This window comes from Streptomonospora mangrovi, from assembly GCF_027604915.1.
Lineage (GTDB): Bacteria > Actinomycetota > Actinomycetes > Streptosporangiales > Streptosporangiaceae > Streptomonospora > Streptomonospora mangrovi.
Map to the genome: position 1 here is coordinate 57672 of NZ_JAJAQC010000016.1, position 57671 is coordinate 115342.

The following is a 57671-nucleotide window of genomic DNA, read 5'->3' on the forward strand; positions in this document are numbered from 1 at the left end:
GGTCAAGCTCGCCGCCGAGCACTGCCCGACCCTGCCCGACGAGGTGCCCGGCCTGCCGTTCCGCCCGATCGAGTTCGAGGCCATGTCGGTCGTCCCCTACGTGGACGAGTCCGGCCGCCGTCCTCGGGTGGCCTACTCGCTGCGGGCGCGGGGCGTGAAGACCCCCAGTACTCCGGCCTCGCGCAAGTCCCCGGCGGCTGCGGCGGCCAAGGACGCCGCCTAACCAGCCGCTGAACCCAAGCGGGGCGGCCGTTGGTGTTGGCGCACCCGGCCGCCCCTTCAACCCCTCTGATCCGCGACTTCCCAATCACGTGATGGCAGAAGAGGTGTCTTCAGTATGTCCGACCGAACCGCGCGGGTGAGTCCGCGTGAGATCGCCGACTTCCTGGCCGCTCTGCGCTCCCGCTCTGCTGGTGACGGTGCGGCGCTGCTGGCCTGGAAGTCCTCCCTGCTTGACCGCATCGCCCAGTCCACGGCCGATCCGGGGACGCACGCGGTTGCTGAGGCGGCGCGCGCCGAACTGGCCGCCGCCCGCTCCAGCGACGATGTTGAGGCGGGTGGTCTCTGATGCTGGGCCGCAAGAGCGCCGGTGCCGCGCAGGTGCAGCCGACCGCGCCCGTCCCGGCGCAGAGCTTCCGCTTTGCCACCCCGGTCGTCCAGACGCCGGGGGTGTTCATCCTGGCCGGGTGGATGTGGCGCCTGGTGCGCTTCCTTCTCGTCCTACCGTTCCGGTTCCCGGTGGCGGTGGGGACTGTGGCCGTCTCGGTGGCCCTGTGGTACTTCACCGGCTGGCTCGGGCTCGCCGTCGCCTGGTCGATCGCTGATGCGGTGCTGCTGGTGTGGTGGCGGCGGTGGCCGCGCTCGTTTCGCGACCGGGTGGCGCTGCGGGTGCTGGCCGGGTGGCGGTGGGCGTGGATCTACCAGCGGCACTGGCAACCCGTCCTGGTGGTCGCCGGTCTGGCCGAGTCCTACCTTGAGCGCCAGTACCTTCCCCGCATCCGGGGTGTGACGTGCTCGGCGTGGGCCGACCGGGTGCGGGTGCGGATCGTGGCCGGCACGTCCCCGGCCGACTTCCAGAAACGCGTGACCGAGCTGGCCCACGGGTTCGGCGCCCCCTCCTGCCGGGTCGAAGTGCGCGGACCCAGGGATGTGGTGCTGGAGTTCCCGCGCTATGACACCCTCGCCGACCCCATCGACGCACTCCCGATCCCCGAGGAACCGGACCTGGCGGCCCTGCCCGTGGGGGTGTGTGAAGACGGCGAGGTGTGGACGCTCCGCCTCCACGGAACCCACGTCCTGACGGTGGGCGTCACCGGGGCGGGCAAAGGGTCGGTGCTGTGGTCGGCCATCCGGGCGATGTCCTCGGCCATCACCGCCGGTATCGCCGAGGTGTGGGCGATCGACCCCAAGCGCATGGAGCTGTCATACGGCCGGGCGCTGTTCGCCCGCTACGCCGACGACGGCGAATCCGCGGTGGCCCTCCTGGAAGCGGCGGTGGCCGCGATGCAGGAGCGGGCCGAGCGCTACGCCGGACGTCAACGCATCCACACCCCCACCACGCGCGACCCGTTCACCGTGATCGTCCTGGACGAGGTGGCGTTCCTGACCGCCTACCACCCCGACCGCGACATCCGCCGCCGCGCCGAGAACGCCATCGCGACGTTGACCAGCCAGGGCCGGTCGGTGGGGTTCTGCGTCCTGGCCGCGCTCCAAGACCCCCGCAAAGAAGTCCTCAACCTGCGCAACCTCTTCCCCGACAAGATCGCCCTCCGGTTGGACGAGGCAAGCCAGGTGGACATGGTGCTCGGGGAGGGAGCCCGGGACCGGGGCGCCAACGCCCACCTCATCGACCCCGAGCTTCCCGGGGTGGGGTTTGTGAAGCTGGAGGGCTCCCCGGTCCCCGTCCGTGTGCGGGCCGCGTTCGTCTCCGATGCCGACATCGACCACACGACTGCTACGGCAGCTGGAACGGGGGAGTGATGCCCACCCCGACCGGTAAGAGCACGCGGGCCGAGCGCCTCGCCCAACCCCTGGCGCGTGAGGTCGCCGAGACCATCGCGGCGGAGAAGGGGGTGTGCATCCGGCCGGTGGCGCTGCGCCGCACTGACATCGTCACCGGGCGGACCGAGATCATCGATGTGCCCTGTGGGGCCACGCTGGAGTCGTGGTGCCCGGCGTGTGCCCGCCGGAAGCGCTCGATCCGCCGCACTCAGTGCGAGGAGGGCTGGCACCTCACCGAAGACCCGGTTGTGGTTCCCGATCCCGCGAGCCAGATGCAACGGGCCTGGGTCGAACGCCGGGCGATGGTCACCGCCGAGCGCGACCGCCTGGTGCAAGCCGGTCAAGCGTCCCCCGATGAGGTGGCGGCGCTGGATGCGGCCATCGCCGACCTGGACGCCGAGATCACCGCCTCCGGCCTGCGGGGGTCGGTCACCCGGAACACCTCGCCCTCGGGGCGGTCCCGGCGGGTGCGCTCCACCAGACGCCGCCAGGACACACCCGACCTGCCCAAGAGGCAGAAGGCGCCCACCACCGTGGGCCGGACCTTCGAGGACCCGGCCACGGGCAAGACGTTCCGGCCGTCGCTGTTCATCACTCTGACCTGCGACACCTACGGCCGCGTGCGCTCGGACGGTACCCCGGTCGATCCCTCGACGTATGACTACCGGCGTGCCGCGCGCGACGCGCTGCACTTCTCCAAGCTCATCGACCGCTTCGTGCAGAACCTCCGCCGGGTGGCGGGCTTCGACGTCCAGTACTTCGCCACGGTGGAGCCGCAACGGCGCCTGGCGCCTCACCTGCACATGGCCACGCGCGGCACGATTCCGCGCGCGGAGCTGCGCCAGATCGCCGCCGCCACCTCCCACCAGGTCTGGTGGCCCCCGGCCGACACCGTGGCCTACGACGGCGCGAACCTGCCCGTCTGGGACGAAGACGCCACCACCTACGTCGATCCCCGCACGGGGGAGGTGCTGCCCACCTGGGATGAGGCGCTGGACGCCCTCGACGCCGACCCCCACGCCAAGCCGATGCACGTGGTCCGCTTCGGGCCGCAGGTGGATGCCAAAGGCGTCCTGGCGGGGTCTCCCGATGCCGACCGGTGCGTGCGCTACCTGGCGAAGTACCTGACCAAGGACATCGCCGAATGCCACGCCGTGGAGACCGACGCCCAAGCCCGCCACGTGGAGCGGCTCGTTGAGGCCCTGCGGTTCGAGCCGTGCTCGCCCCGCTGCGCCAACTGGCTGCGCTACGGCGTCCAGCCCGACAACCCCAAGCCGGGGATGGTGCCGGGGTTCTGCCGGTCCAAGGCGCATCGCCGTGAACACCTGGGCTACGCCGGGCGCCGCGTCCTGGTCTCGCGCAAGTGGTCCGGAAAAACGATGGCGGACCATAAGGCCGACCGCCTGACCTGGGTTCTCAACGCGCTGGGCGCCCGACCCGGCGATGAGGGCCTGGACCACGACGCCCAGCAACCCCCGGCGCTGGCGTCGGTGGCCTCCGGCAACCACGCCTGGGAGCTGGCACGCCCCACTGACCCCGACGTTCCCCCGCGTGAACACCGCCTGCTGCGCGCGGTCGGCGAAGCCCTCAAACGCCGCGCCCAACTCGACGCGGCACGGCACGGCAGTCTTTCGGCAACTGAGAGGGCAGCGTGATGACCGGCAAAGACAAGCACCCTTCTGGGCGGCTGCTGACGGTGGCGCAGGTGGCCGAACGGCTCAACACCAGTGAGCGCTATCCCCGCCGCCTCATTGAGGAGCGACGCATCACCTTTGTCAAGCTGGGGCGCCACGTGCGCATCCCTGAATCGGCGCTGGACGAATTCATAGCCGCCGGTCTGGTTGAGCCGGTGCGGCTGCGGATGAGGAGGGCAGCGTAATGCCAGGGGAGAAAAAGCGGTCTTTCGGCAACGTGCGGGTGCTCGCCTCAGGGCGCTTCCAGGCACGGTATCGCGGGCCGGACGGACGCCTCCGTAACGCTCCGATGACGTTCGCCACGAAGAAGGCGGCGGAACGTTGGCTGACGCTCAAGGAAGCCGAAATCGTCCAAGGCGACTGGTTCGATCCGGACGCCGGGGCCGTCCGCTTCGCCGAGTACGCCGAGCAATGGGTGGCGGAACGGGACCTCGCTCCGCGCACGGCGGACCTCTACCAAAGTCTTCTTCGCCTCCATCTGGACCCGACCTTCGGAGACGCGCTCCTCAAGGACATCCGGGAGTCGCACGTCCGCGCGTGGCGGGCCTCCCGCCGCCGGGCCAACGTCGGAAAAGTGACGGTGGCCAAGGCGTACCGCCTGATGCGGGCCGTGATGAACACCGCCGTCCGTGACCGCCTGGTCAAGGACAATCCCTGTCGGATCGAGGGCGCCGGTCAGGAGGAGAGCGAGGAGCGCCCGGCACTGTCCGTGGCCGAGGTGTACAAACTCGCCGACGCCGTTCCACCGCGCTACCGCGCGCTCGTGCTCCTCGCCGCGTTCGGCAGTCTGCGGTGGGGCGAGCTGGCCGGGCTAAGGCGTCGCTGTCTCGATCTCGACGGGCGTACCGTCACCGTCCGTGAGGTGGCCTATGAGCTCAAGGGCGTGCGCTTCGGGCCGCCCAAGTCGAAGGCCAGTCGGCGGACCGTACAGCTCCCCAAGCTGATCGTGGCCGACCTCCGCGCACATCTCGACACCTTCGCCGCTCCGGGACCGGACGGACTCGTCTTTGTGGGAGAGAGGGGCAACCCGCTGCTGCGGTCGAACTTCTCACAGTTGTGGGTGAGAGCACGTGCGTCGGTCGGGCTCGCGGGAGTCCGCTTCCACGACCTCCGGCACGCGGGCAACACGTACTCCGCCGAAGCGGGGGCCTCGCTGCGGGAGTTGATGACCAGGATGGGTCACTCCAGCACCCGTGCCGCGCTCATCTACCTGCACGCTAGGGACGACCGCGCCCGCGCGCTGGCGGACAGTCTCGGCGAACGGGCGGCGCGGGAGTTGGCAGAGGCGCGTGAGCGGGAGCAACGAGAGGGCTCCGGAGGGCCGGAAGCGGCCTCAGGCGGGGGCTGAACCGGCGGTTGTGGCACGTGTGTGGCACGGCGGGTGCGCCGCCTCCCGGCATGAACGAGGGCCAGGTCTCCGGATGCTCCGGGCTGACCTGGCCCCTTGCTCTGTGGAGCGGGCGACGGGAATCGAACCCGCACGGCCAGCTTGGAAGGCTGGAGTTCTACCATTGAACTACGCCCGCATGGCGCCGACGGCCCGGAGTTTCCTCTAGACTCTTGGGGCCGACAGGGACAGACTACAGTCTCCGCAGCGCGGGTTGTGCACTGATTTCGCGGGTATCGGCACCTGGTCCACGGGGAGTAGCGCAGCTTGGTTAGCGCGCATGCTTTGGGAGCATGAGGCCGCGGGTTCGAATCCCGCCTCCCCGACAAGATGCCCGGGCGGCTGCGCGCGGTCATGGTCCGGCTGACTGCCCTAGACTTGGCACGATCAGCAGGAAAACGTCAAAGCCAGTGTCAGGCCCACAGCTCGGTGCCTCAGCCTGCGCCGGCCCGCCGGTACCTCCGCGTACGGGTCGGGAGTGCGCCATGCGTGCCGGGTCGTCCCGGAAAACTGCCGGAAATCTAGGAGTACCGCCCCGTGAAGACCGATGTCGAGGAGCTCAGCCCGACCCGGGTCAAGCTGACCATCGAGGTTCCCTTCGAGGAACTCGAGCATGCCTTCGACGTGACCTACAAGTCGCTCGCCAAGCAGGTCCGGATCAAGGGCTTCCGCCCGGGTAAGGCGCCGGCTCGGCTGATCGATCGGCACGTCGGGCGCGGAGCGGTGATCAGCGAAGCGGTGAACCACGCCGTTCCCGAGCTGTACAACGAGGCCATCCAGAAGGAGGAGATCTTCGCGCTCGGCCAGCCCGACGTGGAGGTCACCAAGCTGGAGGACAACGCCGAACTCGCCTTCACGGCCGAGGTCGACGTCCGCCCCAAGTTCGAGGTCACCGGCTACGAGGGCCTCGAGGTCACGGTGGACGACGCCGAACCCACCGAGGACCAGGTCGAGGACCAGGTCAACAACCTGCGTGAGCGCTTCTCCACCCTCGTGGGCGTGGACCGCCCGGTCGAGATGGGCGACCACGTCTCCATCGACCTCTCCGCCGCCGCCGACGGCGAGCCGCTTGAGGACGTCCAGACCAGCGGCCTGTCCTACGAGGTCGGCACCAACACCGTCCTCGAGGGCCTGGACGACACCCTCCAGGGCATGTCCGAGGGCGACTCCGCCACCTTCGCCACCAAGCTCGTCGGCGGCGAGTACGAGGGCCGCGAGGCCGACGTCACCGTCACCGTGCACAGCGTCAAGGTCAAGGAGCTGCCCGAGCTCGACGACGAGTTCGCGCAGATGGCGAGCGAGTTCGACACCATCGAGGAGCTGCGCGCCGACATCCGCTCCCGCATGGAGCAGGTGCGCCGCCTCCAGCAGCTCGCCCAGGGCCGCGACCGCGCGCTGGAGAAGCTGGTCGACTCCATCGACATCCCGCTGCCGGAGTCGGTCGTCGAGGAGGAGCTGAAGCGCCGCCGCGACAGCCTCGAGCAGCAGCTCGCCCAGAGCGGGCTGACCAAGGAGGCCTACCTGGAGACCCAGGAGCAGACCGAGGAGGAGTTCGAGGAGGAGCTCGCCAAGGGCGCCGCCTCCGCCGTGAAGGCCGGCTTCATCCTCGACCAGCTCGCCATCCAGGAGGAGCTGTCGGCCGACAACAGCGAGCTGAGCCAGTACGTGGTCGAGCAGGCCCAGCGCATGGGCGTCTCGCCCGACCAGCTCGCCCAGCACCTGGTCGAGACCAACCAGATCCGCGTCGCCTACACCGAGGTCGTGCGCTCCAAGGCGATGGACCTCGTGCTGAGCAAGGCCGTCATCACCGACGAGTCCGGCAACACCATCGAGTCGCCGCAGGCTGAGACCGCCGAGGGCGAGGAGGCCGAGACCGTCGAGGACGTCGAGGCCGCCACCGCCGCCGGCGCCGAGGAGCTGGACGCCGACGACACCGCCGAGCCGGCCGCCGCCGAGGCCCCGGCCGCCGACGCCGCCTCCGACGACTCCGCCGAGGCCGACCGCAAGTAGCACCCCGGGCGCCCGCGGCCCCCGCGCCGCACCCGCCCTCGCCGAGCCCCGCACCCGCGTCCCGGGTGCGGGGCTCGCGTGCTTGCGGCGCCCCTGGTCGGAGCCGGTGGACCTGCGCTCAAAGCGAACAGGCCGTTGTTCCGTGCGAGCGGGTCCCCGCCGCGCGTTAGTGTCGCTAGCGTCGCAACCGTTTCGATTCCGGAGCAGGTGACGAGAGTGCCGCCGACCTTCAACGAGTCCATGCGAATCGATGCCCGTACGGCCGAGTCGCCTATTCCCTCGATGTACGAGCAGACGTCGCAGCGCCTGCTGCGCCAGCGCATCGTCTTCCTCGGCCAGCAGGTCGACGACGAGATCGCCAACCGCATCGTGGGTGAGCTGCTGCTGCTGTCCGCCGAAGACCGCAACAGGGACATCACGCTCTACATCAACTCCCCCGGCGGTTCGGTGACCGCCGGCATGGCGATCTATGACGTCATGCAGTACATCCCCAACGACGTCCGCACCGTGGGCATGGGCATGGCCGCGTCCATGGGCCAGCTCCTGCTGTGCGCCGGCGCCGCCGGCAAGCGCTACGCGCTGCCGCACACCCGCGTCATGATGCACCAGCCCTCGGGCGGCATCGGGGGAACCGCCTCCGACATCCGCATCCTGGCCGACCAGCTCCTCTACGTGAAGCGGATGTTCTTCGAGCGCGTCTCGCTGCACACGGGCCAGTCCCAGGAGCAGATCGAGAAGGACGCCGACCGCGACCGCTGGTTCACCGCGCAGGAGGCCAAGGACTACGGCTTCATCGACGAGGTGCTCGAAGGCACCCTCGACGTGACCGGCGAGCAGAGCAGGTAAGCCGGAGTCCTCCCGTTCGTGTCGACAGGTGCAGTGTGGAAGGCCAGAACATGACCGAGTACAACCCCAGCCCCTATGGCGGCGGTATGGCGCCGATGAGCCCCCAGAGCCGCTACATCCTGCCCTCCTACGTCGAGCGCACGTCCTACGGCGTCAAGGAGATGAATCCGTACAACAAGCTCTTCGAGGAGCGGATCATCTTCGTGGGGGTGCAGATCGACGACACCTCCGCCAACGACATCATGGCGCAGCTCATCACCCTTGAGCAGATCGACGCCGACCGGGACATCCAGATGTACATCAACTCCCCGGGCGGCTCCTTCACCTCGCTCATGGCGATCTACGACACCATGCAGTTCGTGCGCCCCGACATCCAGACGGTCTGCATCGGCCAGGCGGCCTCGGCCGCGGCCGTGCTGCTGGCCGGCGGCACCAAGGGCAAGCGCGGCTGCCTGCCCAACGCCCGCGTGCTGATCCACCAGCCCGCGACCGAGGGCACCCACGGCCAGGCCAGCGACATCGAGATCCAGGCCAACGAGATCATGCGCATCCGCGAGCAGATGGAGGTCACGCTCGCCCGCCACACCGGCCAGAGCCAGGAGCAGGTCTCGCGCGACATCGAGCGCGACAAGATCCTGACGGCCGAGGGCGCCAAGGAGTACGGGATCGTCGACTACGTCCTCCCGTACCGCAAGACCTCCCTCAAGACCTCGTCCTGAATCCCTGAGCAGGGCGGTCGACCGAGGCGCCGAATCGGCGGACCGGCCGCGCCACACGCCGTTCCCGGCGGTGTGGTGAAGCCGGTCCGCAACTTCGCTTAGTCTCGGAGGAACGACGCACAGATCGCTCCGCCACGGCCTCCCGGGAGCGCATATCCTGCAAAAGCGGTAGCTTGCTCGACACAGGGGCACGTCATCCGCTTTCGCGGCGCCGCCGGGTGGCCGATGACGGAGTGGCCTACGTTTTAAGGAGTGGCTGGGTGGCACGCATCGGCGACGGTGGAGACCTGCTGAAGTGCTCGTTCTGCGGCAAGAGCCAGAAGCAGGTGAAGAAGCTCATTGCCGGCCCCGGCGTCTACATCTGCGACGAGTGCATTGATCTGTGCAACGAGATCATCGAAGAGGAACTCGCCGACTCCACCGAGCTGAAGTGGGACAGCCTGCCCAAGCCCCGGGAGATCTACGAGTTCCTCGACTCCTACGTGATCGGGCAGGAGCAGGCCAAGAAGGCGCTGTCGGTGGCGGTCTACAACCACTACAAGCGCGTGCGCTCCGAGAACGACCGCCCGCGCGAGGAGGACGTTGAGATCGCCAAGTCCAACATCCTGCTGCTGGGCCCCACCGGCTCGGGCAAGACCCTGCTCGCCCAGACCCTGGCGCGCATCCTCAACGTCCCCTTCGCCATCGCCGACGCCACCGCGCTGACCGAGGCCGGCTATGTGGGCGAGGACGTCGAGAACATCCTGCTGAAGCTGATCCAGGCGGCCGACTACGACGTCAAGAAGGCCGAGACCGGGATCATCTACATCGACGAGGTCGACAAGGTCGCGCGCAAGAGCGAGAACCCCTCGATCACCCGCGACGTCTCCGGCGAGGGTGTGCAGCAGGCCCTGCTGAAGATCCTCGAGGGCACCACCGCCAGCGTGCCGCCGCAGGGCGGGCGCAAGCACCCCCACCAGGAGTTCATCCAGATCGACACCACCAACGTGCTGTTCATCTGCGGCGGCGCGTTCGCGGGTCTGGAGAAGATCATCGAGTCCCGCACCGGCCGCCAGGGCATGGGCTTCAACGCCGTGCTGCGGCCGGCGAGCGAGACCACCGAGGGCTTCGCCGAGGTCATGCCCGAGGACCTGCTGAAGTTCGGCATGATCCCGGAGTTCGTGGGCCGGCTGCCGGTCATCACCAGCGTGCACAACCTCGACCGCGAGGCGCTGATCCGCATCCTGACCGAGCCGCGCAACGCGCTGGTCAAGCAGTACCAGCGGCTGTTCGAGCTGGACAACGTCGAGCTGCACTTCACCGACGACGCCCTCGACGCCATCGCCGAGCAGGGCATCATCCGCGGTACCGGCGCGCGCGGGCTGCGCGCCATCATCGAGGAGGTCCTGCTGTCGGTGATGTACGAGGTCCCCAGCCGCGAGGACGTCGGCCAGGTCATCATCACCCGCGAGGCCGTGCTGGAGCACGTCAACCCCACGATCGTGCCGCGCACCAAGCGCGGGCCCGAGCGCGAGGAGAAGAGCGCCTGAGGGGCGGCCCGCCGCCGCCCTCCCACGCGCCGCCACGCGCCGCCGCGCGGCACCGCCAACCGCCACGCACCACCGCCGCGGGGCGCCCCCCCCCCGGGGGGGGCCCGCGGGGGGGGCGGGGTGCCCCCCCCCCCCCCCCCCCCCCCCCGCCCCCCCCCCCCCCCGGGCGCCCCCCCCGCGGCGGTTCCGGTGTGCGGCGCGGGTGCCCACCCGCGCCGGCCGGTTCACTCGCGCCGGTCCATGACCTCTTCCATGCGCTCGATGTCGGCCCGCTGCTCGGCGATCACGTCGTTGGCCATCTTCAGCACCGTGGGGTCGTTGCCCTCCACCGTGGCCTCCTCGGCCATCTCGATGGCGCCCTCGTGGTGGGCGGTCATCAGCTCCACGAACAGCTCGTCGAACTCCTCGCCCTCGGCCGCGCGCAGCTCGTCCAGCTCCGCCTCGGAGGCCATGCCGGGCATGTCGGAGTGGTCGAGGTTGACCGGGCACTCGCCCCCGCCGCCGTGGTGGCCGCCCCCGCTGTCGGGGCCGTTGGCGCAGAACCCCTGGTGGTTGGGGTTCTCCTCGGCCGGGCCGTAGACGTTCTCCTCCATCCACGCCTCCATGGCCTCCACCTCGGGCCCCTGCGCCGCGGCGATGCGGTCGGCGATCTTGGCGAGGTCGTCGTCGGCCATCCGGTCCTCGGCGAGGTCGGTCATGACCAGCGCCTGGCCGTGGTGCTCGATCATCTTCAGGATGTACTCGACGTCGGCCTCGTTGTGCTCGGTGGCCTCGACCGCCTGGTCGATCTGCTCCTGGGAGGCGGGCGACGCCGACTCCCCGGGCGCCCCGGGCGCGAGCACGGGCGGGCCGTCGGCTGAGTCGGCGCCGTCTCCGCTACAGGCGGAGACTCCGGTCAGCATGATGGCGGCTCCGACCGCCACGACCCACTTCCGCACAGGGGGCTCCTTCCAACAGGGGGAGGCGGCCGCGGGGCCGCTCTGGGGGTCTGTCTACTCACTGTGGCGACGGTTTGTCCAGTATCGGCCCGAGTGCGCCCGTCCTCCCGCGCGCCCGCGCGGCGCGCGGGGGAGGGTGCCGCGGCTGGTGTCCTCCGACGTCATCGCCGGTTCCGGCCGCCGATCCGGTCCGTCCTGTCATTGTGTGTAACAAAAGGCCCATGTTCGTCACAGAATGTTGAGTTCGCGTTTCTTCGCGAAACTCCCCTGTACAACCGTGGTGTGATGTCGGTAGTTTTCTCCTGTTTCGGGTGCTTCGGATAAGGAGTCCACATGTCGACATCCCCCGGGCCTTTCCGGTCGAGACACTTCCGGCTTCGAGGAATCGCCGCGTCCCTGGCGGGCGCCGCGGCGGCCCTCCTGGCCGCGACCGCCCTCGCACCGGCGGCTCTCGCGGATTCGGCCGACGACGACGTGATGACCAGCAGCAACGTCGAGCACGTGGCCAACCTCCCCAAGGAAGGCCCGTTCGCCAACACCAGCGCCTACAATTCCGACCTGGCGTTCATCGGCGACTACGCGATCGACGGCAACTACAACGGCTTCGTCATCTACGACATCTCCGAGCCGGAGTCGCCGCAGGTCGTCAGCCAGGTGCTGTGCCAGGGCGGCCAGGGCGACGTCAGCGTCAGCGGCGACCTGCTCTACTTCTCCGTGGACTACCCGCGCGCGAGCGAGGAGTGCGGCGCCCCCGCGAGCACCCCGGCCAACGCCGACGCGTTCGAGGGCATCCGGATCTTCGACATCTCCGACAAGTCCGCTCCGGAGTACGTCGCGGCCGTGCCGACCGACTGCGGCTCCCACACCAACACCCTGGTGCCCGGCGACCGCGACACCGAGTACGTCTACGTGTCCTCCTACGCGCCGTCGGACAACTACCCCAACTGCCAGAAGCCGCACGACAAGATCTCGGTCATCGAGGTCCCCAAGGACGACCCCGCCTCGGCCTCGGTGGTCAACGAGCCCGTGCTCTTCCCCGACGGCGGCAACGAGGGCGGCGGCGTGCGCAGCGCGACCGAGGGCTGCCATGACATCACCGTGCTGCCCCACCGCGACATCGCGGCCGGCGCCTGCATGGGCGACGGCGTGATCATGGACATCAGCGACCCGGTCAAGCCGCGCGTCACCGAGACCGTCCGCGACGAGAACTTCGCCTTCTGGCACTCGGCGACCTTCAGCAACACCGCCCGCACCCTGATCTTCACCGACGAGCTGGGCGGCGGCGCCGGCGCCACCTGCAACGAGGAGATCGGCCCCGAGCGCGGCGCCAACGCCGTGTACTCCTTCAAGGGCGGCAAGCGCAACCCCGACCTGGACTTCGCGAGCTACTTCAAGCTCCCGCGCCACCAGGAGGACACCGAGAACTGCGTCGCGCACAACGGCTCGCTCATCCCGGTGCCGGGCAAGGACTACTTCGTGCAGTCCTGGTACCAGGGCGGGGTGTCGGTCATCGACTTCAACAACCCCCGCAAGCCCCGCGAGATCGGCTACTTCGACCGCGGCCCCCTCAGCGACGAGGAACTGGTCCTGGGCGGCTCCTGGTCGGCCTACTACTACAACGGCTACGTCTACTCCTCTGACATCCAGCAGGGCTTCGACGTGCTGAAGCTGGACGACCGCCGCCTGCGGCCCGCCGAGCGCGTCACCTACGACGAGTTCAACCCGCAGAGCCAGCCCGTCTACCGGCCCGGACGCGGCTAGCGCCTCGGGGCCGCCCGGCCCCGCCGCACCGCCCACCCTCCACCCCCAAGCGCGGCCCGCCCACCCGGCGGGCCGGCGGCTAGCCCCTCGGGGCCCCCCGGCCCCCCCCCCCCGCCCCCCCCCCCCCCCCCCCCGCGGCCCCCCCCCCCGGCGGGCCGCGCTCGCCGTAGCGGGCGGACCCGGCCGCACCGCGCCGCCCCGCCCCCGCCCCGCACCCCCGACGGGCAACCGCCCGGCGGACCGATTCGGTGTGCTACCGAGGAGTGATACATGCCGAAGTCCCCCGCACCCCCCACCCGGCGCGCGACCGCCCTGCGCCGCCGCCTGGCCGCCCTCACCGGCGCGGTCCTGGCGGCCCTGGTCGCCGGCACGGCGCTGAGCCCGGCGGCCTCCGCCGACACCACCAGCCCCAACGTCGAGCACGTCGCCAACGTGCCGCTGAGCGCCCCGCTCGACGGCACCGGCACCGACCTCGCCTTCAGCGGCGACTACGCCATCGACGGCAACTACAACGGCTTCATCGTCTACGACATCTCCGAGCCGGAGTCGCCGCAGGTCGTCAGCCAGGTGCTGTGCCCCGGCGGCCAGGGCGACGTCAGCGTCAGCGGCGACCTGCTGTACTACTCCGTCGACTCCCCGCGCGCCAGCGACGAGTGCGGCGCCCCGGCCAGCACCCCGGCCGACGCCAACGCCTTCGAGGGCGTCCGCATCTTCGACCTCTCCGACAAGAGCAACCCCGAGTACGTGGCGGCCGTGCCCACCGACTGCGGCTCCCACACCAACACGCTGGTGCCCGGCGACCGCGACACCGACTACGTCTACGTGTCCTCCTACGCGCCGTCGGAGAACTACCCCAACTGCCGGCCGCCGCACGACAAGATCGCCATCATCGAGGTCCCCAAGGACGACCCCGCCTCGGCCGAGGTCGTCGCCGAGCCGGTGCTGTTCCCGCGCGGCGGCAACCACGACCAGGACAACCTGCTGCGGCCCACCGAGGGCTGCCACGACATCACCGTCTACCCCAAGCGCGACATCGCCGCCGGCGCGTGCATGGGCGACGGCGTGATCATGGACATCAGCAACCCCGTCAAGCCGCGCGTCACCGAGACCGTCCGCGACGAGAACTTCGCGTTCTGGCACTCGGCGACCTTCACCAACGAGGCCAACGCGGTGCTGTTCACCGACGAGCTGGGCGGCGGCGGCGCCCCGACCTGCACCGAGGAGATCGGCCCCGAGCACGGCGCCAACGCCATCTACACCCTCAAGGGCGGCAAGAAGAACCCCGACCTGGACTTCGCCAGCTACTACAAGCTGCCGCGCCACCAGGGTGAGCAGGTCTGCGTCGCGCACAACGGCTCGCTGATCCCGGTGCCGGGCAAGGACTACTTCGTGCAGTCCTGGTACGAGGGCGGGGTGTCGGTCATCGACTTCAACAACCCCCGCAAGCCGCGCGAGATCGGCTACTTCGACATCTCCGCCGACGAGGAGGCCGGTGTCACCGGCAACGACACCTGGTCGACCTACTACTACAACGGCTACGTCTACTCCTCCGACATCGTGCGGGGCCTGGACGTGCTCAAGTTGAACGACCCCCGGCTCAAGCCGGCCGAGCGCGTCACCTACGACGAGTTCAACCCGCAGAGCCAGCCCTTCTACCGGCCCGGGCGCCGCTGACCGCGCACCCGCGCCGACCCGGCGGCCCGTCCGCCCCCGCAACGGGGGCGGGCGGGCCGCCGCACGCGTGCCGGTGATCCGCCGCGCGCGGCGGTGAGTAGGGTGGAAGCAGGTCCGCACCCGTGCACAGCACCCGGCGCGGACCCCAGCCCGCACCCCGCCGCGCACGCGAAGGACGCCCGTGACTGACCCCGGTATCCACGACGCCTACACCCAGGTCGTCGCGGAGATCACCGCCCGCCGGGTCGAGACCGACATCGACCCCTCCACCGAGCGCATCAGCGCGCTGATGGACCTGCTCGGCCACCCCCAGCGCGGCTTCCGGGTCATCCACATCACCGGCACCAACGGCAAGACCTCCACCGCCCGCATGATCGACGCGCTGCTGCGCGAGCGCCACCTGCGCGTGGGCCGCTACACCAGCCCGCACCTGCGCACCGCGCGCGAGCGCATCGTCATCGACGGCGAGCCGGTGTCGGAGGAGCGGTTCGTGGCCGCCTACAACGACATCCGGCCCTACCTGGAGATGGTCGACGCCTCCCACGGCGTGCCGATGTCGTTCTTCGAGGTGCTCACCGGCATGGCCTACGCCCTGTTCGCCGACACCCCGGTCGACGTCGCCGTGGTCGAGGTCGGCATCGGCGGCACCTGGGACGCCACCAACGTGGTCGACGCCGACGTCGCGGTGATCACCCCCATCGACATCGACCACACCGAGTTCCTGCCCGACACCGTCGAGGGCATCGCCGAGGAGAAGGGCGGAATCATCAAGCCCGGCTCCATCGCCGTGCTCGCCCAGCAGCCGGTGCCCGCCGCCGAGGCGCTGCTGCGCCGCGCCGCCGAGGTCGGCGCCCGGGTGGCCCGCGAGGGCCTGGAGTTCGGCGTGGTCCACCGCGAACTGGCCGTGGGCGGCCAGCAGATCTCGCTCAAGGGCCTGCGCGGCGGCTACGACGACCTCTTCCTGCCCGTGTTCGGCGCCTACCAGGCCGGCAACGCCGCCGTCGCGGTCGCCGCCGTCGAGGCCTTCGCCGCCCCCGGCGAGCACGACGACCGGCTCGACCCCGAACTGGTGGCCGCCGCCCTGTCCGGGGTGGAGTCGCCGGGCCGGATGGAGGTCGTGCGCACCACGCCCACCGTGCTCGTGGACGCCGCGCACAACCCCGCCGGCATGCGCGCCGCCGTGGAGACCCTGCTGGAGGAGTTCGGGTTCGTCCGGCTCGTCGGCGTCGTGGCGATCATGGCCGACAAGGACGTCGAGGGCATCCTGGAGCCGCTGGAGCCGGTGCTCGACGAGGTCGTGGTCACCCGCAACTCCTCACCGCGCAGCCTGGCCCCCGCCGACCTCGCAGCCGTGGCCGAGCCGGTGTTCGGGCCCGACCGCGTGCACCGCGCCGACCGCCTGGACGACGCCATCGACCAGGCCATCGCCCTGGCCGAGGCCGAGGGGCAGCCCACCGGCACCGGCGTCATCATCACCGGCTCGGTCGTCACCGCCGGCGACGCCGTCCATCTCATCAAGGGGGAGTGACCGTGCGCAGGCTGTGCGCCGTGGTCCTGGCCATCGAGGTCGTCGTGATCGGGCTCGCCGTCCCGGTGGCCGTGCAGGTCGCCCAGATCCCGCCGGCGGTGGCCGGGGGAGTGTGGGGCGGCCTGGCCGCCGCCGCGCTCGTGCTGGCCGCCCTCCAGCGGTTCGCCTGGGCCTACTACGCCGGCTGGGCGCTCCAGGTGGCGTTCGTGGCCAGCGGGTTCCTGGTGCCGGGGCTGGCGCTGCTGGGCGTGGTGTTCTTCGCGCTGTGGGTGTGCGGCGTGCTGCTGGGCCGGCGCACCGACGCGCTCCAGGCGCAGCGGGAACGGGCGGCCGCCGACAGCGGCGCCTGAGCCGCGGCCGACGGTTCCACCCGGGCCGACGACAGGCGATACAGTTACCTCGGCCAGGGGCGGCCTGCGCCGCGCGTCGGGCGCCGCCCGGTGCCGACCCCGGTCGTCAACCAGCCCCGACTCCCGAGGAGCAGCACCGTGGAGCGCACCCTTGTCCTGATCAAGCCTGACGGCGTCGCGCGCAACATCATCGGCGAGGTCATCACCCGCATCGAGCGGCGCGGCCTGAAGATCGTCGCGATGGACCTGCGCACCCTCGACGCCGACACCGCCAAGACCCACTACGAGGAGCACGCCCAGCGGCCGTTCTTCGACTCCCTCGTGGAGTTCATCACCGGCGGCCCGCTGGTGGCGATGGTGGTGGAGGGCGAGCGCGCCGTCGAGGCGTTCCGCGCGCTGGCCGGCGCCACCGACCCGGTCTCGGCCGCCCCCGGCACCATCCGCGGCGACTTCGCCCTGGAGGTCCAGCAGAACATCGTGCACGGCTCGGACTCCACCTACTCCGCCGAGCGCGAGATCAAGCTGTTCTTCCCCGACCTCGCCGCCTGAGGCACCCTTCCGCTCCACCGCCGCGCCGGGCTGAGCCCGGCGCTTTTTTTGACCCTCACCCGCCGGATCCATCCGGTGTGTTTGCGTAGCCAGGCGACCACTCAGCGTTACGATACGGGTACTGGATCCACATCCGTGCTGGAACGAGTCCGTATTGACCGCCCCGCGAGGGCCTCACCCGGTTGGGGCCGCTGAGGATGCTTTATGACCAATAACCTCGCCTTCCTGGGCCGCGACATGGCGGTCGACCTCGGCACCGCCAACACCCTGGTCTACGTGCGCGGGCGCGGCATCGTGCTGAACGAGCCCTCGGTGGTCGCGCTCAACTCCTCCACCGGCAAGATCGTCGCGGTTGGCCTCGACGCCAAGCAGATGATCGGCCGCACACCCAGCAACATCACCGCCGTGCGCCCCCTCAAGGACGGCGTCATCGCCGACTTCGAGATCACCGAGCGCATGCTGCGCTACTTCATCCAGAAGATCCACCGCCGCCGACACTTCGCCAAGCCCCGCATCATCGTGGCCGTGCCCAGCGGCATCACCTCGGTGGAGCACCGCGCCGTCAAGGAGGCCGGCTACCAGGCCGGCGCGCGGCGGGTCTACATCATCGAGGAGCCCATGGCCGCGGCCATCGGCGCCGGCCTGCCCGTGCACGAACCTACCGGCAACATGGTGGTCGACATCGGCGGCGGCACCACCGAGGTCGCGGTGATCTCCATGGGCGGCATCGTGACCTCCCAGTCCATCCGGGTGGGCGGCGACGAACTCGACCAGGCGGTCATGACCTTCGTCAAGAAGGAGTACTCCCTGATGATCGGGGAGCGCACCGCCGAGGAGCTGAAGGTCGCCATCGGGTCGGCCTATCCCACCGGCGGCGAGGAACTGCACGCCGAGGTCCGCGGCCGCGACCTCATCAGCGGCCTGCCCAAGACCGTGGTGATGTCGGCGGCCGACGTCCGCCAGGCCATCGAGGAGCCCGTCACCGCCATCATCGACGCGGTGCGCACCACCCTGGACAAGTGCCCGCCCGAGCTGTCGGGCGACATCATGGACCGCGGGATCGCCGTCACCGGCGGCGGCGCCCTGCTGCACGGCCTGGACGACCGCCTCCGCCACGAGACCGGAATGCCCATCCACGTCGCCGAGAACGCCCTGGACTCCGTCGCGGTGGGATCGGGCACCTGCGTCGAGAACTACGAACGCCTCAGCCAGGTCCTCGTCCCCGATCGGCGGCGCTGACATGCGCCGCGACACATCCCGGTCGCGGCTGGTCATCGGACTGCTCGTCGCCGCCGCCCTCGCGCTGATCGTGCTGGACTCCCGCGAGGGCGCCGACCCCGTCACCACCGCCGCCCGCGACGCCGGCGAACTCGCCTTCGCCCCGGTCGCCTCCGGGGTGACCGCCGCCACCGCGCCCGTGCGCGACGCCTACACCGCGCTGGCCGCCGCGCCCGGCGCCCGCGACCGCATCGCCGACCTGGAGGAGCGCAACCGCGAGCTGCGCACCGAGCTGGCGGCGCGCGACCGCGACGCCCGCCGCGCCGAGAAGCTCGACGACCTCCTCCAGCTCTCCGGCATGGGCGGCTACGAGATCGTCCCGGCCCAGGCGGTCACCCGGGTGACCGCGCGCGGGTTCTCCGACGCCGTCACCCTCGACGTCGGCCGCGAGGACGGCGTGCGCGAGGACATGACCGTCATCAACGGCGACGGCCTGGTCGGGCGCGTCACCCACGCCGGGCGCACCACCTCCACCGTGCTGCCGGCCGTCGACCGCTCCTCGGCGGTGGGCGCCCGCCTGGAGGGCTCCCAGGAGATCGGCGTGGCCGAGGGCACCGGCGCCGTCGGCGGCTCCAAACCGATGAGCTTCGAGCTGATGAGCGCCGACGCCCGGATGAAGCCCGGCCAGCGCATCGTCACGCTCGGCTCGCACGACAACGCGCCGTTCGTGCCCGGGGTGCCGGTGGGCACCATCACCTCCGTCAACGAAACCCCGGGCTCGCTGACCCGCACCGGTCACGCCCGGCCCGCCGTTGACTTCGGTTCTCTCGACGTCGTGGGGGTCATTGTGGCCGGACCGCAGGACGACCCCCGCGACTCCCTCCTTCCGGGCCCTCCGCGCGAGGCGCCCGAACCCGAGAAGGCCGGCGACGAGGCCGACTCCCAGGACTCGGAGTCGGCCTCCGACACCGGTGAATCCGGCGACCCCGAGGAGGGCCGGCGATGAAGACCGCCGTCGCGGCACTGCTGGTGGCCGCCGCCGTCCTGGTCCAGGCGGCGATCCTCAACCGCCTGCCGCTGCCCTGGGGGCTGGTCCCCGACCTCGTGCTGCTCGTGGTCGTGGGCGTCGCCCTGTGGTCGGCGCCCACCACCGCCGCCGCCACCGGGTTCGCCGCCGGGCTGGCCGCCGACATCCTGCCGCCGGCCGACCACGAGATCGGGCGCCAGGCCCTGCTGCTGTGCCTGGCCGCGTTCCTGGTGGCCTCCATCCGCGACACCGGGGTGCGCGCCGGCGCCGGCCCCTACATCGCCGCCGCCCTGGCCGCGCTGGGCGTCTCCCTGGGCTACGCCCTGCTCGGCCTGGTGCTGGGCGACCCCCGGGTGGGCTGGGCCACCGGCGCCGCCGCCGTGCTGGGCGGCACCGCCGCCACCGCGCTCGTCAGCCCGCTGGTGCTCGTCCCGCTGGGGGCGGTGATGCGCCGGCTCACCGGCGAGGCCCACTCCGACCTCCCCGCGCCCTGGGAGACCGCGAGAGGACTGGGCCGATGAGCCCGCTGCGCAAGCGCTACCGCCTGGCCAGCCGCCGCGCCCGGCGCGAGGCCGGGGTGCCGGCGATGCGCGGCGCCCACACGCGGCGCGGCGTGCTGCTCGCCCAGGCGCTGGTGCTCGTGCTGTTCGCCACCCTGACCGCGCGCATGTGGTACATGCAGGTGCCCCAGGCCGACCACTACCACGAGCTGGCGCTGGCCAGCCACACCCAGAAGCTCATCGTGCCCGCCGTGCGCGGCAAGATCCTCGACTCCCAGGGCCGTCCCCTGGTCCGCAACCGCACCGAGCTGACCGTCACCGCCGACTTCCACACCCTGCTCAACCAGCCCGACGACGGCGCGGCCGTGCTGCGCCGGGTGGCCGAGGTGCTCGACGTCCCCTTCGCCGAACTGCGCGACCGCGTGCGGCTGTGCGGCCCCGACACCGGCCGCCCGTGCTGGCCCGGGTCGCCCTACCAGCCCATCCCGCTGGCCGAGGACATCGACCCCCGGGTGGCGTTGCAGATCATGGAGCGCAAGACCGAGTTCCCCGGCATCTCCGCCCAGCAGATGGCGGTGCGCGACTACCCCAACGGCGACATGGCCGCCCAGATGCTGGGCTACCTCCAGCCCATCACCCAGGAGGAGTTCGAGGCCCGCGAGGAACTGCGCGTGCAGTTCTCCGGCGTGGACCAGGTCGGCCGCGACGGCCTGGAGTACGTCTACGACGACCGGCTGCGCGGCACCGCCGGCACCCGCACCCTGGCCGTCACCAGCCAGGGCGGGGTCAACGGCGTCGTCGAGGAGACCCCGGCCAAGCCCGGCATGCACCTGGTCACCAGCATCGACCAGAAGGTCCAGCGCATCACCGAGGACGCCCTCAAGGCCGGGGTGGAGCGCGCCCGGGCCGAGGGCCGGCCCACCGACTCCGGCGCCGCCGTGGTGCTGGACGTGCGCACCGGCAACGTCATCGCCATGGCCAGCCTGCCCACCTACGACCCCTCGGTCTGGCAGGGCGGGATCGACCAGGCCACCTACGACCAACTGCTCAGCGAGGACGCCGGCGAACCGCTGACCTCCCGCGCCCTCCAAGGGCAGTACCCGCCCGGCTCCACGTTCAAGGTGTCCTCGCTGTCGGCCGCCGTGCGCAACGGCGCCGACCTCAACGGCACCTACAGTTGCCCGGGCTCGGTGCACCTGGGCAACCGCTCCTGGCAGAACTTCGAGGGCGGCGGGCACGGCAGCGTGAGCCTGCACAAGGCCATCGTCGTGTCGTGCAACACCGTCTTCTACCAGTTCGGCTACGACACCTGGCTCCAGGACGGCGGCACCTCGCCCAAGGACGACCCCGAGGAGATCATGGCCGAGACCGCGCGCGGGTTCGGCTTCGGCGAGCCCACCGGCATCGACCTGCCCCACGAGTCCAGCGGGCGCATCCCCGACCGCCAGTGGAAGCAGCAGTACTGGGAGGACACCCGCGAGCAGTCCTGCCGCCGCGCCGAGAAGGGCTACCCCGAGGTCGCCGAGGAGGACCCCGGCCACGCCGCCTACCTCAAGCGCGCCGCCCACGAGCACTGCCTGGACGGCAACCGGTGGCGGGCCGGCGACGCCATCAACTTCGCCATCGGCCAGGGCGACGTCCTGGTCACCCCGCTGCAACTGGCCCGCGCCTACGCCGCCATCGCCAACGGCGGCACCCTGTACGAGCCCCGGGTGGCGCGCGGGTTCCTCTCGGCCGACGGCACCCGGGTCGAGGAGCTGGAGCCGGTCAAGGCCGGCACCCTGCCCATCGACGACCGCACCCTGGAGTACCTCCAGCGGGCGCTGACCCAGGTGCCCAAGGAGGGCACCGCGCGGGGCGCGTTCGACGGCTTCCCCCAGGACGAGGTCTCCATCGCCGGCAAGACCGGTACCGCCACCATGACCGGCAGCGAGGACTCCGCCTGGTTCGCCTCCTACGCGCCGGCCGACGACCCGCAGTTCGCCGTGGTCGCGATGCTGCCCGAGGCCGGCACCGGCGGTGTGGCCGCGGCTCCGGTGGTCCGCGAGATCTACGAGGGCATCTACGGCATCTCCGGCTCCACGCCCGGTGAGGGCGGCGACAAGGGCAAGCCGAAGATCGGCGAGCCCGCCATGCCCGGCGCCGCGCCGCCCGAGCAACTGCCCCGGGTCCGCCCCGACGGCACCGTCGCGCCGCCGACCGACACCGGCGACTCGGGCGACTCGGCGGACTGACCCTCCGCCACCGGCCCGCACCCGCGAATTCGACCCGCCATCCGGCCCGCATCCGCCATCCGACCCGCCGCGAGCCCCGGCAGGAGCGCCATGACCGCCTATTCCAGTTCCAGCACGCAGCCCAGCGGCCAGGGCCTGCGCGGCCGCGCGGGGCGGCTGTTCGCCTCGACCCTGCCGCACCGCATGGACTGGCCGCTGATCAGCGCGGTGGCCGCGCTGTCGCTGCTGGGGGTGCTGCTGGTGGCCTCGGCCACCTACGACCCCGCCGACCCCGGCACGGCGCTGGGCCACGCCGAGCGGCAGGTCCTGCACCTGGCGGTGGGCGCGGCGGCCTTCGTGGTGGCCGCGGCGGTGGACTACCGGGTCTCGCGCGCCTATGCGCCGTTCCTCTACGCCGCCGCCGTGCTGGGGCTGGTGCTGGTCCTCACCCCGCTGGGCGAGACCATCAACGGCTCGCGCTCCTGGCTGGTCATCGGCGGCCTCCAGATGCAGCCCGGCGAGATCGCCAAGATCGGGCTGATCCTGGCGGTGGCGATGCTGCTGGGCGAGCCCCGCGACGGCGAGTTCGCGCCCACCAGCCGCGACGTCCTGGTCAGCCTGGTGGTGCTGGCCGTGCCGCTGGGGCTCATCCTGGCCCAGCCCGACCTGGGGACCGGCCTGGTGCTCATGGCGACCTACCTGGGCATGCTCGCGCTGTCGGGCGCGCCGGTGATGTGGGTGGCGGGCCTGGTGGGCGCGGGGCTGGCGTCGGCGTTCGCGGTGGTGTGGTTCGGGCTGCTGGAGGAGTACCAGCTCCAGCGGTTCACCACGTTCATCGACCCCGGCGCCGACCCGCGCGGCGCGGGCTACAACGCCAACCAGTCGATGATCGCGGTCGGCTCGGGCGGCCTCAACGGCACCGGCCTGTTCCAGGGCGAGCACACGCGCGGCCGGTTCGTACCCGAGCAGCACACCGACTTCATCTTCACCGTGGCGGGGGAGGAGCTGGGGTTCTTCGGCGGGGCGCTCATCATCGGCCTGCTGGCGTTCGTGCTGTGGCGGGTGCTGCGCATCGCCGCCCTGTGCGAGCAGCCCTACGCCCGCATGGTGTGCCTGGGCGCGGCGGCCTGGCTGTGCTTCCAGAGCTTCATCAACATCGGCATGACCTTGGGGATCAGCCCCATCACCGGCGTGCCGCTGCCGTTCGTCTCCTACGGAGGTACGGCCACCATCGCCCACCTGGCGATCCTGGGCCTGGTGCTCAACATCTACGCCCGGGACCGGCGGGTGGACTAGCGGTGGTGCGGGTGCGCGGTCACCGCCACGCCGAGCCGGACGCGCCGTCCGGCCGCCCGCCGCCGTCGTCGTCCGTCGCCACCTCCACCATCCGCCCCGCCGCGCGGAAACCGTTTACTCGCCCGGCGGGGCGGCACGGGGGTCCGGCACGGCGGGGTCGTCGCAGCGGGGGCGGTGGCTAAGCTGGGGAGACCGACCGACCATACGGCACCAGCCGACCTAGAGGTGGACCATGCCCGTCGAAAGCGTGTTTTCCCAACTGGAGGCGCTGCTTCCGCAGGTGCAGAAACCCGTGCAGTACGTCGGGGGCGAGCTGAACTCCGTCGTGCGCGACTGGGACGCGGCCGAGGTCCGCTGGGCGCTGATGTACCCCGACGCCTACGAGGTGGGCGTGCCCAACCAGGGCGTGCAGATCCTCTACGAGATCCTCAACGAGCGCGAGGGCGTGCTGGCCGAACGCACCTACGCGGTGTGGTCGGACCTGGAGCGGCTGATGCGCGAGCACGGCGTGCCGCAGTTCACCGTCGACGCCCACCGCCCGGTGGCCGCCTTCGACGTCCTGGGCATCAGCTTCGCCAGCGAGATGGGCTACACCAACATGCTCACCGCGCTGGACCTCGCCGGTATCCCGCTGCACGCCGCCGACCGCACCGGCGACCACCCCGTGGTGCTCGCGGGCGGGCACTCGGCGTTCAACCCCGAACCGGTGGCCGACTTCCTCGACGCCGTGGTGCTGGGCGACGGCGAGGAGATCGCGCTGGCCGTCACCGAGGTCATCCGCGAGTGGAAGCGCGAGGGCCGCCCCGGCGGGCGCGACGGCCTGCTGCTGCGCCTGGCCGCCGGCGGCGGGGTCTACGTGCCGCGCTTCTACGACGTCGCCTACCTGCCCGACGGCCGGATCGAGGGCTACCGGCCCAACCGCCCCGGCGTGCCGTGGACGGTGGCCAAGCACACCGTCATGGACCTCGACAAGTGGCCCTACCCCAAGAACCCCGTCGTGCCGCTGGCGGAGTCGGTGCACGAGCGCTACAGCGTGGAGATCTTCCGCGGCTGCACCCGCGGCTGCCGGTTCTGCCAGGCCGGCATGATCACTCGGCCGGTGCGCGAGCGCTCCAAGGACACGGTCACGCGCATGGTGGAGCAGGGCGTGCGCTCCTCGGGCTTCCAGGAGGTCGGGCTGCTGTCGCTGTCCAGCGCCGACCACAGCGAGATCGGCGAGATCGCCAAGGGCCTGGCCGACCGCTACGAGGGCACCAACACCGGCCTGTCGCTGCCCTCCACCCGGGTGGACGCCTTCAACATCGAGCTGGCCAACGAGCTGACCCGCAACGGGCGCCGCTCGGGCCTGACCTTCGCGCCCGAGGGCGGCAGCGAGCGCATGCGCCGCGTCATCAACAAGATGGTCACCGAGGAGGACCTCATCCGCACGGTGACCGCCGCCTACGCCGCCGGGTGGCGCCAGGTCAAGCTGTACTTCATGTGCGGCCTGCCCACCGAGGAGGACGCCGACGTCCTGGCCATCGCCGACCTCGCCAAGGCGGTCATCCGCACCGGCCGCGAGGTCACCGGCCGCTCCGACATCCGCTGCACGGTCTCCATCGGCGGGTTCGTGCCCAAGCCGCAGACGCCCTTCCAGTGGGCCGGGCAGACCTCCGCCGAGGTGGTCGACTCCCGGCTGGCCAAGCTCCGGGCCGAACTGCGCTCCGACCGCCGCTACGGCAAGTCGATCGGCCTGCGCTACCACGAGGGCAGCCCCTCCATCGTCGAGGGCCTGCTCTCCCGCGGCGACCGCCGCGTGGGCCGGGTCATCGAGGCGGTGTGGCGCGAGGGCGGCCGGTTCGACGGCTGGAGCGAGCACTTCTCCTACGAGCGCTGGGTCTCCTGCGCCGAGCGGGCGCTGGCTGATGAGCCGGTGGACCTGGACTGGTACACCGTGCGCGAGCGCGACCGCGACGAGGTCCTGCCCTGGGACCACCTCGACGCCGGGCTCGACCGCGACTGGCTGTGGCAGGACTGGCAGGACGCGCTGCACGGCGAGGAGTCGGTGGAGGTCGACGACTGCCGGTGGAGCCCCTGCTACGACTGCGGGGTCTGCCCCAGCATGGGCACCGAGATCCAGATCGGCCCCACCGACCCCGGCCGGGTGCTGCCGCTCAGCGTGGTCTGAGCCGGGCCGCCGCGCGGGGGCGCGCCGCGCCCCCGCCGGGCCGGCGCCCTGCCCGCGAACGCGAATCGGGGCGCCGCGGCCACGGCCGCGGCGCCCCGATCAGGACTCGGCGGGCGGCACCCGCCGGAGTCGACAGACGAGGTATGGCCCGGCGCCCCGCTCGCGCCGGGCCATACGCAAGTAAGACGGGTAGGGGGTGCCGATGGTTTGCACGCCCCGCGCGATTGCTCAAAGATTTTTTGATCAGGCGCCTTCGCGCAGGTCAGCGCGGGGGGTGGCCTGATGCGGCCACGCGCGGGCGCGGCGGATCCGCCCCGAAGATCGCTTTTCAACTCTGGTGCCACCGGGAACAGCACATACGTGGGCGATCCCGAGCGGAGCGCCGCGGCATCCGGTCATCCGGTGGGCGGGCCGATTCGGACCGCCACCCGGCCTACCCCGGCGCCGGTGGCGCGCGCTCCCCGGCGCGCACCGTACGCTGAAGTAAGACGTGAATCTCCCAGGTGGGTGGGTCGGGGAGGAATTCGGCCCGTCCCGCCGGGAGTTACCGAGGAAAGGAGCAGCACTGCCCCCCGCACATGAGGGCACCACCGAGCCCTCCACCGGACGCACTGGCACGCGGCTGCGAGTCCGCTACGCCAAGCGCGGCAGGATGCGGTTCGCGAGCCATCGCGACATCGCCCGCGCGCTGGAGCGGGCCCTGCGCCGCGCCGAGGTCCCCGTCGCGTTCTCCGCGGGGTTCACGCCGCACCCGAAGATCTCCTACGTCAACGCCGCCCCCACCGGGGTGGCCAGTGAGGCGGAGTACTTCGAGATCACGCTGGCCGAACCCGCCGGACACGACGAGGTCCGCGTCCGACTCGACTCCGCGCTGCCCGACGGGCTCGACGTGGTCGAGGTCGTGGAGGCGATGCCGGGCGGTCTCGCCGACCGCCTCCAGGCATCGGAGTGGACGGTGGAACTGCCCGGCGTCGCCCCCGACGACGCCGCGGAGGCGGTGGCCGCCTTCATGGCGGCCGATACGGTTGAGGTGGAGCGGCTCACCAAAAAGGGCCGCCGCCGCTTCGACGCCCGTGCGGCGGTCCGCTACCTGCGGGTGGACGGGCGCGCCACAGGGGTCCGACACGAGACATATGCCATACTTCGGATGGTCGTTCGGCACACGACACCTGCCGTTCGACCGGACGACGTGGTGAACGGCCTTCGCCAGGTGGCCGACCTCGCGCCGCCGTCATCCCCGGTGATGACCCGGCTGGCGCAGGGGCCGCTCGACGACACGTCCGACACGATCGCCGATCCGCTCGCAGCAGCGGATGCCCAGGCCGATCCGGTCGGACGCGCGCAGCCCGCACCACTGCCGTCCTCGCCCGCGCGGAGTGCGTCCGATGCGTGAACTCACTCGGGGGACGCGGGCGGCCCAAGACGACTTTGCACCGGTGGCCCACGGGCTGCCGGCGCCGACATAGCGACAACAGTCCGCGCGCGCAGCGGCCGACGCGACGAAACGCCGACGCCGCGCCCGCGGACTTGACGGGAGACCGCCCGGATGCTCGAGAACGAGCCCAACAGCGGTGCCGAGAGCACCGCGGGTACAACTGAAACCACAGTGGCGGAGGCGGCACCGGCCGCCCGCACCGCGACCTTCGCCCCACCCCAGGAGGCCGAGGTCAAGGTCAGCGGCCCGAGCCGGCGCAGGGGGGCGCTGCGCTCGGCCGGCCCGCCGCCCGAACCCGGCCCCGTGGTCCCCGCGGGCACCGGCCCGCTGACCACGGTCGCCGGCCAGCCCGCCCTGGAGGACACCGACCCCACCCAGACCGCGCCCGACACCGGCGCGGCCGAGGCCGAGCGCGCGCCCAGGCGCCGCACCCGCACCGCGCGCACCGCCCGCGCGGGCACCGGCGCGCGCGCCCGCGCCGCCGACCCCGCCGCGGCCGAGGCCGCCGACGACGACACCGGGCAGGCCGCGGAGCCCGCCGCCTCCGGCGACGACTCCCGCGTGGCGCCCGAGGCCACCGGCGCCGCCTTCCAGCCGCCGATGGTGCTGTTCCAGCCGCCGGTCGCCCCGCCCGAGCCCGCCCGCGCCGAGAGCAACGGCTCCTCCGCCGCCGCGCCCGCCGACGACTCCGCCGAGGAGCTCGAGGACGACACCGAGGCCGAGGCCGAAACCGACGACGACTACGCCGACGACGACCGCCCCTCGCGCCGGCGCCGCCGCCGCGGCGGCCGGGGCCGGGGCCGCTCCCGCACCGGCGAGGATGACGGCGAGCCCGAGCGCGCCGGCGAGGCCGCCGAGGCCGAGGAGCCCGACACCGAAACCCCCGCCGCCACCGCCCCCGCCGACGAGGGCGCCGATTCCGGCTCGGAGACCGGCAGCCGCCGGCGCCGCCGCCGTCGGCGCCGCTCCAGCGGCGAGGGCGACGAAGCCCCCGGCCAGGACGACCCGCCCAACACCGTGGTGCGCGTGCGCGAGCCGCGCGTGGGCAAGCCGATCGAGGACGAGGTCCAGTCGGTCAAGGGCTCCACCCGCCTGGAGGCCAAGAAGCAGCGCCGCCGCGAGGGCCGCGAGCAGGGCCGCCGCCGCGCGCCCATCATCACCGAGTCGGAGTTCCTGGCCCGCCGCGAGTCCGTCAAGCGCGACCTGGTGATCCGCCGCCTGGGCGAGCGCACCCAGATCGCGGTGCTGGAGGACGACGTCCTGGTCGAGCACTACGTCGACCGCGCCGCGCACAAGTCGCTGGTGGGCAACGTCTACCTGGGCCGCGTGCAGAACGTGCTGCCGTCCATGGAGGCCGCGTTCGTCGACATCGGCAAGGGCCGCAACGCCGTGCTCTACGCCGGCGAGGTCAACTGGGACGCCTCGGGGCTGGAGGGCCAGCCCAAGCGCATCGAGTCGGTGCTGAAGTCGGGCCAGTCGGTGCTGGTGCAGGTCACCAAGGACCCCATGGGCCACAAGGGCGCCCGCCTGACCAGCCAGATCAGCCTGCCCGGCCGCTACCTGGTCTACGTGCCCGACGGCTCCATGACCGGCATCAGCCGCAAGCTCCCCGACAAGGAGCGCGCCCGCCTCAAGCAGATCCTGAAGAAGGTCATGCCCGAGAACGCGGGCGTGATCGTGCGCACCGCCGCCGAGGGCGCCAGCGAGGAGGAGCTGGAGCGCGACATCTCGCGCCTGGCCGCCCAGTGGGACTCCATCAAGCGCAAGTCCCGCTCGGCCAGCGCGCCCTCGCTGCTCAACAGCGAGCCCGACCTCACCGTCCGGGTGGTGCGCGACGTCTTCAACGAGGACTTCTCCAGCCTGGTGGTCGCCGGCGGCGAGGCGTGGGACACCGTGCGCGAGTACGTCGACTACGTCGCCCCGCACCTGGCCGAGCGGCTCTCGCACTGGACCGAGGACCGCGACGTCTTCGACGCCTACCGCATCGACGAGCAGATCGCCAAGGCGCTGGAGCGCAAGGTGTGGCTGCCCAGCGGCGGCTCCCTGGTCATCGACCGGACCGAGGCCATGACCGTGGTCGACGTCAACACCGGCAAGTTCACCGGCCAGGGCGGCAACCTCGAGGAGACCGTCACCAAGAACAACCTCGAGGCCGCCGAGGAGATCGTCCGCCAGTTGCGGCTGCGCGACATCGGCGGCATCATCGTGATCGACTTCATCGACATGGTGCTGGAGAGCAACCGCGACCTCGTGCTGCGGCGAATGCTGGAGTGCCTCTCGCGCGACCGCACCAAGCACCAGGTCGCCGAGGTCACCTCGCTGGGCCTGGTGCAGATGACCCGCAAGCGGGTGGGCCAGGGCCTGCTTGAGGCGTTCTCCCACTCCTGCGAGCACTGCAACGGCCGCGGCCTGGTGATCTCCACCGAGCCGGTGGGCGTCAAGGCCAACGGGTCGGGCAGCGGCGGCGGCCGCAAGAAGAAGGGCAAGGGCGACAAGGACCGCGCCGAGCAGCCGGCGGCCGAGGAGTCGCCCGAGCCGGCCGTGGACGAGCCGCTGGGCGGCACCGAGCCCGAGCCGGTGGCCGGGGTGGCCGCCGCCGTCGAGGCCGAGGACGCCGTGGAGGAGCCCGACGAGGCGGTGGAGCCGGCCGAGGCCGAGCCCGCGCCCGCCAAGGCCAAGCGCTCCCGCACCGCGAAGTCCGCCAAGGCCAAGGAGACCGGCAAGACCACCGCGCGTCGCTCCCGCAAGGCCAAGCAGGAGGAGTCCGCCGAGGGTGAGGCGGCGGAGGGCGCGGCCGCCGAGCCGGACGCCCCGGCGGCCCCGCAGGCCGACGCGGACACCGCACCGGCCGGATCCGCCGAGCCGGGCGAGCCCGCCGACTCCGACGCGGCCGACTCCGCCGACCCCGACAGCTCCGCCGAGCAGCGCCCCCGGCGGCGCCGCACCCGGCGGACCAAGACCACCACCGCCGAGTCGGCGGTGGCCGAAGCGACGTAGCACGCCCCCGTGCTTCGCCGGGGTCCGGGCCGCTCGCCGAGCGGCCCGGACCCCGCGGTCGCGCGACGTGCGCGCGTGCCGGGTGCCGTCCCACCGGTGGTAACCTTAAGGACGGTGCGTCGGCGCGCCCCAATCGTTCGCGCGCCCGAGACCTACTTCTCGACCTCGCGCCGCCGCGGGCGAGCGCCCGGGTCGAAGGTCGATTTTGAGCGCATTTCCCCTCGCTGCGGCGGTGGGGGATGTCCACACGAGCAGGAAGAGAGTTCCCCGGTGTACGCGATCGTGCGAGCGGGCGGCCGGCAGGAGAAGGTTGCCGTCGATGACGTCATCAACATCGACAAGGTCTCCGAGGAGGCCGGCGCCACCCTCACGTGGGAGCCGCTGCTTGTCGTCGAGGACGGCAAGGTCATCAGCGAAGCCTCCGAGCTGAGCGGCTACTCCGTCACCGCCGAGGTGATCGGCGAGGCCAAGGGCCCCAAGATCAACATCATCAAGTACAAGAACAAGACCGGCTACAAGAAGCGCATGGGCCACCGGCAGAAGTACACCCAGGTCCGCGTCACCGACATCGCTTCCAAGTCGACGAAGAAGTAGGGGAGGGGCGCGAGATGGCACACAAGAAGGGCGCTTCGTCCAGCCGCAACGGCCGCGACTCCAACGCCAAGCGGCTTGGTGTCAAGCGCTTCGGCGGCCAGAACGTCAAGGCCGGCGAGATCCTCGTCCGCCAGCGCGGCACGCACTTCCACCCGGGCGACAACGTCGGCCGCGGTGGCGACGACACCCTGTTCGCGCTGGTCGCCGGCCAGGTGCAGTTCGGCAACCGGCGCGGCCGCAAGGCCGTCAACATCGTCCCGGCCCCCGCCCCCGCGGAGTAGGGCCGGCGGCACGCGACACCTAACACGCGTAGGGCGGGCCAGGTCACCTGGCCCGCCCTACGCGTGTCGCGGGCCGGGCGGGGCCGCATCGGCACCGCCCGCCGCGCGCACGACCGCATACGCTGGTCAACGCAGAGCATCGGTACGGGGAGAGAGACATGCCTGACTTCGTCGACGAAGCGGTCTTGCACATCAAGGCCGGTGACGGCGGGCACGGCTGCGCCTCCGTCCACCGCGAGAAGTTCAAGCCGCTGGGCGGGCCCGACGGCGGCAACGGCGGCCGGGGCGGCGACGTCGTCCTGGAGGTCGACCGCAACACCGCCACCCTGCTGGAGTACCAGCGCCGCCCGCACCGGCGGGCCGGCAACGGCCAGCCCGGCCAGGGCGGGCACCGCGCCGGCGCCAACGGCCAGGACATCGTGCTGCCCGTGCCCGACGGCACCGTGGTGCTCGACTCCGCCGGCGAGGTCATCGCCGACATGGTCGGCGCCGGTACCCGCCTGGTGATCGCCCAGGGCGGCAGCGGCGGCCTGGGCAACGCCGCGCTGGCCTCGCCCAAGCGCAAGGCGCCCGGGTTCGCGCTCAAGGGCGAGCCCGGCGAGGCGCTGGACGTCCGCCTGGAGATCAAGACCATCGCCGACGTCGGCCTGGTCGGGTTCCCCAGCGCCGGGAAGTCCTCGCTGATCGCGGCCCTGTCGGCGGCCCGGCCCAAGATCGCCGACTACCCCTTCACCACCCTGATCCCCAACCTCGGCGTGGTCGAGGCCGGCACTGTGCAGTACGTGGTGGCCGACGTCCCCGGGCTGATCCCCGGCGCGAGCGAGGGCAAGGGCCTGGGCCTGTCGTTCCTGCGCCACGTGGAGCGCTGCTCCACCCTGGTGCACGTGCTGGACTGCGCCACCTTCGAGTCCGACCGCGACCCGCTCAGCGACCTCGACGCGATCGAGGCCGAGCTGGCCGCCTACGGCGCCGCCACCGGCATCGACCTCTCCGACCGGCCGCGCATCGTCGCGCTGAACAAGGTCGACGTCCCCGACGCCCGCGACCTCGCCGACATGGTCGCGCCCATGCTGCGCGAGCGCGGCCTGCGCGTCGTGGAGGTCTCGGCGGTGGCGCGCGACGGCCTGCGCGAACTCTCCTTCGCCATGGCCGAGCAGGTCGAGGCCGCCCGCGCCGCCCGGCCCGAGGCCGAGCCCAGCCGCGTCGTGCTGCGCCCGCGCGAGATCGGCGAGACCCCCTTCGAGGTGGTCCCCCTGGGCGACAACACCTTCCGGATCCGCGGCGACAAGCCGGCCCGGTGGGTGCGCCAGACCGACTTCGCCAACGAGGAGGCGGTGGGCTACCTGGCCGACCGGCTCAACCGGCTGGGCATCGAGTCCGCGCTGGCCAAGGCCGGCGCCACCGAGGGCGCCGAGGTCTACATCGGCGACGAGGACGACTCCGTGGTGTTCGACTGGGACCCCTCGATCGACGCCGAGGCGACCCCGATCGGCCCGCGCGGCACCGACTCCCGGCTGGGCTAGTCGCGCGGGGGCGGTAGGCAGCCAGCCGCCAACCACACCACGGAAAAGGGAAGCGACGTGCGCGACGCACTGTCAGAACACCGGGAAGAAGGGGAGGACACCGCCGCCCGGCGGACCGAGCTGGCCCAGGCGCGGCGGATCGTCGTCAAGGTGGGGTCGTCCTCGCTGACCACCCCCGCCGGCGACATCGACCGCGACCGCATCGGCGAACTCGCCGACGTGCTGGCCGAGCGCCGGGCCGCCGGCGCCGAGGTCGTGCTGGTGTCCTCGGGGGCGGTGGCGGCGGGGCTGGGCCCGATGGGCCTGCCCGCCCGCCCCCGCGACCTCGCCACCCAGCAGGCCGCGGCGAGTGTCGGCCAGGGCCTGCTCATCGCCCACTACACCGCCGCGTTCGCCCGCCACGGGCTCACCGCCGCCCAGGTGCTGCTCACCGTCGAGGACATGATCCGCCGGGTGCAGCACCGCAACGCCCAGCGCACGCTGCGCCGGCTGCTGGACATCGGGGCCATGCCCATCGTCAACGAGAACGACACGGTGGCCACCCACGAGATCCGCTTCGGTGACAACGACCGGCTGGCCGCGCTGGTGGCGCACCTGCTGCGGGCCGACGCGCTGGTGCTGCTTTCCGACGTCGACGCCCTCTACGACGGCAACCCCGCCCGGCCCGGCGCGCGGCGCATCGCCCGCGTGGCGGCGGCCGCCGACCTCGACGGCGTGGACATCGGCAGCGCCGGGCGGCGCGGGGTGGGCACCGGCGGCATGGTCACCAAGGTGGACTCCGCGCGGATCGCCACCGAGGCGGGCGTGCCCACCGTGCTGACCTCGGCGGCCAACGCCCGCGCCGCGCTGGCGGGCGCGCCCGTGGGCACCCTGTTCACCGCCCGGGCGCGGCGGCGGCCCTCCACCCGGCAGCTCTGGCTGGCCCACGCCACCACCGCGCGGGGCAGCATCGTGCTCGACCCCGGCGCGGTGCGGGCGGTCGTCGGCTCCCACGCCTCGCTGCTGCCGGCCGGGGTGGTCAAGGTCGAGGGCGACTTCTCGGCCGGCGACCCCGTGGACCTGCGCGCCGAGGACGGCACGGTGGTGGCGCGCGGCCTGGTCAACTACGACGCGGCCGAGGTCCCCGACCTGATGGGCCGCTCCACCCGGTGGCTGGCCCGCGAGCTGGGGCCCGACTACGAGCGCGAGATCGTGCACCGCGACGACCTGGTGCTGCTGGTGCGCGACGGCGAGCGGGTGGCCGGGCCACCGGGCCGGCCCTAGCCGCGGGGCCGCCCCCGCGCGCCGGGGCCGGGCCGGCTGGGCCCGGGTCGGCCCTGGTCGGCGCGGTGGCGGGCGCGGCGCGCGCTCCGCGCGTCGCCCGGTGGGGGTGCGGCCCCGCCACTAGGCTGGCGCAATGATGTCCGCCACCCACGAGTTCGACACCGAGCTGCTGTACGAGGGCCGTGTGGTGACCCTGGGCGCCGTGACCTACCGGGGGCGCACGGTGCTGCGGCCGGGACCCGACCGGTTCGCGCCGCTGCGGCGCTGGGCGCAGGACCTCGCCGACCTGCTCGGCGGGCCGGTGACCTGGCGGGCCAGCTCCGGGGGCGGGGTGGTGGAGGAGGGCACGGTCGCTCCGGCGCCGCGCGCCGCCGTGGGCGCTCCGCGGGCGCGCTGAGGGGCACCCGCGGAGCCGTGCCGCTCTGACTATGCCGTCGGCCGGCGGTTCAGAGGCGGCGGGCGCTCTCGGCGCCGCATTTGGAGCAGTGGAACTTGCGGTCTTGGCCTAAGACCCAGTCGTGCTCTCCTCCGTTGGGACACGCGGACATGGACACCACCTAAGCTCTCGGCGAGCAACCTGGCGCCGTCACCGTACCCGGTGGATGCCCGGACTGTCTGGGAAATCGCGAAAGCTCCTCGCGTCGGCCCGGCGGCGCCGCACCCTCGGCGAACGCGCCCCGAGCCCTCGGCGCGCCACGACATAAGCTGGGCGCAGGCAGCGCCCATCCCCCTAATGCGACCTGGAAAGCGAAACACCACCATGAGTGACATCGAGCGCGAGGTCCGCGCCTGCGCGGAGCGGGCCCAAGACGCCGCGGCGGACCTCGCGCCGCTGAGCCGCGCGGTGAAGGACGAGGCCCTGCTGGCGATGGCCGACGCGCTGAGCGCCGAGGCCGAGTCGATCGTGCGGGCCAACACCGAGGACGTCGAGCGCGCCCGCGCCGGCGGCGTGAGCGAGGCGATGATCGACCGGCTCACGCTGACGGCCGACCGCGTCGGGGCCATCGCCGACGCCGTGCGCGCCATCGCCGAGCTGCCCGACCCGGTGGGCGAGGTCGTGCGCGGCACGGTGCTGCCCAACGGGCTGGAGCTGCGCCAGATCCGGGTGCCGCTGGGGGTCATCGGGATCATCTACGAGGGCCGGCCCAACGTCACCGCCGACGCCGCCGCGCTGTGCCTCAAGAGCGGCAACGCCGCGCTGCTGCGGGGGTCGTCCTCGGCCTACTCCTCCAACACCCGCATCGTGGAGGTGCTGCGCGGCGCCCTGGCCAAGGCCGGCCTGCCGCTGGACGCGGTGCAGTTGGTGCCGGGGTCGGGCCGCGACTCCGCCCAGGCGCTGATGCGCGCCCGCGGCCTGGTCGACGTGCTGATCCCGCGCGGTGGCGGCTCGCTGATCCAGACGGTGGTGCGGGAGTCCACGGTGCCGGTGATCGAGACCGGCGAGGGCAACTGCCACGTCTACGTCGACTCCGCCGCCGACCTGGACATGGCGCTGGCCATCGCGGTGAACTCCAAGACCCAGCGGCTGTCCACCTGCAACACCGCCGAGACGCTGCTGGTGCACGCCGAGGTCGCCGACGCGTTCCTGCCGCGCGCGATCGCGGCGCTGCGCGAGTTGGGGGTGACCCTGCACGGCGACGAGCGGGTGCGCGCCCACGACGACGCGGTGGTCGCGGCCACCGAGGAGGACTGGCGCACCGAGTACCTGTCGGCGGATCTGGCGGTGAAGGTGGTGGACTCCCTGGACGACGCGGTCGCCCACATCCGGCGCTACTCCACCTCCCACACCGAGGCGATCGTCACCGACTCCCAGGCGGCGGCGCGCTGGTTCGTGTCGCGGGTGGACTCCGCGGCCGTCATGGTGAACGCCTCGACCCGGTTCACCGACGGCGGGGAGTTCGGGTTCGGCGCGGAGATCGGGATCTCCAACCAGAAGCTGCACGCGCGCGGCCCGATGGGCTTGCAGGAGATGACCTCGACCAAGTACGTGGTGACCGGCGAGGGCCACCTGCGCTAGAGGTGTGCACCCGGCCGCCGCGCGGTGCGGCGGCCGGGTGTGGCCAGGAACGGTCGGATGGCGGGCGCGCGGTCCGGGCGCGGGGCACAGGCCCGCGGGCCTCAGGAGGACGAGGACGAGGAGCCGGCGTTGGAGTCGGTGCGGCGGGTGCCGGCGCTCTTCCAGCGGTCGGCGACGGTGTCGAAGATGCGGCCGCCGGCGCTGGCGGCGCTGCCGGCGACGTCGCGCAGGGTGCCCAGCAGGGGGTCCTCGCTGCGCTCCCAGGACTCGCGGTAGGAGTTGGCGGCGCTGCGCGCCTCCTCGCCGACGTTGGCGGTGCGGTCGGAGTCGCGGCGCGGGTAGTCGCCGTTGATGATGCGCTGGTAGTCGCCGTTGTCCAGCCACCGGGTCAGCTCGGCCATGCGGATGACCGCGAACGGGTGGGTCTGGCCCATCAGGCTGAGCAGCTTGATGAGGCTGTCGCGGGCGTCGCCGCCGCGCTCGTACTCGCGCGCCTGCTCCAGGAAGGAGTCGGGGTTCATCTCGGCCAGGCGGGAGCCGCCGGCCAGCTTCATCAGCGCCCGCTTGGCGGCGTCGGGGTTCTGCCCGGCCAGCACGCCGGCGCGGTCGCAGGAGAGTTCGGACTTGCGGTACCACTCCTCCAGCGCCGTGACGATGGCGCGGATGCCGATGTAGCCCAGCGGGATCCAGGCCACCCGGGCGGCCAGGCGGATCAGGGCGAGCAGCATGGTGCGGTAGACGGCGTGGCCGGAGAGGATGTGGCCGACCTCGTGGCCGACGACGAACCGCTGCTCCTCGGCGTCGAGGAGGTCGAACAGGCCGGTGGTCATGACGATGAACGGCTTGTGGCTGCCGATCGCCATGGCGTTGGGCCGGGGGTTCATCTGGATGTACAGCTCGGGGACCTCGTCCAGGTCCAGGATGTAGGCGGCGTCGCGGACGTAGTTGTGGACCTCGGGGAACTGCTGCTCGTTCACCCGCACGGCGCTGGAGAGGAACATCAGCCGCAGGGCGCGTTCGTTGAACAGGCCCGAGAGCCGCTTGAAGACCTCGTCGAACCCGCGCAGCGACCGCAGCGCGACCAGCGCGCCCCGGTCGGCCGGGTGCTCGTAGGCCCGGGAGCTTATGTTTTCGAGTCGGACGCGTGCGCGGTCCGGAGCGTTGGTGGCCATGTCGGCATGCTATGCGTCGGGGCTGCGCGGCGCCACGGTTCCGGCCAACGAGATATGACGCGATTTTTCGGCCCCCTCGGGGTACCGGCGGGGTAGGGAGCCGGGCGGGTGGGCGGCGTCGGTTAGTCTCGGCGTAGTCAGTGCCAAAGCGTGCAAAACCAGCGAAATCCGCACAACGCGCGCGACCGCGCGGCGGGCGGAGCCGCCCGATGGGGGCGCCGAGAAGACGAGGAACGGAGCGGCACGTGGCCAGTGAACCGACCGGTGCGAACGGCGCGTTCTCCCACGCGGAGCGCCGGCGCCGGAGTCCGCGCCGCGTGGGGATCATGGGCGGCACCTTCGACCCCATCCACCACGGGCACCTCGTGGCGGCCAGCGAGGTCGCGCACCTCTTCCACCTCGACGAGGTCGTGTTCGTGCCCACGGGCCGGCCCTACCAGAAGGACCTCGACAAGGTCACCTCGGCCGAGGACCGCTACCTCATGACGGTCATCGCCACCGCCGAGAACCCCCAGTTCAGCGTGAGCCGCATCGAGATCGACCGCGAGGGCCCCACCTACACCATCGACACCCTGCGCGAGCTGCGGCGCCACTACGGCCCCGAGATCGAGTTGTTCTTCATCACCGGCGCCGACGCCCTGGGCGCTATTCTGAGCTGGCACAACGTGGATGAACTCTTCGATCTCGCGCATTTCGTAGGCTGTAACCGCCCCGGGCACCGGCTCACCGACTCCGGGTTGCCCGACGGCAAGGTCAGCCTGGTGGAGGTCCCGGCCCTGGCGATCTCGTCGTCGGAGTGCCGGGAGCGCGTCCGCAAGGGCGAACCGATCTGGTACCTGGTGCCCGACGGCATCGTCCGCTACATCACCAAGACCGGGCTCTACCTCGACGCGGGGTAGCCGCCCAAGAGAGGCTGCTGCGACATCGTGTCCGCCACCGAACGGGCCGTCGGGCTCGTGAACATCGCCGCCGAGGCGGCGGCCGACAAGCTCGCCCAGGAGATCATCGCCTACGACGTCAGCGACCAGCTCGTCATCACCGACGCGTTCGTCCTGTGCTCGGCGCCCAACGACCGCCAGGTCCGCGCCATCGTGGACGAGGTCGAGGAGCGGCTGCGCAAGGAGGGCGGCGTCAAGCCGGTCCGCCGCGAGGGGGAGCGCGACGGCCGCTGGGTGCTCCTCGACTACGCCGACATCGTCGTGCACATCCAGCACGAGGAGGAGCGCGGCCACTACGGCCTGGAGCGGCTGTGGAAGGACTGCCCGCGCATCGGGCTGCCGGAGTCCGCGCAGGGCGCCCGCCGCTCCGAGGCGAACGGGGCGTGAGCGCCGCGACCCCGGCCGCGGGCGGCGGCGGGGCCGTGGCCGACACGGTCGAGACCCGCCGCGTCCTGTGCTGGCGGCACGGGCAGACCGCGTGGAACGCCGAGAAGCGCTTCCAGGGCCAGACCGACATCCCGCTCAACGAGCGCGGGCTGGCCCAGGCCGAGCGCGCCGCCGGGCTGCTGGCGCGGCTGCGGCCCGACGCCATCGTGTCCTCCGACCTCAGCCGGGCGGCCACCACGGCCGGGTTCCTGGCCCGGGCCACCGGGCTGCGGGTGGAGCTGGACAAGGGGCTGCGGGAGCGGTTCGGCGGCCAGTGGGAGGGGCTGACCACGCCCGAGATCCGCGAGCGCTGGCCCGAGGAGAACGCCCGCATGGAGATCCCCGACGGCGAGGACATCCTGGCCGTGGGGGAGCGGGTGCAGGAGGCGATCCTGCGCGCCCTGCCGCGCGTGCCCGAGGGCGGCCTGCTGGTGGTGGTCGGCCACGGTGCGGCGCTGCGCGCGGGCATCAACCGGATGATCGGCCTGCCGCCGGAGATCCGCCAGGCCCTGGGCCCGATCGGCAACTGCGCCTGGTCGGTGCTGGGCCCCCGGGGCGACGCCTGGCGCCTGCTGGAGCACAACGCCACCAGCCTGCCGGAGACCCACCCCCTCAGCGACGACCGCTGAGGCGACGCCCCGGCCGCCGAGGAGGGCGGGGGGCGACGCCGAAGCGGCGGCGGGTGCCGCGCCGGTTATCCGTTTCGACGTGGGAGCCGGTTTCCGCTATTGTTCTGGTGCTGCCGAGGTGGAGAAACCTCAGGCGGCACCCGTTCGGGGCTATGGCGCAGTTGGTAGCGCGCCTCCATGGCATGGAGGAGGTCTGGGGTTCGAATCCCCATAGCTCCACCTCAGTTGAGAAGTTGCCACCATGCCCCGCCCGGCTGCGGGGCATGTTCGCGTCCGGCCCCTTTTGAGGGGCTGAGCTTCCGCCGTGATGGGTGGGCGAGGACTGTGGCTGCCTGGTTCCGCTGGGACTCGGTATGGTTTCGTCTTCTTCGACGGTGGTCGTGCGAACAAGGCGGGTTGAGCCTGCGACGTGCTGCTGTTCTGATCTTGATATTCCGGGCTCCGATGTGGCCGGCGCTAGGGGTGTGTGCGGTATTTCGCTCGCGGTCGCGGCGATTCGGTCAGGGATGTGAGCAGGGCGAGCCGGTCGGCGCTTTCTGGATGCGCATCGGTGGGATGGTAGACCACCAGTAGTTGGTCGCCGGTGTCGTCGACGGCGAGCTTGGAGATGTTCAGCTCCATTGGACCGACCTGTGGGTGGTCGATGCGGACGGGCCCGCCCCTGACCGGTCCCACGTGGTGGCGTGCCCAGGCTTGACGGAACGCCTCGCTGGCTGCGGAGAGTTCTCCGGCGAGCTCTGCGATCCGCGGATCGTCGAGATCCGCCCCGATGCGCTTGCGGAACATGGCGACCATTTCGCGCTGATCAAGGTGTACGCGCTCGTCCGTGTTGAGAAAAACCTCGCGCAGCAGGTTCACACCTGGTCTGAACGCCGGCGACAGCGCGATGGCGAGCGGGTTGCTGGTGAGCACGTCGAGATACCGCCCGGTGACGAACGCGGGGAAGCTGATCGAGCCGACGAGCTCAACGATCCTGGGGGTGACCGCTTCGCGGCGCCGGGTTCTGCGACGCGGTCGTGGGGCCGTCGCGCCGAGTGCGAAAACATGTTCAGTAGCGGGCTGGTCAAGCTGTAGCACCCGGGCGAGAGCTTCCAGTACCTGCACCGAGGGGTTCCTGTTACGCCCTTGTTCCAGACGCAGGTAGTAGTCCGAGCTGATGCCTGCGAGCATGGCCACCTCTTCGCGGCGCAGCCCCGGCACCCGACGCCGTTCGTCCTCAGGCAAGCCGACAGCCGCCGGGGAGACCAGTCCGCGCCGTGCTCGCAGGTAATCACCCAAGCTGTTGGCGCCACTTCCATCAGAGCCGTTCACCATCGGTCAATGGTAGTTCCGGCGGTGCGGGGTTGACTGGTCCTGTCACTCCCAGGAGCGAGGTGGCCTTCCCCCTAAGCCGAGGGACCCTCATAGTGATCTCGCGAGCTGCCCATTGAGCATTGCCACACCAGCTTGGAGGAGGCCCTGTGCCTGCGAACCGCGTCGCGTTGATCACCGGAGCCAACCAAGGAATGGGTGAACAGGTCGCCAAGGAACTGGCCGCAGACGGAGCCGCGGTCTTCATCGGGTCCCGCGATCTCGCTCGAGGTCAGACCGCGGCTGCCGAGATCGGCGAGGGTGCGGTCGCAGTCCGGCTCGATGTAACCGATGCCGCCTCGATCGCCGCAGCCGCCGATCAGATCCGCGAGAAGGCCGGCCGACTCGACCTGCTGGTGAACAACGCCGCCATCTCCACCACTCACGCCCAGATGTCCGGCATGGCCGAACTACGCGCGGCGTCCAAGCCCAGCATTGTCTCCTTGGACGAGGTGCGGGCCGTCTGGGAGGTCAACGTCTTCGGCGCGCTGGCGGTCTATCAGGCCATGCTGCCGCTGCTGCGGGAGTCACCGGACGCGCGCATCGTCAACGTCACCAGCGCACTGGGATCACTCACCACCGTCGCCGATCCGCGCTCCCCTCTTCACCCGGCCTTCGAACCCGTCTACGCCGCCTCGAAGACAGCGCTCAACGCAGTGACGCTCTCAATGATGATCGAACTGGAGAACACCGGCATCAAGGTCAACCTCGTCTCACCAGGCTTCGCGAACACCGCACTGGTCAACTTCGAGGGAACGGAATCCGTCGCCGACGCCGCCCGCGAGGTGGTCCGGGTCGCCCGCCTCGGACCCGACGGCCCCTCCGGCACCTTCACCCTCTGGGAGAACGTGAACCTCCCCTGGTGACCCGGTCCAACAGGACGCACGCACCGCTTCAACAAGACTGACGCGACTCGGCGCCCTCCCCAGCGGGCCGCCACCGAATCCGAGCAGTCGCCTCGGAACTCCCACCCACGGCTACACAAAGGGCCTCCGAGCTGGTGTGCGGGTGCCGGCATGCTGACACCAACCGCCTCGCCGCCCTCGTCCGCGACGGCGCTCACCCGAGACGGCCTGGGCGCGGCCGTCCGGCCGCGCATCAAAGGTAGAGGCCGGTGCCCCGTTCGGGCGCCTCGTTGGCCACCGCGTGGATGTCGCGCTCCCGCAGGACCAGGTAGCGCTCGGCGTGCAGTTCGACCTCGCTCTGGTCCTCGGGGTTGAACAGCACCCGGTCGCCGGTCTTGACGTGCCGGGCGCCGGTGCCGGCCCCGCAGACCTCGCCCCACACCAGCCGGGTCGCCATCTTCACGGTGTCGGGGATGACCAGACCGGCGCTGCTGCGGCGTTCGCCCTTCTCGGGGATCTCGCGGACCAGCAGGCGGTCGTGCAGCATCTGGATCTCAAGCTTGGACTGGGACACCACTCCACTTTATTGGGCCCGCCCGGAACCCGAGGACCGCAGGGCCCTGCAAGACGCGGGCGCACCCGCCCCCAAGTTCCGGTAATATGCTGGTGAACGCGGGGCTATGGCGCAGTTGGTAGCGCGCCTCCATGGCATGGAGGAGGTCTGGGGTTCGAATCCCCATAGCTCCACTCGATTGAGTCGGTGCGTCTCAGGGCGATCCTGCTTGCAAGCTTTGCTTGCCGGCCGGGTCGCCTCATTGTTTTCCATCCCAATCGGGGTGGCGTAGGGGCGCCGAGACGAGGTGCGAGGCCGGGCGCGGTCCATCGGTTTCGGGGCGGATGGCCGGGCGGCGACGGGCGCACCAGGAGGTCGGCGCCCGCCTCTGCGCGGGACAGCGCTGCGGAGAGTCGGTCTCTACAACCAGCACCAGTGGCGGGAACGTAGGCCGCGCAGCGGCGCGCTTCGGGGCCTGCGCCAACCACCCGCCCTGGGATCCAACGGCAGCCAGGCCCGATCACGCGCCGCCGGCGCGACGTGTACCTCACCGGATGGGTCAGGGCACTCCGCGGGTCCGTTAGACTGAACGCACTACGGGGCTATGGCGCAGTTGGTAGCGCGCCTCCATGGCATGGAGGAGGTCTGGGGTTCGAATCCCCATAGCTCCACAAGTCGCACAGAAGTCGACACACACGCGAGATCGCCCCGCCCCATGGCGGGGCTTTTTCGTGTCCGGGCCCCGATCGGCGCCCCCCTTCAGCGTTCCCCGCCGTTCCTCGGCCCGTTGCTCGGCGCCGGCCTCGTTCGCGGAGGTGCGGCGGGCGCCACGGGGCGGGCGGGAACCCGCGCCACCGCCCGGTCGTCTAGCGGGGCGGAACCGTCGGGCCGTGGCGGTCCGCGCCCGGGGGCCGCCGGGCGCGCCGCCGTCCCGGCACCGCCCGGCTATGGGATACCGGGCGCGGAATGTAAGTTCGGAGTAGCCCCGTTGAACGGCCGCGGACCCCCGAGCGGCTCCCCCCGGAACCGCCGCCCGGCCCCGTGGTCGTTGACCTTGCAGAGGACGACCGTGACCTCGAATTCCCCCATTCGGTCCCGCCGCGGTACCGCGGGCCGCCTCCTCGGCGCCGCCGGCGTCGCGGGTGCGCTCGCGTTCTCGGCCATCCTGCCCGCAGCCGCCGACCCCATAACCCCCTTCCTTCCCGGAGATCCTGACCACCCCTCCGCCACCGCCCGCATCGCCGCCGTGGAGTGGTGCCGCTCCGGGGCGGTCGGCGAGATCGGCACCGGCCCCGCCGACGGCTCCGTCACCGCCGACTGGTCGGCCGACCCCGACCACGTCGCCACCGTCCGCCACTTCAGCCACCGGCCCGCCTCGGCCTACAGCACCGTCACCCGCGACGGCGACCGCCTGACCGCGGCGGCGGGGATCACCGACGTCAGCTTCGCCCCCGACTGCAAGCCGGCCGGACGCGGCGGCGACCCCCTGGGGGTGCCGCTGAGCACCGCCTTCGGCGGAGCGGCCCTGGTCGCGCTGGACTCCGCCGCCTCCTCCGCCTGGTGGACCCCCTCCGGCGGGCTGGGCGCCGACATCGCCGTGGAGGGCCTGGAGATCCTCGGCGCCCCCGCCGACCTCGCCGACGGCCGCCACACCGACACCTTCACCACCGACCTGGGCCGGGGCACGCTGAGCGTGCGCGTCAGCGCCGAGCGGCGCGAGCGCGAACCCGGTTCCGGCGGCCGGGGGGACGGCCCCGGCACCGCCTCGGCGTGGCTGTCGCTGCGCTTCGAGGTCGACCGCCTCAACGCCGACGGCGCGCGGATCGACGGCTTCGACTACGGCGTCGACTTCACCGGAGTCTCCGTCCACACCCCCGACACCGACCCCTCCACCGCCGGCGACACCCCCGAACCGCCCACCACGGGCGCCACCGGCCCCGAGCCCACAGGCCCGCCCGGCGGCGGCAGCGGGGGCAGCGGCGGCGGGCAGCAGGACGGCTCCGCCGACCCCGCCTCACCGGCCACCGACGACTCCCCGGCCGACACCGGCCCCGACCCCGGCACACCCGAGCCCGACATCGCGCCGGACCGCTCCGGCGGCGAGGAGCAGAGCGGGGGAGGGAGCGGGTCCGTGCCCGCCGACGACCCCGTGCCCCGACCCACCGTCTCGGCACCCGTCCCCGACCTCGACGACATCCCCACCGGTTCCACCGACCCCGCCGGCGGCCCCCCGGTGACCTCCCCCGACGGCCGCCTGCCCGTGGCCGGAAGCGCGTTGGCCGGCCTGATCGCGACCGGCCTGGCCGCCCTGGGCGGCGGCGGTGCCGCCCTCTACCTCGGCCGGTCCCGCAAGTCCGGACTGGACGACGACCTCCGCCACGCCCCCCGCGACGACCGCACCTGGCGCTCCGCCGACCCCTACCGCGACGGCGACTGGCTCTGACCCGCCCCCGCTTACCCGCTCCCACCCTGCCCCACCGCCTCCGGCGCCGCCCCCGCCCCGGCCGGCGCGGACCGCCGATCCCACGGCCCGCGCCGGGGGTGAGCCGCGCCGCCGGAGGGTATGACCCGCCCGTTGGTCGAATCAACGCTCTGAAGGAGACCCCGGATGTCGCTGACCATGGGCGGCGGCCCGCTGGCGCGCAACGCCCCCGCCACGGTGAACTACCGGCTGGAGAGCCCGCGCCACGCGCTGCTGCTGCACCCGTTCCCGCGGCGGGTGCGCGCCGAGCTGGCCGGCCGCACGGTGCTCGACACCCTCCGGGGCGCCCTGCTGCACGAGACCTCGCTGCCGCCCCAACTCTACGTGCCCACCCAGGACATCGACCCCGCCCTGCTCGAGTCCAGCGCCCACACCACCCACTGCCCCTACAAGGGCGACGCCGCCTACCACCACCTGCGGGTGGGGGAGCGCGTGGTCGAGAACGCGGTGTGGACCTACCCCGAGCCCCCGGCCGAGGCCGCGTGGCTGCGCGGGCTCTCGGCGCTGTACTGGTCGGCCGCCGACACCTGGTACGACGAGGACCAGGAGGTGCGGGGCCACCTGCGCGACCCCTACCACCGGGTCGACACCCGCCCCACCTCGGCCGCCGTGCGCGTCTCCTACGGCGACCTCGTGCTCGCGGAGTCCGCCGCGCCCCAACTGCTCAGCGAGACCGGGCTGCCCAACCGCCACTACCTGCCGCCCGGCGACGTCCGCCGCGAGTACCTGGTGCCCAGCGAGACGGTCACCCACTGCCCCTACAAGGGGCGCACCGTCTACTGGAACCTGCGGGTTGACGGCCGCGAGGTCCCCGACGTCGCGTGGTCCCTGCCCGACCCGCTGCATGAGGCGCTCGACGTGCGCGACCACCTCTGCTTCCTCCACGAGGACATCACCGTCGAGGTGGAGCGCCGCTAGCACGGGCGCCCGCCCCGGCACCGGGGCCGGCCTGTGCACAACCGGCCCGCGCCGTCGGTGGCAGGCGGTACTGTCGCACGCGTGGCTGAGATTCCCGACGTCGACACCCTGCTGGACGCCGCCGTGCGCGCCCTCGGCGGCGCCCGGCGCGACGGCCAGGTCGCCATGGCCGAGGCGGTCGCCACCGCCATCGACACCGGCGAACACCTCGTCGTGCAGGCGGGCACCGGCACCGGCAAGTCGCTGGCCTACCTGGTGCCCGCACTGCGCCACGCCGTGGCCGAGGACACCACCGTCGTGGTCTCCACCGCCACCCTCGCCCTCCAGCGCCAGCTCATCGACCGCGACCTCCCCCGGCTCGGGGCCGCGCTGGCGCCGCTGCTGCGCCGCGAACCCACCTTCGCCATCCTCAAGGGCCGCCGCAACTACCTGTGCCGCCACCGCGTGCACGGCGCCGACACCGCCGACCCCGACGACACCGAGCTGTTCGACCCCCGCCAGCTCTCGTCGCTGGGCCGCCAGGTCAAGCGGCTGCACGAATGGGCCGAGGACACCGTCACCGGCGACCGCGACGAACTCGTGCCCGGCGTCAGCGACCTCGCCTGGCGCCAGGTGTCGGTGTCGGCCAACGAGTGCGTGGGCGCCGCCGCCTGCCCCTTCGGCCAGGAGTGCTTCTCCGAGCAGGCGCGCGCCGACGCCTCGGGCGCCGACATCGTCGTCACCAACCACGCCCTGCTGGCCATCTCGGCCATGCAGGGCTACCAACTGCTGCCCGAGCACCGCGTGCTGATGATCGACGAGGCCCACGAACTGGTCGACCGCGTCACCTCCGTGGCAACCGGCGAACTCGGCGAACGCGTGGTCGCCGCGGCCGCCAAGCGCGCCGCGCGGCTGTGCGACGCCGACCTCACCGAGCGGCTGAGCGAGTCCGCCGACGGCCTGGCCCTGGTCTTCGCCGACGCCGAGGCCGGCCGCCTGGACCACCTGCCCGACTCCCTGGCCGGCGCTGTCGCCGCCGTCCGCGACTCCGCCCACACCTGCCTCAGCGCCGTGCGCTCGGCCTCCGGCGAGCAGGACCCCGACCACGCCGCGCGGCGCAAGCAGGCGCTGGCCGCCCTGGAGGAGCTGCACGACACCGCCGTGCGGATCCTGGAGTCCTTCGAGCCCCCGCTGCGCGAGCGCCACGACGTCGTGTGGCTGGCCAAGGGCCCCAAGCACGCGCCGACCCTGCACGTGGCGCCGCTGGCGGTGGGCGGCCTGCTGCGCGAACGCCTCTTCGGCGACCGCACCACCGTGCTGACCTCGGCCACGCTGGCCCTGGGCGGGTCCTTCGGCCCGCTGGCCGCGCAGTGGGGCCTGGGCCGGGAGTCCACCGGCCCGGCGCCCGCGCGCGCCGTACCGCCGGCCGCCGACACCGCCGGCACCGGCGCGGCGGGGACGGACGACGGGGCCGAGGAGGCCGCCTCCGGCGCCGCCGCCGCTCCCGGCGCCGCCGAGCCCGACGACTCCCACACCTCCGCCGGCGAACCCCGCTGGCGCGCCCTCGACGTCGGCTCGCCCTTCGACCACGCCCGCAGCGGCATCCTGTACGTGGCCCGGCACCTGCCCCCGCCCGGTCGCGACGGCCTGGACCCCCGCTACATCGACGAGATCGCCGAACTGGTCGAGGCCGCCGGCGGGCGCGCGCTGGGCCTGTTCTCCTCGATGCGCGCCGCCGCCCAGGCCACCGAGGAGCTGCGCGACCGCCTCGACGTCCGCATCCTGTGCCAGGGCGACGACTCCACCGGCCGCCTGGTCGAGGAGTTCGCCGCCGAGGAGTCCGCGTGCCTGTTCGGCACCCTGTCGCTGTGGCAGGGGGTCGACGTCCCCGGGCGCTCGCTCCAGTTGGTGATCGTGGACCGCATCCCCTTCCCCCGCCCCGACGACCCCCTGGCCTCGGCGCGCCAGCGCGCGGTGGGCGCGCGCGGCGGCAACGGGTTCATGGCGGTGGCGGCCACCCACGCGGCGCTGCTGCTGGCCCAGGGCACGGGCCGGCTGCTGCGGTCGGTCCACGACCGGGGGGTGGTGGCGGTGCTCGACCCCCGGCTGGCCACCGCGCGCTACGGGGGGTTCCTGCGGTCCTCGCTGCCGCCCTACTGGGGCACGACCGACCCCGAGGTCGCCCGCGCGGCCCTGCGGCGGCTGGCGGCCGCTCCGGTGCCCGGGTGACCGGTGCGGCGGGCGGGCGCGGCGGGTGCGGTCAGCGGCGCACGCGGTAGCCGAACAGCCGGACCGCGTAGCCGGGGGTGTCCTCGTCGGCGGGGTGGATGTACCAGCGGTCGTCGTTGTCGCCGATCGACAGCTCGTTCCACATCAGGTCGATGAGCTTGAGGCGGGCCACCAGCGACGCGTTGGGGTCCAGCACGATCGCGTAGGAGTGGTCGGTCAGCCGCTGGGTGACCATTCCCACGGGCTGGCCGTCCCAGATGGCGGGCACCGGGGCGTGGCCGACGTCGACCCCGCACAGCCGCAGTTGCTCCATCTCCTCGTCGAGCGCCTCGGCGGCCAGGGCGTCGTCCAGCTTGAGCGCGTCCTCGAGTTCGTCGCGGTCGGGGTCGTCGCGCAGGTAGGCGTGGTAGGTGCGGTATCCGCAGGTGCGGCAGGCGCGCCAGACCACGCAGCGGGCCAGCCCGTAGGCCGACTGGGCCTCGCCGATGGCGCGGTAGGCGCTGACCGGCCGGCTTGTGCCGCATTCGCAGCACAAAGCGGTGAGATCCTGCTTCATCCTTCAGTCCCCCTCCCAGGCGAGTATGCGATGGGAACCCCTGATTATGGAACCCGGCCGCTGAAGGAGTTCCGGCAAACTGTCGTCATCAATGACCAAAAACGCCCGGCCCCGGAGCGGCCGCGCGCCGGGGGGCTGGCCCGGGGCGCTCAGCCTGATGTAGGGTTCCCGTCCTCGCCGGAGGGGCGGGCCGAGGAGCCCTGCCGGCGCGGGCCGGCCGGCGGCTGCGCGTCCCCCGGCGCGTCGGGTTCGGCGCCGGCCTCCGGTGCGTCCAGCAGCGGGTGCTCGGCCACCTGGTAGCGGCGGATGTAGATCCCCAGGAACGCCTGGAGGCTCGCGCCCGCCGGCAGCGCCAGCAGCGCGCCGGGCGCGCCCATGATCGCCGCCCCCGCCATCACCGCGCCGAAGGCCACGGCCGGGTGCATGTCCAGGGTGCGCGCGGTGATGCGGGGCTGGAGCAGGTAGTTCTCGAACTGCTGGTAGAGCACCACGAAGATGAGCATCCACAGGGCCGGCCACGTGCCCTGCATCAGCGCCACCAGCACCGGCACGGCACCGCCGATGTAGGTGCCGATGGTCGGGATGAACTGGGACAGGACGCCCACCCACAGCGCGAGCGCGAAGGCGTAATGGACGTCCAGAACCGCAAGGGCGAGGTAGTGGGCGAGCGTGGCGATCAGCGCCAGCAGCGCGCGGGAGTAGATGTAGCCGCCGGTCTTGCTGATGGCGATCTCCCAGGCGCGCAGCACCTCGCGCTGGGTGCGCGGCGGCAGCACCGAGCAGATGGTGCGACGGAACCGGGGGCCGTCGGCGGTCAGGTAGAAGGTGAACAGCGCCACCGTAAGCCCGTTGAACAGCAGCACCAGCAGGGTGGTGCCCGCGCCCCAGGCGTTCTCGGCGACGCTGGAGGCGTACTGGTTGATCAGGCCGGTGGCGTCGGTGATCTCGCTGAGCAGCGTGTTGGGCGAGAAGTCGGTGTGGAAGGTGACGTTCACCCAGTTCAGCAGCCCGCGGCTCATGGCGGGCACCTGGTCCACGAACTCCAGCACCTGGCCCACCAGCATCGAGCCCAGTACCGAGAAGAACACCACCACCACGACGACCACGCCGAGCATGACCACCCCGGTGGCCGGGCCGCGCGGCCAGCGGTGCTTGTGCAGCCAGTTGACCGCCGGCTCCAGGGCCAGCGCCAGGAACAGCGACATCAGCAGCAGCACCAGCAGCCCGCGCAACTGGAGGAACAGCCACGCCGCCACGGCGAACCCGATCACGGTCCAGGCCACGAGCAGCAGCGCCCTGGGCAGCCACGACGGCATGCCGTTCTTGCCCGGTCCGGGCGGCGGCGGGGTGCTCATGGGCGCTGGCGGTGTCCTTCCTGGTCCTTCCTGCCGCGGACCGGCGGCTCCGCGGGCGCGCCGGTGGGCGACCGCGCCGCCGGTGGCGGTGCGGCGGCCGGGGCGCCTACGGCGGCGGGCCGCGCCCCTACTCGTCCATCGACAGGCCGCGCTTGTTCCGGGCGGTCCAATCGCGCATCCGCTGCGGATAGCCGACGGCGTGTACATCGTAGACGGGCGCCCTCAGTTTGCGGGCGACCCGGGCGATCACGTCGGGCGAGCCGACCCGGCGGCGGATCCACTCGCCGTCGGTGGCCACGGCCACGGCCGTGGTGCCGGTGGCGAAGGTCTCGGGCTCGACGTAGAACTCCACACCCGTGCGCGTGCCGTGGAAATCGATCAGCGCCTGGAGGTCGGAGTCCTCGGCCGCGCGGTCGAAGCGCGCCTTGCCGCCCCGCCTCGCCCGCCGGAGTCCGAACCGGTCTCGCCATCCCACGGTCGTGCTCCCGTCCCTTGTGCCGCGCTCCGCCCGCGGATCAGCGCATATCCACCGGCGCCGGAGCATCGAGTCTATCGGCACAATCCGCCCCCACTTTCCGGGTTTCCGCCCGCGATGCGTGACCGCGCTGCTACGTTCGGTCGCACCCCGGGGCGAAAGGGCGCCCGGCGGGGCAGGGGGCGAACGGGGGAGCGCCGATGGCGATGTGGAGATGGCTGGCCGGTGCCGTGGGGGACCTCCGCGCCCAGGGCGGCGCGGACCTCGCCGAGACCCTGGTGCGCCTGGCCCGGATGGCGGTCGACGGCCAGGCCGCCCGCATCGCCGAGGCCCTGCCCGAGGCGCTGCGGGCGGCCCGCGCCGACACCGCGCCCGCCTGGGCGCCGCCGCTGCTGGCCCACCTGGCGCTGGACGCCCGCACCGGCGCGCGCGCCGAGGGCGAGACCGCCCTGCACGAGGCGCTGGCCCGGCTGCGCGCCGCGCACGCCCCCGGGGCCGCGCCCCCCGAGCACACCGGTGCGCCCGGCGGCGCCGACCCGGAGTCCGGCACCGCCCCGGCGCCCGCCGCCTCCGGCGCCGACGCGCCCCTGCACGCCTGCACCCCCGCCGCCTGCGCCGCCGAGCCCGTCCTGGCCTGCTACGCCACCATCGACGGCCCCGGCCACGTGGTGGAGCGCGCCACCATCGCGGCCGAGGGGCTGGCCCACGTCCGCCCCGGCGAACCCGCCTGGGAGGCGCTGGTGCTGGCCCGCGCCGACATGCTCGTCGACGACGAGCGCCCCGAGGAGGCCGTGCGCGAACTCGACCTGCGCGCCGCCCAGGCCCGCGCCGCGGGGCGCGACGTCACCCTCGGCTACGCCTTCGGCTACGTCCGCGCCCTGCGCCACCAAGACCGCCACGCCGAGGCCCTGGCCGCCCTGGAGCGGGTGGAGGCCGGCGCCGCCGCCGCGTGGCCCGCCGGCGCGCCCCGCGCCGCCGCGCTGCGCCGCGCCCGCGCCGAGCGCGCCCGGCTGCTGGCGTGGCTGGCCCGCGCCGGGCGGGTGGCCGCCGACGACGCCCTGGCCGCCCTGCCCGACCCCCGCGAGGCCGACGCCCACCCGCGCCTGCGCCGCGCCTGGGCCGAGGCCGCCGAGCACCTGGTGGCCTGCGGCGCGCTGGCCAACGACTGGCGCCTGGGCGTGCGGCTCACCGGATGGGCGCGCTACTTCGAGCACACCGGGGCGCACCGCCCCTGCCTGGAACTCGCGCTGGTGGGCGCGCGGCTGGCCACGGAGCGGGGCGCCCGCTGGGCGGCCGGCGCCGCGCTCGGGCGCGCCCGCCGCGCCCTGGGCCGGGTGCGGCGCGGGGCCGACCTCGCCGCCGACCTGGAGGAGGCGGCCCGCGACCTCGCCGCCCGGGGGCCTGTGGCGCTGCCCGTCCCCGCCGCCGACGTGCTGGGTCTGCTGCGCCGCCAGCGCCCCGAGGACGTCGACCCCGAGCACCAGGCCGACCTGGTGGCGGCGGCCCTGGAGCACCGGCCCCACGACGCCTCGCTGCTCAACGCGCTGGGCCAGGTCGGGCGCACCCTCCAGTTGGCCGACGTCGCGGCCGCCGCGCACTGGCCGCGCGTGCGCTCGGCGCCCGGCGACCAGAAGGCGGCGCTGTCGCTGCTGGAGACCCTGCTGCACGACAACGACACCGGCGGCGTGCGCGCGCTGGTGCGGGTGCTGACCGAGGGCGCGCTGCACGCGGTGCCGCCGGCGGGCCACACCCGTGCCGCCGCTCCCGCCGCCCCGGCCGCCGAGGTGGCCGCGCCGGTGCCCGACGATTCGCCCGCCGCCGAGCGCGACCCCGCCGCGACCGTGCCGGCCGCCCGGTGAGCGCGCCGGGCGCCCGGGCTCAGGGCTGGGGCACGCCCGCCAGGTCGGCGCCGGGCGCGTAGGCCAGCGCCGCCGGCGGCAGGTCGGCCGGGCGCCCGCTGGCCAGCACGGTCACGGTGCCCGTCGGCGCCAGCTCCGGCGCGGGCGCGAGGCCGAGGCGGCGCAGGGTCTGCGCCGCCACCGCGTCGGCGGCCGTGAACAGCGCCGCCGTACCGCCCAGCGCCGCCGCGATCCGCTCGCCGACCAGGTCGTAGTGGGTGCAGCCCAGCACCACGGCGGCGACGTCGGCGGGGGTGCGCTCGGCGGCGTAGGCGATGGCCGCCTCGACCTCCTCGGGCCGGGCCGACTCCACCGCCTCGGCGAGCCCGGCGCAGGCCACGGCGGTCACCGCCAGCCCGGGGGCGAACCGCTCGACCAGGTCGGCCTGGTAGCGGCTGCGCGAGGTCGCCACGGTGGACCACACCGCCACGGGGCCGCCCAGCGCGGCGGCGGGCTTGATCGGCGGCACCGTGCCCACCACCGGCACGCCGGGCTCGAACTCCGCGCGCAGCGCGCTCAGCCCGTGCACCGAGGCGGTGTTGCACGGCACGACGATGGCGTCCAGCGCCGCGCCGGCCGCGTCGCGGGCCGCGCGGGCGCCGGCGAGCACCCGCTGGACCACCTCGTCGGGCGTACGCGGGCCCCACGGCATGTGGTCGGGGTCCATGGACAGGAACAGATCGGCGTCGGGCCGGGCCGCGCGCAGCGCGGCGGCCGTGGACAGCATCCCGATCCCGGAGTCGACGAAGGCGATGCGCACGTCAGCCGATCCTATGCGCCCGGCCCCGCGCGGCGCGCCCGCCGCACCCCTCCGCTCCGCCGCCTCGCACCCCCGCCACGCCGCCCGCCCGCCACGCCGCCCGCCCGGCCCGCCACGCCGCCCGCCCGGCGCGCCGCGCCGGCCGGGCGGGCGCGGCGGTTCGGCGGCCCGGCGGTCATGGCGGGCACGGGGGCGGCCCGACACAATGGGGGTTTGTGCCGGCGACGGCCCGCCCCGGGGGGCGCTGAAACGCCCTACTGGCGGGTAGGCATAGGCTGTCTGGCGGCCTTGGCAATCGTCGGCACAGGTCAGCAGCGACGACGACGGCGCGCGGCGCCGCCTGGCACAGAAGCGGGTGAGTGGGATTCGTCAGCATTCCGAGCACGACTTCGCCGACCACGTCGAGGCCGTCCAGCGGCTCCGGCGCGACTACGCGCGGCTGCCGGCCGACGCCCCTGTCCGCCTGGCGAAGCCGACCTCCAACCTCTTCCGCTTCCGCGAGTCCGCCGCCACCGCCCGGCTGGACGTCTCGGCGTTCACCTCGGTGCTGTCGGTGGACCCCGCCGAGCGCGTGGCCGAGGTCGGCGGCATGACCACCTACGAGGACCTGGTGGCGGCCACCCTGCCGCACGGCCTGATGCCGCTGGTGGTGCCGCAGTTGCGCACCATCACGCTGGGCGGCGCGGTCACCGGCCTGGGGATCGAGTCCTCGTCGTTCCGCAACGGCCTGCCGCACGAGTCGGTGCGCGAGATCGAGATCCTCACCGGCGCGGGCGAGACCGTGGTGGCGCGCCCCGACAACGAGCACCGCGAGCTGTTCTACGGGTTCCCCAACTCCTACGGCACCCTGGGCTACAGCCTGCGGCTGCGCATCGAGCTGGAGCCGGTCAAGCCCTACGTGCACCTGCGCCACCTGCGGTTCGGCGACGCCAAGGAGGCCATGGACGCCTTCGGGCGGATCTGCGCCGACGCCGAGCACGAGGGCCGGCGGGTCGACTTCGTGGACGGGGTGGCGTTCGGGCCCGACGAGCTGTACCTCACGCTGGCCACGTTCGTCGACCGCGCGCCCTGGACCAGCGACTACACCGGCACCGACATCTACTACACCTCCATCCCGCGCTACGCGGGCACCGGGCCGGGCGACTACCTGACGGTGCACGACTACCTGTGGCGCTGGGACACCGACTGGTTCTGGTGCTCGGGCGCGTTCGGGCTGCGCAACCCCACCGTGCGGCGGGTGTGGCCGCGCTCCCTCAAGCGCTCCGACGTCTACCGCAAGCTGGTGGCGCTGGACCGGCGCACCGACTTCAGCCGGCTGCTCAACCTCTACCGCGGCCGCCCGCAGCAGGAGCCGGTGATCCAGGACATCGAGGTGGGCGTCGAGCGCGGCGCGGAGTTCCTGGACTTCTTCCACTCCGAGATCGGGATGTCGCCGGTCTGGATGTGCCCGCTGCGGCTGCGCGAGACCGCGCGCCCGGCCGAGGGGCAGTCCCATGTGTGGCCTCTTTACCCACTTGAGCAGGACCGCCTCTACATCAACTTTGGTTTCTGGGGAATGGTCCCCATGCGTCCCGGTCAGCGCCGGGCCCACCACAACCGCCTCGTGGAGGAGGAGGTCGCCCGGCTGGGCGGCCACAAGTCGCTGTACTCGGACGCCTTCTACGCCGAGGACGAGTTCTGGCGGCTCTACAACGGCGAGGGCTACCGCCGGCTCAAGCACGCCTACGACCCGGACGGGCGGCTCCTCGACCTCTACGCCAAGTGCGTCGGAAACAGGTGACACGCCTGCCCACCGCGTGGGCGACGTGGGTGAGAAGGGAACAACAACCATGCGGTTAGCGGAGATCTTCGAACGCGTCGTCGGCCAGGACGCGCCCGTACACTTCCGCGCTTACGACGGCAGCACCGCCGGAGACCCCACCAGCGACACCGCGGTGGTCGTGCGCACACCGGTGGCGCTCAACTACCTCGCGCAGTCCCCGGGCGCACTCGGGCTGACCCGGGCCTACGTGTCGGGCCACATCGACGTCGAGGGCGACATGTACACCGCCCTCAAGCGGATGGCGGACGTCACCTTCAGCGAGGGCCACCGGCTGTCGCCGCTGGAGATGGCCAGGATCGCCCGCAGCATCGGCTGGGTCAAGTTCGTCAACCGGGTGCCTCCGCCGCCCCAGGAGGTCCTGCCCACGCGGCTGTTCAACCTGGGCACCCGCCACGCCAAGGGCCGCGACGCCGAGGTCATCCACCACCACTACGACGTCTCCAACGCCTTCTACGAACTGGTCCTGGGTCCGTCCATGACCTACACCTGCGCGGTGTTCCCCACCGCGGACGCCACCCTGGAGGAGGCGCAGGAGGCCAAGTACGACCTGGTCGCCCGCAAGCTCGACCTGCGCGAGGGCATGCGGCTCCTGGACGTCGGCTGCGGCTGGGGCGGCATGGTGCGCCACGCCGCCAAGAAGTACGGGGTCAAGGCGCTGGGCGTCACCCTGTCCAAGGAGCAGGCGGAGTGGGCGAGCAAGCGCATCGCCCAGGAGGGCCTGTCCGACCTCGCGGAGGTCCGCCACATGGACTACCGCGACGTCCCCGACGGCGCCTACGACCGGATCAGCTCCATCGGCCTGACCGAGCACATCGGCAAGAAGAATCTGCCGGGCTACTTCGCCGGCCTCTACGCCAAGCTCAAGCCGGGCGGCCGGCTGCTCAACCACTGCATCACCCGGCCGCGCAACGACCTGCCGCCCATGCACCGCGACGGCGTGATCAACCGCTACGTGTTCCCCGACGGCGAGTTGGAGGGGCCGGCCGAGATCCAGCAGGAGATGAACGACGCCGGTTTCGAGATCCGCCACCAGGAGAACCTGCGCGAGCACTACGCGCTGACGCTGCGCCAGTGGTGCGCCAACCTCGACCGCAACTGGGACGCGGCGGTGCGCGAGGTCGGCCAGGGCACCGCGCGCGTCTGGCGGCTGTACATGGCCGGCTGCGTGCTCGGCTTCGAGCGCAACGTCGTGCAGTTGCACCAGATCCTGGGCGTCAAGCTCGACGGCACCGACGCCCACATGCCGCTGCGCCCGAAGTTCCAGTAGGGAGCCGGACGGGAGGACCCGTTCCGTCCGGTCCCGCTCCGCTTCGCCGGGGCGGGCCGCCGCCGCTCCGGGCGGCCCGGCGTGCCCATCACGTCGGCCGCACTGGGCATCATGGGGGTATGCCTGGCACTGAGGACACCGACCGCACCAAGCGGCTCGCCATCGCCCTGGTCGACTCCTACGTCCGCAAGGACCGCGACCTGCTGGCGCGCACCGCCGAGGAGGCCGCGGCCGACACCGACGGCACGGTCTCGGAGTTGAAGGTCTTCGCGGCCTTCCTGGCGCGCCGCGTCGAGGAGACCGGGGTGGTGTGGAAACCCGCCGACTCCCGCGACGCCGTGGCGGCCGCGGTCGCCGACATGCTCCCGCCCGAGGTCGAGTTCGCCGTGATCACCGCCTGGGAGGCCTACGCGGTGGGCGAGGAGGCCGCCGCCGAGCGGCTGAGCAACGGCGACCCGGCGGTCTACCTGCACATGCTCGCGGCGTTCTCCGCCGCCGTGGGGCAGGCCGTCTACAAGCCCGCCGAGCTGATCTCGACGCTGCGCATCGCCACCGACACCGCCGAGTAGCGCGGTCCGGTGGCGGCGGGTCTCCGGCGCGGTCCGGCGCCGGTGCGGCCCGGACCGCGCCGGCGCCGGAGAGCCGCCACCGCCCTTGTCGACACCATGCATTGACACCGAGTGCTGCCGTGTAAAGAGTGGGTGATCCCGGCCCGACCGCTAGGAGAGCCCCCCATGGCCCAGCCGACCCCCCGCTCCGGCACGCAGCCCGCACCCGCCGACCCGGCCGCGCTCCCCGACGTCTCCGACATCGACCTGTCCGACGACGGGTTCTGGGCGCGCCCGCTGAGCGAGCGCCACGACGCCTTCGCCCGGCTGCGCGCCCACCCGCCCCGCTTCTTCGCCGAGCGCCCGATGGGGCCCGTGCCCACCGGCCCCGGCTATTACGCCCTGGTCACCCACGCCGACGTCGCCGAGGCCAGCCGTGAGCCGCGCGTCTTCGCCTCCGAGCCCAGCGCGATCTCCATCCCCGACCTGCCCGAGGGGTTCGCCGAGTACTTCGGTTCCATGATCAACCTGGACGACCCCCGCCACGCCCGGCTGCGCCGCATCGTCTCGCGCGGGTTCACCCCCCGGATGCTGGCCAAGCTGGAGGACGACGTCACCCGGCACGCCCGCCGCATCGTGGACCGGCTGGTGGAGACCGGCCCCTGCGACTTCGTCGGCGAGGTCGCGGCGCGCCTGCCGCTGGTGGTGATCTGCGAGATGATGGGCATCCCCGAGTCCCACCACGACATGGTCCTGGAGAACTCCAGCACCGTCCTGGCCGGCCAGGACCCCGACTACCTCGGCGCCGACGTCGAGACCGCCATCACCCGGCTGCTCCAGGCCGGCGCCGACCTGTCGGCGCTGCTGGCCGACCTCGCCGCCCACCGCCGCGAGCACCCCACCGGCGACCTCACCTCGGCCCTGGTCACCGCCAACGTCGACGGCGAGAGCCTGTCCGACCAGGAACTCGGCTCCTTCTTCATCCTGCTGACGGTGGCCGGCAACGAGACCACCCGCAACGCCATCAGCCACGGCCTGCACCTGCTCACCCGGTACCCCGACCAGCGCCGCCTGTGGTGGTCGGACTTCGAGGAGCACGCCGGGCGCGCCGTGGAGGAGATCGTCCGCTACGCCTCGCCGGTGGTGTGGATGCGCCGCACGCTCACCCAGGACTTCGAGCTGAACGGCCACCCGCTGCGCGCCGGCGACAAGGCGGTGCTCTACTACGCCTCGGCCAACCGCGACGCCGCCGTGTTCGCCGACCCCGACACCTTCGACATCACCCGCCACCCCAACCCGCACCTGGGGTTCGGCGGGCCCGGCCCGCACTTCTGCCTGGGCGCGCACCTGGCGCGGCGCGAGATCACCGTCATGTTCCGCGAACTGCACCGCCGGGTGCCCGGTATCGCCGCCACCGCCGAGCCCGTGCGCCTGGCCTCCAACTTCGTCAACGGGATCAAGTCGCTGCCCTGCGCGTTCTGAGACCGTGGGGGCCTCCGGCGGGGCGCCGGCGGGGGCCGTCGGCCCCGGCGGTCGCGCGGCGGTCGCGGTCCCGCCCGGCGGTTCGGCCCGCCGGGCGCCGGGGCGCGGGTTAGCGTTGCGGAGGGTGTCCCGCCCGACGCGCAAGCGTTGCCGGGCCGTTGTGTTGTTTACTTCACAGTCACGGCATTTTTGCGTAGGTTTCTTACCACCCACGGGGATCGCGAGTGGACGGGAGACCTCCGATGACACGCATCCGCGCCCTGCCGGCCGCCTCGGCCGCCGCCGCCCTGGCCCTGCTCGCCACCGCCTGCGGTACCGGCGGCGGCGGTGAGGGCCAGACCCTCGACGTCTGGATCATGGAGGGCACCAACCCCGACGCAACGGCCTACTTCGAGGAGGTCGGCCGCCAGTTCCGCGAGGAGACCGGGGTCGAGGTCAACGTCGAGTTCGTGCCCTGGGCCGACGCCCAC

Annotated in this window: 50 protein-coding genes and 5 tRNA genes (2 of these 55 cut by a window edge); 46 read left to right on the plus strand and 9 right to left on the minus strand. The window is 72.7% G+C overall.

Going from position 1 to position 57671, the window contains the following annotated elements:
* From LG943_RS11390 to LG943_RS11415, 6 genes are all read left to right on the plus strand, one after another.
* Positions 1-223 carry the 3' portion of a plasmid replication, integration and excision activator gene (locus LG943_RS11390; protein ID WP_270072211.1) on the plus strand. Its footprint begins 194 nt before the window's first position, so 223 of the gene's 417 nt are visible here — the last part of the coding sequence; its start codon lies beyond the left edge, outside the window; it ends in the stop codon at positions 221-223.
* 114 nt (positions 224-337) lie between these two features.
* Complete coding sequence (locus LG943_RS11395) at positions 338-568, plus strand: hypothetical protein (protein WP_270072212.1); 231 nt, start codon at positions 338-340, stop codon at positions 566-568.
* A complete protein-coding gene (locus tag LG943_RS11400; RefSeq protein WP_270072213.1) occupies positions 568-1980 on the plus strand; it encodes an FtsK/SpoIIIE domain-containing protein in 1413 nt (470 codons plus the stop codon). The genes LG943_RS11395 and LG943_RS11400 overlap by 1 nt, the downstream gene beginning before the upstream one ends.
* The gene (locus tag LG943_RS11405; protein ID WP_270072214.1) at positions 1980-3656 is read left to right on the plus strand and encodes a replication initiator; all 1677 of its coding nucleotides are present in this window, start codon (positions 1980-1982) and stop codon (positions 3654-3656) included. The genes LG943_RS11400 and LG943_RS11405 overlap by 1 nt, the downstream gene beginning before the upstream one ends.
* Entirely contained in the window at positions 3656-3880 is a 225-nt protein-coding gene (locus LG943_RS11410) for a helix-turn-helix domain-containing protein (protein WP_270072215.1), read from the plus strand. The genes LG943_RS11405 and LG943_RS11410 overlap by 1 nt, the downstream gene beginning before the upstream one ends.
* Positions 3880-5043, plus strand: coding sequence for a site-specific integrase (locus tag LG943_RS11415; protein ID WP_270072216.1), 1164 nt, complete (start codon positions 3880-3882; stop codon positions 5041-5043). Before LG943_RS11410 ends, LG943_RS11415 begins: the two co-directional genes overlap by 1 nt.
* 104 nt (positions 5044-5147) lie before the next feature.
* Here the strand turns inward: LG943_RS11415 and LG943_RS11420 are convergent.
* Positions 5148-5221, minus strand: a tRNA-Gly gene (locus LG943_RS11420).
* A gap of 112 nt (positions 5222-5333) precedes the next feature.
* On the opposite strand from LG943_RS11420, the gene LG943_RS11425 reads away from it, so the two are divergent.
* From LG943_RS11425 to clpX, 5 genes are all read left to right on the plus strand, one after another.
* Positions 5334-5408 (plus strand) — tRNA-Pro (locus tag LG943_RS11425).
* 211 nt (positions 5409-5619) lie between these two features.
* Positions 5620-7092 carry a trigger factor gene (gene tig, locus LG943_RS11430; RefSeq protein WP_270072217.1) on the plus strand — a complete coding sequence of 491 codons (1473 nt, stop codon included), beginning with the start codon at positions 5620-5622 and terminating at the stop codon, positions 7090-7092.
* Positions 7093-7332: 240 nt separating this feature from the next.
* Positions 7333-7938, plus strand: a complete 606-nt coding sequence (locus LG943_RS11435) for an ATP-dependent Clp protease proteolytic subunit (RefSeq protein WP_270072218.1) — start codon at positions 7333-7335, stop codon at positions 7936-7938.
* A 50-nt stretch (positions 7939-7988) separates the two neighbouring features.
* Complete coding sequence (locus LG943_RS11440; protein ID WP_270072219.1) at positions 7989-8657, plus strand: ATP-dependent Clp protease proteolytic subunit; 669 nt, start codon at positions 7989-7991, stop codon at positions 8655-8657.
* Positions 8658-8917: 260 nt separating this feature from the next.
* Positions 8918-10186 (plus strand): ATP-dependent Clp protease ATP-binding subunit ClpX, encoded by a 1269-nt coding sequence (gene clpX / locus LG943_RS11445; protein ID WP_270072220.1) that lies wholly within the window; start codon positions 8918-8920, stop codon positions 10184-10186.
* 224 nt (positions 10187-10410) lie between these two features.
* Here clpX and LG943_RS11450 read toward each other — a convergent pair whose 3' ends face one another.
* On the minus strand, positions 10411-11124 hold the full coding sequence (locus tag LG943_RS11450) for a DUF305 domain-containing protein (protein ID WP_270072221.1): 714 nt from the start codon (positions 11122-11124) through the stop codon (positions 10411-10413).
* A gap of 333 nt (positions 11125-11457) precedes the next feature.
* Here LG943_RS11450 and LG943_RS11455 point away from each other — a divergent pair, with 333 nt between their 5' ends.
* From LG943_RS11455 to LG943_RS11545, 19 genes are all read left to right on the plus strand, one after another.
* Positions 11458-12885, plus strand: a complete 1428-nt coding sequence (locus LG943_RS11455; RefSeq protein ID WP_270072222.1) for an LVIVD repeat-containing protein — start codon at positions 11458-11460, stop codon at positions 12883-12885.
* 270 nt (positions 12886-13155) lie between these two features.
* Positions 13156-14559 (plus strand): LVIVD repeat-containing protein, encoded by a 1404-nt coding sequence (locus LG943_RS11460; RefSeq protein WP_270072223.1) that lies wholly within the window; start codon positions 13156-13158, stop codon positions 14557-14559.
* Positions 14560-14740: 181 nt separating this feature from the next.
* Positions 14741-16087 carry a bifunctional folylpolyglutamate synthase/dihydrofolate synthase gene (locus LG943_RS11465; protein WP_270072224.1) on the plus strand — a complete coding sequence of 449 codons (1347 nt, stop codon included), beginning with the start codon at positions 14741-14743 and terminating at the stop codon, positions 16085-16087.
* Positions 16088-16089: 2 nt separating this feature from the next.
* Positions 16090-16437 carry a DUF4233 domain-containing protein gene (locus tag LG943_RS11470; protein WP_270072279.1) on the plus strand — a complete coding sequence of 116 codons (348 nt, stop codon included), beginning with the start codon at positions 16090-16092 and terminating at the stop codon, positions 16435-16437.
* A 138-nt stretch (positions 16438-16575) separates the two neighbouring features.
* Positions 16576-16986, plus strand: a complete 411-nt coding sequence (ndk, locus tag LG943_RS11475) for a nucleoside-diphosphate kinase (RefSeq protein WP_270072225.1) — start codon at positions 16576-16578, stop codon at positions 16984-16986.
* Between the two features lie 204 nt (positions 16987-17190).
* A complete protein-coding gene (locus tag LG943_RS11480; protein ID WP_179769644.1) occupies positions 17191-18225 on the plus strand; it encodes a rod shape-determining protein in 1035 nt (344 codons plus the stop codon).
* Between the two features lies 1 nt (position 18226).
* Positions 18227-19210, plus strand: coding sequence for a rod shape-determining protein MreC (mreC, locus tag LG943_RS11485; RefSeq protein WP_270072226.1), 984 nt, complete (start codon positions 18227-18229; stop codon positions 19208-19210).
* Entirely contained in the window at positions 19207-19752 is a 546-nt protein-coding gene (gene mreD, locus LG943_RS11490; RefSeq protein ID WP_270072227.1) for a rod shape-determining protein MreD, read from the plus strand. Before mreC ends, mreD begins: the two co-directional genes overlap by 4 nt.
* Entirely contained in the window at positions 19749-21965 is a 2217-nt protein-coding gene (mrdA, locus tag LG943_RS11495; protein WP_408648585.1) for a penicillin-binding protein 2, read from the plus strand. Before mreD ends, mrdA begins: the two co-directional genes overlap by 4 nt.
* A gap of 90 nt (positions 21966-22055) precedes the next feature.
* The gene (gene rodA / locus LG943_RS11500) at positions 22056-23240 is read left to right on the plus strand and encodes a rod shape-determining protein RodA (RefSeq protein ID WP_270072228.1); all 1185 of its coding nucleotides are present in this window, start codon (positions 22056-22058) and stop codon (positions 23238-23240) included.
* A 232-nt stretch (positions 23241-23472) separates the two neighbouring features.
* Positions 23473-25407, plus strand: coding sequence for a TIGR03960 family B12-binding radical SAM protein (locus LG943_RS11505; protein WP_270072229.1), 1935 nt, complete (start codon positions 23473-23475; stop codon positions 25405-25407).
* A gap of 652 nt (positions 25408-26059) precedes the next feature.
* Complete coding sequence (locus LG943_RS11510; protein ID WP_408648586.1) at positions 26060-26800, plus strand: TIGR03936 family radical SAM-associated protein; 741 nt, start codon at positions 26060-26062, stop codon at positions 26798-26800.
* Between the two features lie 153 nt (positions 26801-26953).
* Entirely contained in the window at positions 26954-29839 is a 2886-nt protein-coding gene (locus LG943_RS11515) for an Rne/Rng family ribonuclease (RefSeq protein WP_270072230.1), read from the plus strand.
* Positions 29840-30109: 270 nt separating this feature from the next.
* On the plus strand, positions 30110-30433 hold the full coding sequence (rplU, locus tag LG943_RS11520) for a 50S ribosomal protein L21 (RefSeq protein ID WP_270072231.1): 324 nt from the start codon (positions 30110-30112) through the stop codon (positions 30431-30433).
* Positions 30434-30447: 14 nt separating this feature from the next.
* Positions 30448-30714 (plus strand): 50S ribosomal protein L27, encoded by a 267-nt coding sequence (rpmA, locus tag LG943_RS11525; protein WP_270072232.1) that lies wholly within the window; start codon positions 30448-30450, stop codon positions 30712-30714.
* 158 nt (positions 30715-30872) lie between these two features.
* On the plus strand, positions 30873-32237 hold the full coding sequence (obgE, locus tag LG943_RS11530; RefSeq protein ID WP_270072233.1) for a GTPase ObgE: 1365 nt from the start codon (positions 30873-30875) through the stop codon (positions 32235-32237).
* A gap of 69 nt (positions 32238-32306) precedes the next feature.
* Entirely contained in the window at positions 32307-33500 is a 1194-nt protein-coding gene (proB, locus tag LG943_RS11535; protein ID WP_270072282.1) for a glutamate 5-kinase, read from the plus strand.
* Between the two features lie 133 nt (positions 33501-33633).
* On the plus strand, positions 33634-33897 hold the full coding sequence (locus LG943_RS11540; RefSeq protein ID WP_270072234.1) for a hypothetical protein: 264 nt from the start codon (positions 33634-33636) through the stop codon (positions 33895-33897).
* Positions 33898-34260: 363 nt separating this feature from the next.
* On the plus strand, positions 34261-35517 hold the full coding sequence (locus tag LG943_RS11545; RefSeq protein ID WP_270072235.1) for a glutamate-5-semialdehyde dehydrogenase: 1257 nt from the start codon (positions 34261-34263) through the stop codon (positions 35515-35517).
* Between the two features lie 101 nt (positions 35518-35618).
* On the opposite strand, the gene LG943_RS11550 is transcribed toward LG943_RS11545, so the two are convergent.
* Positions 35619-36689, minus strand: coding sequence for a M48 family metallopeptidase (locus LG943_RS11550; protein WP_270072236.1), 1071 nt, complete (start codon positions 36687-36689; stop codon positions 35619-35621).
* Between the two features lie 326 nt (positions 36690-37015).
* Here LG943_RS11550 and nadD point away from each other — a divergent pair, with 326 nt between their 5' ends.
* The 4 genes from nadD to LG943_RS11570 all read left to right on the plus strand — a co-directional run bounded on the left by nadD (position 37016) and on the right by LG943_RS11570 (position 38901).
* Entirely contained in the window at positions 37016-37588 is a 573-nt protein-coding gene (nadD, locus tag LG943_RS11555; RefSeq protein ID WP_270072283.1) for a nicotinate-nucleotide adenylyltransferase, read from the plus strand.
* Between the two features lie 27 nt (positions 37589-37615).
* Complete coding sequence (gene rsfS, locus LG943_RS11560; RefSeq protein ID WP_270072237.1) at positions 37616-38014, plus strand: ribosome silencing factor; 399 nt, start codon at positions 37616-37618, stop codon at positions 38012-38014.
* A gap of 35 nt (positions 38015-38049) precedes the next feature.
* A complete protein-coding gene (locus LG943_RS11565) occupies positions 38050-38682 on the plus strand; it encodes a histidine phosphatase family protein (protein WP_270072284.1) in 633 nt (210 codons plus the stop codon).
* 146 nt (positions 38683-38828) lie between these two features.
* Positions 38829-38901 (plus strand) — tRNA-Ala (locus LG943_RS11570).
* A 237-nt stretch (positions 38902-39138) separates the two neighbouring features.
* Here LG943_RS11570 and LG943_RS11575 read toward each other — a convergent pair.
* Positions 39139-39996, minus strand: coding sequence for a helix-turn-helix domain-containing protein (locus tag LG943_RS11575; RefSeq protein ID WP_270072238.1), 858 nt, complete (start codon positions 39994-39996; stop codon positions 39139-39141).
* Positions 39997-40142: 146 nt separating this feature from the next.
* Between LG943_RS11575 and LG943_RS11580 the strand changes: the two genes are divergently transcribed.
* Positions 40143-40898, plus strand: coding sequence for an SDR family NAD(P)-dependent oxidoreductase (locus tag LG943_RS11580; protein WP_270072239.1), 756 nt, complete (start codon positions 40143-40145; stop codon positions 40896-40898).
* A 232-nt stretch (positions 40899-41130) separates the two neighbouring features.
* Here LG943_RS11580 and LG943_RS11585 read toward each other — a convergent pair whose 3' ends face one another.
* Positions 41131-41424 carry a GroES family chaperonin gene (locus tag LG943_RS11585; protein ID WP_179770865.1) on the minus strand — a complete coding sequence of 98 codons (294 nt, stop codon included), beginning with the start codon at positions 41422-41424 and terminating at the stop codon, positions 41131-41133.
* Positions 41425-41551: 127 nt separating this feature from the next.
* Here LG943_RS11585 and LG943_RS11590 point away from each other — a divergent pair.
* The 5 genes from LG943_RS11590 (at position 41552) to LG943_RS11610 (ending at position 47038) form a co-directional block, all read left to right on the plus strand.
* A tRNA-Ala gene (locus LG943_RS11590) sits at positions 41552-41624 on the plus strand.
* Between the two features lie 404 nt (positions 41625-42028).
* Positions 42029-42101: transfer RNA gene (locus LG943_RS11595), tRNA-Ala, on the plus strand.
* Positions 42102-42499: 398 nt separating this feature from the next.
* Complete coding sequence (locus tag LG943_RS11600; protein ID WP_270072240.1) at positions 42500-43873, plus strand: hypothetical protein; 1374 nt, start codon at positions 42500-42502, stop codon at positions 43871-43873.
* Positions 43874-44038: 165 nt separating this feature from the next.
* The gene (locus tag LG943_RS11605; RefSeq protein WP_270072241.1) at positions 44039-44830 is read left to right on the plus strand and encodes a DUF427 domain-containing protein; all 792 of its coding nucleotides are present in this window, start codon (positions 44039-44041) and stop codon (positions 44828-44830) included.
* Between the two features lie 81 nt (positions 44831-44911).
* A complete protein-coding gene (locus LG943_RS11610) occupies positions 44912-47038 on the plus strand; it encodes an ATP-dependent DNA helicase (protein ID WP_270072242.1) in 2127 nt (708 codons plus the stop codon).
* Between the two features lie 31 nt (positions 47039-47069).
* Here the strand turns inward: LG943_RS11610 and LG943_RS11615 are convergent, their stop codons facing one another.
* The 3 genes from LG943_RS11615 to LG943_RS11625 form a co-directional block, all read right to left on the minus strand.
* The gene (locus LG943_RS11615; protein ID WP_270072243.1) at positions 47070-47594 is read right to left on the minus strand and encodes a DUF6315 family protein; all 525 of its coding nucleotides are present in this window, start codon (positions 47592-47594) and stop codon (positions 47070-47072) included.
* 149 nt (positions 47595-47743) lie between these two features.
* Positions 47744-48949: an AI-2E family transporter gene (locus LG943_RS11620; protein ID WP_270072244.1), complete on the minus strand. Its 1206-nt coding sequence runs from the start codon at positions 48947-48949 to the stop codon at positions 47744-47746.
* A 127-nt stretch (positions 48950-49076) separates the two neighbouring features.
* Complete coding sequence (locus LG943_RS11625; protein WP_270072245.1) at positions 49077-49424, minus strand: hypothetical protein; 348 nt, start codon at positions 49422-49424, stop codon at positions 49077-49079.
* 200 nt (positions 49425-49624) lie between these two features.
* Here LG943_RS11625 and LG943_RS11630 point away from each other — a divergent pair, with 200 nt between their 5' ends.
* Positions 49625-51283: a hypothetical protein gene (locus LG943_RS11630; protein ID WP_270072246.1), complete on the plus strand. Its 1659-nt coding sequence runs from the start codon at positions 49625-49627 to the stop codon at positions 51281-51283.
* 19 nt (positions 51284-51302) lie between these two features.
* On the opposite strand, the gene LG943_RS11635 is transcribed toward LG943_RS11630, so the two are convergent.
* Positions 51303-52049 (minus strand): glutamate racemase, encoded by a 747-nt coding sequence (locus LG943_RS11635; protein WP_270072285.1) that lies wholly within the window; start codon positions 52047-52049, stop codon positions 51303-51305.
* A 388-nt stretch (positions 52050-52437) separates the two neighbouring features.
* Between LG943_RS11635 and LG943_RS11640 the strand changes: the two genes are divergently transcribed.
* The 5 genes from LG943_RS11640 to LG943_RS11660 form a co-directional block, all read left to right on the plus strand.
* Positions 52438-53862, plus strand: a complete 1425-nt coding sequence (locus LG943_RS11640) for an FAD-binding oxidoreductase (protein WP_270072247.1) — start codon at positions 52438-52440, stop codon at positions 53860-53862.
* A gap of 49 nt (positions 53863-53911) precedes the next feature.
* The gene (locus LG943_RS11645) at positions 53912-55171 is read left to right on the plus strand and encodes an SAM-dependent methyltransferase (protein ID WP_270072248.1); all 1260 of its coding nucleotides are present in this window, start codon (positions 53912-53914) and stop codon (positions 55169-55171) included.
* A 119-nt stretch (positions 55172-55290) separates the two neighbouring features.
* Positions 55291-55740 (plus strand): hypothetical protein, encoded by a 450-nt coding sequence (locus tag LG943_RS11650; protein ID WP_270072249.1) that lies wholly within the window; start codon positions 55291-55293, stop codon positions 55738-55740.
* A 165-nt stretch (positions 55741-55905) separates the two neighbouring features.
* Positions 55906-57201, plus strand: coding sequence for a cytochrome P450 (locus tag LG943_RS11655; RefSeq protein ID WP_270072250.1), 1296 nt, complete (start codon positions 55906-55908; stop codon positions 57199-57201).
* A gap of 242 nt (positions 57202-57443) precedes the next feature.
* A protein-coding gene (locus tag LG943_RS11660) for a sugar ABC transporter substrate-binding protein (RefSeq protein WP_270072251.1) crosses the window boundary here: on the plus strand, positions 57444-57671 show its beginning. 1044 nt of this gene lie beyond the right edge of the window; only the first 228 of its 1272 coding nucleotides appear in the window; it begins with the start codon at positions 57444-57446; its stop codon lies off the right edge, out of view.

Coding starts and splice junctions, on each gene's coding strand:
- LG943_RS11395 (WP_270072212.1), top strand. CDS start 338: ATGTCCGACCGAACCGCGCGGGTGAGTCCGCGTGAGATCGCCGACTTC.
- LG943_RS11400 (WP_270072213.1), top strand. CDS start 568: ATGCTGGGCCGCAAGAGCGCCGGTGCCGCGCAGGTGCAGCCGACCGCG.
- LG943_RS11405 (WP_270072214.1), top strand. CDS start 1,980: ATGCCCACCCCGACCGGTAAGAGCACGCGGGCCGAGCGCCTCGCCCAA.
- LG943_RS11410 (WP_270072215.1), top strand. CDS start 3,656: ATGACCGGCAAAGACAAGCACCCTTCTGGGCGGCTGCTGACGGTGGCG.
- LG943_RS11415 (WP_270072216.1), top strand. CDS start 3,880: ATGCCAGGGGAGAAAAAGCGGTCTTTCGGCAACGTGCGGGTGCTCGCC.
- LG943_RS11435 (WP_270072218.1), top strand. CDS start 7,333: ATGCGAATCGATGCCCGTACGGCCGAGTCGCCTATTCCCTCGATGTAC.
- LG943_RS11440 (WP_270072219.1), top strand. CDS start 7,989: ATGACCGAGTACAACCCCAGCCCCTATGGCGGCGGTATGGCGCCGATG.
- LG943_RS11455 (WP_270072222.1), top strand. CDS start 11,458: ATGTCGACATCCCCCGGGCCTTTCCGGTCGAGACACTTCCGGCTTCGA.
- LG943_RS11460 (WP_270072223.1), top strand. CDS start 13,156: ATGCCGAAGTCCCCCGCACCCCCCACCCGGCGCGCGACCGCCCTGCGC.
- LG943_RS11480 (WP_179769644.1), top strand. CDS start 17,191: ATGACCAATAACCTCGCCTTCCTGGGCCGCGACATGGCGGTCGACCTC.
- mreC (WP_270072226.1), top strand. CDS start 18,227: ATGCGCCGCGACACATCCCGGTCGCGGCTGGTCATCGGACTGCTCGTC.
- mreD (WP_270072227.1), top strand. CDS start 19,207: ATGAAGACCGCCGTCGCGGCACTGCTGGTGGCCGCCGCCGTCCTGGTC.
- mrdA (WP_408648585.1), top strand. CDS start 19,749: ATGAGCCCGCTGCGCAAGCGCTACCGCCTGGCCAGCCGCCGCGCCCGG.
- rodA (WP_270072228.1), top strand. CDS start 22,056: ATGACCGCCTATTCCAGTTCCAGCACGCAGCCCAGCGGCCAGGGCCTG.
- LG943_RS11505 (WP_270072229.1), top strand. CDS start 23,473: ATGCCCGTCGAAAGCGTGTTTTCCCAACTGGAGGCGCTGCTTCCGCAG.
- LG943_RS11510 (WP_408648586.1), top strand. CDS start 26,060: ATGCGGTTCGCGAGCCATCGCGACATCGCCCGCGCGCTGGAGCGGGCC.
- LG943_RS11515 (WP_270072230.1), top strand. CDS start 26,954: ATGCTCGAGAACGAGCCCAACAGCGGTGCCGAGAGCACCGCGGGTACA.
- rpmA (WP_270072232.1), top strand. CDS start 30,448: ATGGCACACAAGAAGGGCGCTTCGTCCAGCCGCAACGGCCGCGACTCC.
- obgE (WP_270072233.1), top strand. CDS start 30,873: ATGCCTGACTTCGTCGACGAAGCGGTCTTGCACATCAAGGCCGGTGAC.
- LG943_RS11540 (WP_270072234.1), top strand. CDS start 33,634: ATGATGTCCGCCACCCACGAGTTCGACACCGAGCTGCTGTACGAGGGC.
- LG943_RS11545 (WP_270072235.1), top strand. CDS start 34,261: ATGAGTGACATCGAGCGCGAGGTCCGCGCCTGCGCGGAGCGGGCCCAA.
- LG943_RS11550 (WP_270072236.1), bottom strand. CDS start 36,689: ATGGCCACCAACGCTCCGGACCGCGCACGCGTCCGACTCGAAAACATA.
- nadD (WP_270072283.1), top strand. CDS start 37,016: ATGGGCGGCACCTTCGACCCCATCCACCACGGGCACCTCGTGGCGGCC.
- LG943_RS11575 (WP_270072238.1), bottom strand. CDS start 39,996: ATGGTGAACGGCTCTGATGGAAGTGGCGCCAACAGCTTGGGTGATTAC.
- LG943_RS11585 (WP_179770865.1), bottom strand. CDS start 41,424: ATGCTGCACGACCGCCTGCTGGTCCGCGAGATCCCCGAGAAGGGCGAA.
- LG943_RS11605 (WP_270072241.1), top strand. CDS start 44,039: ATGTCGCTGACCATGGGCGGCGGCCCGCTGGCGCGCAACGCCCCCGCC.
- LG943_RS11615 (WP_270072243.1), bottom strand. CDS start 47,594: ATGAAGCAGGATCTCACCGCTTTGTGCTGCGAATGCGGCACAAGCCGG.
- LG943_RS11620 (WP_270072244.1), bottom strand. CDS start 48,949: ATGAGCACCCCGCCGCCGCCCGGACCGGGCAAGAACGGCATGCCGTCG.
- LG943_RS11630 (WP_270072246.1), top strand. CDS start 49,625: ATGGCGATGTGGAGATGGCTGGCCGGTGCCGTGGGGGACCTCCGCGCC.
- LG943_RS11635 (WP_270072285.1), bottom strand. CDS start 52,049: ATGCTGTCCACGGCCGCCGCGCTGCGCGCGGCCCGGCCCGACGCCGAT.
- LG943_RS11645 (WP_270072248.1), top strand. CDS start 53,912: ATGCGGTTAGCGGAGATCTTCGAACGCGTCGTCGGCCAGGACGCGCCC.
- LG943_RS11650 (WP_270072249.1), top strand. CDS start 55,291: ATGCCTGGCACTGAGGACACCGACCGCACCAAGCGGCTCGCCATCGCC.
- LG943_RS11655 (WP_270072250.1), top strand. CDS start 55,906: ATGGCCCAGCCGACCCCCCGCTCCGGCACGCAGCCCGCACCCGCCGAC.